At 47.5% G+C, this 57,671-nt stretch carries 41 protein-coding genes and 7 pseudogenes (1 of these 48 running past the window's edge); 29 read left to right on the plus strand and 19 right to left on the minus strand.

From position 1 onward, the window contains the following. Positions 1–196 precede the first annotated feature (196 nt). Positions 197–1,477 (plus strand): O-acetylhomoserine aminocarboxypropyltransferase/cysteine synthase family protein, encoded by a 1,281-nt coding sequence (locus DXA15_RS05875; RefSeq protein WP_128133427.1) that lies wholly within the window; start codon positions 197–199, stop codon positions 1,475–1,477. A 288-nt stretch (positions 1,478–1,765) separates the two neighbouring features. Here the strand turns inward: DXA15_RS05875 and DXA15_RS05880 are convergent, their stop codons facing one another. The 5 genes and pseudogenes from DXA15_RS05880 to DXA15_RS05900 all read right to left on the minus strand — a co-directional run bounded on the left by DXA15_RS05880 (position 1,766) and on the right by DXA15_RS05900 (position 6,614). Then, the gene (locus DXA15_RS05880; protein ID WP_128133428.1) at positions 1,766–2,911 is read right to left on the minus strand and encodes a DUF6383 domain-containing protein; all 1,146 of its coding nucleotides are present in this window, start codon (positions 2,909–2,911) and stop codon (positions 1,766–1,768) included. Between the two features lie 14 nt (positions 2,912–2,925). Further along, positions 2,926–3,456: a hypothetical protein gene (locus tag DXA15_RS05885; RefSeq protein ID WP_128133429.1), complete on the minus strand. Its 531-nt coding sequence runs from the start codon at positions 3,454–3,456 to the stop codon at positions 2,926–2,928. Between the two features lie 41 nt (positions 3,457–3,497). Further along, positions 3,498–4,991: an RICIN domain-containing protein gene (locus DXA15_RS05890; RefSeq protein WP_128133430.1), complete on the minus strand. Its 1,494-nt coding sequence runs from the start codon at positions 4,989–4,991 to the stop codon at positions 3,498–3,500. A 410-nt stretch (positions 4,992–5,401) separates the two neighbouring features. Then, a pseudogene (locus DXA15_RS05895) lies at positions 5,402–6,258 on the minus strand (glycosyltransferase family protein). Further along, positions 6,255–6,614 (minus strand): hypothetical protein, encoded by a 360-nt coding sequence (locus DXA15_RS05900; protein WP_128133431.1) that lies wholly within the window; start codon positions 6,612–6,614, stop codon positions 6,255–6,257. Before DXA15_RS05900 ends, DXA15_RS05895 begins: the two are co-directional and overlap by 4 nt. A 132-nt stretch (positions 6,615–6,746) precedes the next feature. Between DXA15_RS05900 and DXA15_RS05905 the strand changes: the two genes are divergently transcribed. Further along, entirely contained in the window at positions 6,747–7,229 is a 483-nt protein-coding gene (locus DXA15_RS05905) for a YkgJ family cysteine cluster protein (RefSeq protein WP_007654842.1), read from the plus strand. A gap of 88 nt (positions 7,230–7,317) precedes the next feature. On the opposite strand, the pseudogene DXA15_RS05910 reads toward DXA15_RS05905, so the two are convergent. Next, positions 7,318–9,473: pseudogene (locus DXA15_RS05910) on the minus strand (elongation factor G). Positions 9,474–9,654: 181 nt separating this feature from the next. Here DXA15_RS05910 and hemW point away from each other — a divergent pair. The 3 genes from hemW to DXA15_RS25455 all read left to right on the plus strand — a co-directional run bounded on the left by hemW (position 9,655) and on the right by DXA15_RS25455 (position 11,660). Further along, positions 9,655–10,782, plus strand: a complete 1,128-nt coding sequence (gene hemW, locus DXA15_RS05915; protein ID WP_128133432.1) for a radical SAM family heme chaperone HemW — start codon at positions 9,655–9,657, stop codon at positions 10,780–10,782. A 139-nt stretch (positions 10,783–10,921) separates the two neighbouring features. Then, positions 10,922–11,497 (plus strand): zeta toxin family protein, encoded by a 576-nt coding sequence (locus DXA15_RS05920; RefSeq protein ID WP_199676228.1) that lies wholly within the window; start codon positions 10,922–10,924, stop codon positions 11,495–11,497. Next, positions 11,490–11,660: a hypothetical protein gene (locus DXA15_RS25455; RefSeq protein WP_007654848.1), complete on the plus strand. Its 171-nt coding sequence runs from the start codon at positions 11,490–11,492 to the stop codon at positions 11,658–11,660. Before DXA15_RS05920 ends, DXA15_RS25455 begins: the two co-directional genes overlap by 8 nt. A 123-nt stretch (positions 11,661–11,783) precedes the next feature. Here DXA15_RS25455 and DXA15_RS05925 read toward each other — a convergent pair whose 3' ends face one another. From DXA15_RS05925 to DXA15_RS05935, 3 genes are all read right to left on the minus strand, one after another. Next, entirely contained in the window at positions 11,784–13,943 is a 2,160-nt protein-coding gene (locus DXA15_RS05925; RefSeq protein ID WP_046145343.1) for a S46 family peptidase, read from the minus strand. Between the two features lie 24 nt (positions 13,944–13,967). Continuing rightward, positions 13,968–14,444: a CYTH domain-containing protein gene (locus DXA15_RS05930; protein WP_010802001.1), complete on the minus strand. Its 477-nt coding sequence runs from the start codon at positions 14,442–14,444 to the stop codon at positions 13,968–13,970. Between the two features lie 203 nt (positions 14,445–14,647). After that, entirely contained in the window at positions 14,648–15,721 is a 1,074-nt protein-coding gene (locus tag DXA15_RS05935) for a DUF2027 domain-containing protein (protein ID WP_010802000.1), read from the minus strand. 117 nt (positions 15,722–15,838) lie between these two features. On the opposite strand from DXA15_RS05935, the gene DXA15_RS05940 reads away from it, so the two are divergent. Together DXA15_RS05940 and DXA15_RS05945 are read left to right on the plus strand one after the other, a co-directional pair. After that, entirely contained in the window at positions 15,839–17,056 is a 1,218-nt protein-coding gene (locus DXA15_RS05940) for an S-adenosylmethionine:tRNA ribosyltransferase-isomerase (protein ID WP_128133434.1), read from the plus strand. 70 nt (positions 17,057–17,126) lie between these two features. Next, complete coding sequence (locus DXA15_RS05945) at positions 17,127–19,118, plus strand: OmpA family protein (RefSeq protein ID WP_128133435.1); 1,992 nt, start codon at positions 17,127–17,129, stop codon at positions 19,116–19,118. Positions 19,119–19,124: 6 nt separating this feature from the next. Here the strand turns inward: DXA15_RS05945 and DXA15_RS05950 are convergent, their stop codons facing one another. From DXA15_RS05950 to DXA15_RS05960, 3 genes and pseudogenes are all read right to left on the minus strand, one after another. Then, positions 19,125–19,484 carry a hypothetical protein gene (locus DXA15_RS05950; protein WP_128133436.1) on the minus strand — a complete coding sequence of 120 codons (360 nt, stop codon included), beginning with the start codon at positions 19,482–19,484 and terminating at the stop codon, positions 19,125–19,127. Between the two features lie 499 nt (positions 19,485–19,983). Then, positions 19,984–21,107 (minus strand): annotated as a pseudogene (locus tag DXA15_RS05955) (aldose epimerase family protein). Positions 21,108–21,199: 92 nt separating this feature from the next. Then, complete coding sequence (locus tag DXA15_RS05960; RefSeq protein ID WP_128133437.1) at positions 21,200–22,171, minus strand: T9SS type A sorting domain-containing protein; 972 nt, start codon at positions 22,169–22,171, stop codon at positions 21,200–21,202. Positions 22,172–22,528: 357 nt separating this feature from the next. Here DXA15_RS05960 and DXA15_RS05965 point away from each other — a divergent pair, with 357 nt between their 5' ends. Together DXA15_RS05965 and DXA15_RS05970 are read left to right on the plus strand one after the other, a co-directional pair. Beyond that, entirely contained in the window at positions 22,529–23,764 is a 1,236-nt protein-coding gene (locus DXA15_RS05965) for a site-specific integrase (RefSeq protein WP_008645569.1), read from the plus strand. Between the two features lie 11 nt (positions 23,765–23,775). Then, positions 23,776–24,138: a hypothetical protein gene (locus DXA15_RS05970; protein ID WP_008645570.1), complete on the plus strand. Its 363-nt coding sequence runs from the start codon at positions 23,776–23,778 to the stop codon at positions 24,136–24,138. 79 nt (positions 24,139–24,217) lie between these two features. On the opposite strand, the gene DXA15_RS05975 is transcribed toward DXA15_RS05970, so the two are convergent. Further along, entirely contained in the window at positions 24,218–24,523 is a 306-nt protein-coding gene (locus DXA15_RS05975; RefSeq protein WP_008645571.1) for a helix-turn-helix domain-containing protein, read from the minus strand. A gap of 39 nt (positions 24,524–24,562) precedes the next feature. Continuing rightward, positions 24,563–24,855: pseudogene (locus DXA15_RS05980) on the minus strand (helix-turn-helix domain-containing protein). A 250-nt stretch (positions 24,856–25,105) separates the two neighbouring features. On the opposite strand from DXA15_RS05980, the gene DXA15_RS05985 reads away from it, so the two are divergent. The 6 genes and pseudogenes from DXA15_RS05985 (at position 25,106) to DXA15_RS06010 (ending at position 36,044) form a co-directional block, all read left to right on the plus strand. Next, positions 25,106–25,498, plus strand: coding sequence for a helix-turn-helix domain-containing protein (locus tag DXA15_RS05985; RefSeq protein WP_008655856.1), 393 nt, complete (start codon positions 25,106–25,108; stop codon positions 25,496–25,498). A 3-nt stretch (positions 25,499–25,501) separates the two neighbouring features. Then, positions 25,502–25,852: a helix-turn-helix domain-containing protein gene (locus tag DXA15_RS05990; RefSeq protein ID WP_008655857.1), complete on the plus strand. Its 351-nt coding sequence runs from the start codon at positions 25,502–25,504 to the stop codon at positions 25,850–25,852. A 19-nt stretch (positions 25,853–25,871) separates the two neighbouring features. Beyond that, positions 25,872–27,449 carry a DUF4099 domain-containing protein gene (locus DXA15_RS05995; RefSeq protein ID WP_008645573.1) on the plus strand — a complete coding sequence of 526 codons (1,578 nt, stop codon included), beginning with the start codon at positions 25,872–25,874 and terminating at the stop codon, positions 27,447–27,449. 59 nt (positions 27,450–27,508) lie between these two features. Further along, positions 27,509–29,598 (plus strand): annotated as a pseudogene (locus DXA15_RS06000) (DNA topoisomerase). A gap of 163 nt (positions 29,599–29,761) precedes the next feature. Further along, positions 29,762–30,214 (plus strand): DUF1896 domain-containing protein, encoded by a 453-nt coding sequence (locus DXA15_RS06005; protein ID WP_008645575.1) that lies wholly within the window; start codon positions 29,762–29,764, stop codon positions 30,212–30,214. Beyond that, on the plus strand, positions 30,204–36,044 hold the full coding sequence (locus DXA15_RS06010) for an N-6 DNA methylase (protein WP_008655861.1): 5,841 nt from the start codon (positions 30,204–30,206) through the stop codon (positions 36,042–36,044). The genes DXA15_RS06005 and DXA15_RS06010 overlap by 11 nt, the downstream gene beginning before the upstream one ends. Positions 36,045–36,230: 186 nt before the next feature. Here the strand turns inward: DXA15_RS06010 and DXA15_RS06015 are convergent. Beyond that, positions 36,231–36,488, minus strand: a pseudogene (locus DXA15_RS06015) (DUF418 domain-containing protein); the annotation flags it as partial. 139 nt (positions 36,489–36,627) lie between these two features. Here DXA15_RS06015 and DXA15_RS06020 point away from each other — a divergent pair. Then, positions 36,628–37,005: a nuclear transport factor 2 family protein gene (locus DXA15_RS06020; RefSeq protein ID WP_007366528.1), complete on the plus strand. Its 378-nt coding sequence runs from the start codon at positions 36,628–36,630 to the stop codon at positions 37,003–37,005. Positions 37,006–37,016: 11 nt separating this feature from the next. Next, complete coding sequence (locus DXA15_RS06025; RefSeq protein WP_007366527.1) at positions 37,017–37,874, plus strand: GNAT family N-acetyltransferase; 858 nt, start codon at positions 37,017–37,019, stop codon at positions 37,872–37,874. 474 nt (positions 37,875–38,348) lie between these two features. Here the strand turns inward: DXA15_RS06025 and DXA15_RS06030 are convergent, their stop codons facing one another. Then, positions 38,349–39,329, minus strand: coding sequence for an IS982-like element IS1187 family transposase (locus tag DXA15_RS06030; protein WP_032536584.1), 981 nt, complete (start codon positions 39,327–39,329; stop codon positions 38,349–38,351). A 39-nt stretch (positions 39,330–39,368) separates the two neighbouring features. Here DXA15_RS06030 and erm(F) point away from each other — a divergent pair, with 39 nt between their 5' ends. The 8 genes and pseudogenes from erm(F) to DXA15_RS06070 all read left to right on the plus strand — a co-directional run bounded on the left by erm(F) (position 39,369) and on the right by DXA15_RS06070 (position 51,138). Then, positions 39,369–40,169: a 23S rRNA (adenine(2058)-N(6))-methyltransferase Erm(F) gene (gene erm(F), locus DXA15_RS06035; protein ID WP_004295323.1), complete on the plus strand. Its 801-nt coding sequence runs from the start codon at positions 39,369–39,371 to the stop codon at positions 40,167–40,169. 286 nt (positions 40,170–40,455) lie between these two features. Next, positions 40,456–42,381: a tetracycline resistance ribosomal protection protein gene (gene tet / locus DXA15_RS06040; protein WP_008645586.1), complete on the plus strand. Its 1,926-nt coding sequence runs from the start codon at positions 40,456–40,458 to the stop codon at positions 42,379–42,381. After that, positions 42,381–44,698 (plus strand): annotated as a pseudogene (locus DXA15_RS06045) (ATP-binding protein). The gene tet and the pseudogene DXA15_RS06045 overlap by 1 nt, the downstream one beginning before the upstream one ends. Then, complete coding sequence (locus DXA15_RS06050; RefSeq protein ID WP_008645588.1) at positions 44,691–46,013, plus strand: sigma-54 dependent transcriptional regulator; 1,323 nt, start codon at positions 44,691–44,693, stop codon at positions 46,011–46,013. The pseudogene DXA15_RS06045 and the gene DXA15_RS06050 overlap by 8 nt, the downstream one beginning before the upstream one ends. 279 nt (positions 46,014–46,292) lie before the next feature. Beyond that, entirely contained in the window at positions 46,293–46,706 is a 414-nt protein-coding gene (locus DXA15_RS06055) for a dihydrofolate reductase family protein (RefSeq protein WP_008655868.1), read from the plus strand. Positions 46,707–46,916: 210 nt separating this feature from the next. Next, the gene (locus DXA15_RS06060) at positions 46,917–47,534 is read left to right on the plus strand and encodes an RteC domain-containing protein (protein WP_008645591.1); all 618 of its coding nucleotides are present in this window, start codon (positions 46,917–46,919) and stop codon (positions 47,532–47,534) included. Between the two features lie 149 nt (positions 47,535–47,683). After that, the gene (locus DXA15_RS06065) at positions 47,684–49,141 is read left to right on the plus strand and encodes an ATP-binding protein (protein ID WP_008645592.1); all 1,458 of its coding nucleotides are present in this window, start codon (positions 47,684–47,686) and stop codon (positions 49,139–49,141) included. A 2-nt stretch (positions 49,142–49,143) separates the two neighbouring features. Further along, the gene (locus DXA15_RS06070) at positions 49,144–51,138 is read left to right on the plus strand and encodes an ATP-binding protein (RefSeq protein WP_008645594.1); all 1,995 of its coding nucleotides are present in this window, start codon (positions 49,144–49,146) and stop codon (positions 51,136–51,138) included. A gap of 113 nt (positions 51,139–51,251) precedes the next feature. Here the strand turns inward: DXA15_RS06070 and mobC are convergent, their stop codons facing one another. Genes mobC through mobA form a run of 3 tightly spaced genes read right to left on the minus strand, consistent with a single transcriptional unit; the run spans position 51,252 to position 54,948 of the window. Further along, a complete protein-coding gene (mobC, locus tag DXA15_RS06075; RefSeq protein ID WP_008645597.1) occupies positions 51,252–53,261 on the minus strand; it encodes a conjugal transfer protein MobC in 2,010 nt (669 codons plus the stop codon). 32 nt (positions 53,262–53,293) lie between these two features. Continuing rightward, complete coding sequence (gene mobB, locus DXA15_RS06080; protein WP_008645598.1) at positions 53,294–54,544, minus strand: conjugal transfer protein MobB; 1,251 nt, start codon at positions 54,542–54,544, stop codon at positions 53,294–53,296. Beyond that, positions 54,523–54,948 (minus strand): conjugal transfer protein MobA, encoded by a 426-nt coding sequence (gene mobA, locus DXA15_RS06085; protein WP_005944180.1) that lies wholly within the window; start codon positions 54,946–54,948, stop codon positions 54,523–54,525. The genes mobB and mobA overlap by 22 nt, the downstream gene beginning before the upstream one ends. 422 nt (positions 54,949–55,370) lie before the next feature. Between mobA and DXA15_RS06095 the strand changes: the two genes are divergently transcribed. The 4 genes in view from DXA15_RS06095 to DXA15_RS06110 are tightly spaced (at most 21 nt apart) and all read left to right on the plus strand, a layout consistent with a single transcriptional unit that may run on beyond the window. Beyond that, positions 55,371–56,420, plus strand: a complete 1,050-nt coding sequence (locus tag DXA15_RS06095) for a ParA family protein (RefSeq protein ID WP_008645599.1) — start codon at positions 55,371–55,373, stop codon at positions 56,418–56,420. Positions 56,421–56,422: 2 nt separating this feature from the next. Beyond that, positions 56,423–56,863, plus strand: coding sequence for a DUF3408 domain-containing protein (locus DXA15_RS06100; protein ID WP_005944168.1), 441 nt, complete (start codon positions 56,423–56,425; stop codon positions 56,861–56,863). Between the two features lie 2 nt (positions 56,864–56,865). Next, a complete protein-coding gene (locus DXA15_RS06105; RefSeq protein ID WP_008645600.1) occupies positions 56,866–57,213 on the plus strand; it encodes a DUF3408 domain-containing protein in 348 nt (115 codons plus the stop codon). A gap of 21 nt (positions 57,214–57,234) precedes the next feature. Further along, a protein-coding gene (locus DXA15_RS06110; RefSeq protein ID WP_008645601.1) for a hypothetical protein crosses the window boundary here: on the plus strand, positions 57,235–57,671 show its 5' portion. The gene runs 292 nt beyond the window's last position; only the first 437 of its 729 coding nucleotides appear in the window; the start codon lies at positions 57,235–57,237; its stop codon lies beyond the right edge, outside the window.

The raw sequence follows: 57,671 nt of genomic DNA on the forward strand, positions 1-57,671 counted from the left end.
ATGTAGACAGCGACCTGTTACACGAGGATCTGTCACTTCTGAAAAATAATTAGAGGTATTCATTTTGCAATGATAAACTTTTTAGAGGAATTTTGGTGCGGTCGCCCTGATAAATGATCGTAGATTTGTATTAATGGAACGAACTATTCTTTACTTTTGTCAGCAGAATATAATTACATAGCAAACATTTAATAATATGAGCAATTCATTCAAGCCGGCAACTTTGTGTGTGCAGGGTGGCTGGCAACCTAAAAAAGGAGAACCTCGCGTTCTGCCTATCTATCAGAGTACTACCTTTAAGTATGAGACCAGCGAACAGATGGCGAAACTGTTCGATCTGGAAGAGAGTGGTTATTTCTATACCCGTCTGCAAAACCCGACCAATGATGCCGTTGCATCCAAGATCGCCGCTTTGGAAGGTGGTGTGGCAGCGATGCTGACTTCATCGGGACAGGCCGCCAACTTCTTTGCCTGTTTTAATATCTGCGAAGCCGGCGACCATATCGTAAGCGCAACCGGCATTTATGGCGGTACATACAATCTGCTGTCCGTTACCCTGAAAAAGCTGGGCATCGAATGTACATTCATCGACCAGGATGCCAGTGAAGAGGAGATCAGCAAGGCGTTCCGCCCGAATACGAAGTTATTGTTCGGTGAAACGATCTCCAACCCGGGAGTGATGGTACTGGATATTGAAAAGTTTGCCCGTATCGCTCACAAACATGGCGTTCCATTGATCGTCGACAATACATTTGCCACACCGATCAACTGTCGCCCATTCGAATGGGGTGCCGATATCGTTACGCATTCTACGACCAAATATATGGACGGACATGCGACTGCCGTCGGAGGTTGTATCGTCGACAGCGGTAACTTCGATTGGGAAGCGCATGCCGACAAATACCCGGGTCTCTGCCAGCCGGATGATTCTTATCACGGCCTGACTTACACAAAGACATTCGGGAAACTGGCATATATCACTAAGGCTACCAGCCAGTTGATGCGTGACCTGGGTTCTATCCAGTCTCCGCAAAATGCTTTCCTGCTGAACCTGGGACTGGAAACATTGCATCTACGCATGCCGCAACATTGTAAAAACGCACTAGCCGTAGCTAAATGGCTTCAGAATTGCGACAAAGTAGCCTGGGTAAACTATCCGGATCTGGAAGGAAATAAATATTACGAACTGACAAAGAAATATCTTCCGAACGGTTCATGTGGCGTCCTGTCATTCGGCTTGAAAGGCGGACGCGAGGTATCTATCAAATTTATGGACAGCCTGAAACTGGCTGCTATCGTTACTCATGTGGCCGATGCCCGTACTTGTGTGCTTCATCCGGCAAGCCATACGCATCGCCAGTTGACCGACGAACAATTGAAGGAAGCCGGTATCGCTCCGGACCTGATCCGTTTCTCTGTCGGCATCGAAAGTGCGGAGGATATCATTGCGGATATTGAGCAGGCTTTAAATCAGTAATCAATAGTTATTCAACAGGAAATCGTATTGTATAGAATACGGTTTCCTATTAAACATAATGAACTCCGTTTCCGGAAGCTAATTAAAAACAAAACCCCGATGGTATTGAATACCGCCGGGGTTGTTTTTTGTCCATTTCCTCCCTTCGCAGGGATACTCATGGATGAACTTTATTTTATTTTTATTACTAAAATTACGCTTCCAATCTGTTCGCCTTCACAGGCTACTTGCCCTTCCCCATAGGGGAAAGGCAGAGAAGCTATTTTCTATTTAATTATTCTTTAATTCTTATTTTACGATTGCTTTAACAGCAGCTTCGCCTTCAACAGCTACAACTACGATACCTGCAGGAGCAGAGATAGTTGCTTCGTCAGAAGAAAGAACTGTGCTAGCAATTGTCTGACCAAGAACGTTGCTGATAGTAACAGTCTTATTAGCAGCACCCTTGATTGTGATGTCACCGTTACCAGCGATTACAGTTACAGCAGAAGTAGAAATTGCTTCGTTTTCTGTAGCTATATCTTCTTTATTACCCTGTTCAACATTGAAGATCAAAGCATCATCAGCACCAGTAATCTGATCAAATGAAGATTCTGAACCATCCAAAGAACCTGACAATACGATACAACCGTTCTGCATCTTCAACCATTGTCCCTTAGTCGGAGCAATATCTTTATCGCCTTCAGCTTTCTGAGATTCCATCAAGAATGCACGATCTTCTTCATTTTCCTTAGCAGCCTTTTCAGGATCTACAAAACGCATTGACCATGTTACTGCTTTGTGGTTGTCTTTCTGTAAGTTTACGATATACTTTTCTGCATATTTCTTATCTTTTACAGCTTGTTTGATAACAGCAGTATCGAATGTAGCTAATGTTACATCTGCAAAACGGCCTGTCAAAATGAATAAGCTATCACCCATATGAGCAGCTTTCACGAAACCAGCACGAGTGTAACCTTTCCAAGCATAATCAGCTTTGTTAGCTGCATTATTTACAGAGTCTGCGAAGTTAACCAGATATTCACCCATGTGGAACGGAGCCTTACCAGCTTTATCGTGAGGACAGTTTACAGGACGAGTACCACCATTTGCTACAATTTCTTTACATACAGGACACATTTCACCCGGTTCGAATGCCTGATCCATACGGTTAATAGAGATCAAATATTGCGGTTTGATAGCACCATTCCAACGATTTACGAATGCTGTATCAACGATAAATGATTTACCATCTTTTGTAAAGTCAGGAGTATAGATACCTAAGAACTTGATACCATCAACCTTGAAGTTTTCGTTTGCTTCTACCTGTAAATACTCTTTACGATATTTTTCTACAAAACGTAATGTATCGGGAGCATCAGGAGTTTCTTCATTGCCTTCCAAAACCTTAGAGTTGAAACGACGATACAAAGGAGCACCATAAGGAGCAACCAAGAAAGAAGAAGTTCTTACCTCGCTGATAACCTGTTGTTCAATGTTGCATCTAATGTTTCGTCTGCAACACCAGCTTTACCATTGATATCATCTGCAGTTGAAGCATTTACATCAAATGTAACCAAAGCATAGAAACTGTTCTTTGCGTCATCGCTTGCACGCTTAGCATAGTTATTTTCTTTGAAGTAGAAAGGAGTAGCTGTAATATCGTTTTCTTTAGAAATTACATATTTATGTTCTACATTCTGACCGAACTTCAAGTTACCCTTTGCAGAAGGAGAAACCATTGTATAAGACTGTCTCTTCAATTGTTTCAAATCTGCAACACGATTTCCAGTAGCAGGAACTGCATAACCATAAGCTTCTTCAACGCCAGCTGTTAATTCAAACGGAATAATACCATCCATTACAACTAACAGAGAGTCTGTTGCCTTACCAATATATTTATCGCTTACATACGGATTAAAGTAATTGAATGTATAACGATTAACCTTCAACTCATTTGCTGTAAGTTTTTTATAACCAAGATTTTCATTACCTAACACAGCTTTATCTGTAATCTGTTCGAATACTAAAGAGTCAGTAGCTACCAGATCATCAAAAGTAGCAGCTGTATAATAGTAGGTAGCACCTCGTTCTTATACAATTGAATAGCATTTGCATTCAATCCTGCAAATTCACGGTTGATAATTTCTACAGATGATTTGTCTGCAAAATAAGAAAGAGTATTATTTTTCAATACAACCCACTGATAAGCAGGCATATTAGCAACGCTCTGTTCGTTAGCATCAACAGTTACCCATTTTGCATCATCACCGTTATTATAGATCGGAGATGCTAAGTACTGACCTTTTGAGTTCTTAATATAATACAAACCGTCAGCAACAGATGTTTTATAGTCGCTAGCTGTTGCAGGATCAGAAACTGCGAAAAGCAAGTTTTCCTCTACCAATGTAGCAGAAGTAGGAGTTGCTGGTTTAAAGAATGTCATTACTTCAGTTGTCGGAGTCAACAAGATGCTTGACAAAGTACAATAATCAGCTGCTGCATGAGGAGCTCCGGTCAAAACCATAGCTGTAGCCCACTGTGAACCAGTTGCATTACCTGCTTCATCATACGTAAATCTTGAACCATCTTGTTTGATTGAAACAAAAACGCTGTCTTTAAACAAATCTTTTACAATCTTAAAATGGTTAGGAACAGAAGCTGCAGTAGTTTCACCTGCTTTCAGTTCTTTACGAGCCAATTGATAAAGATTATCTTTATTCAAACCGGTAGCAACATGAACAGCAGTATCTACACGCAGATACTTTTTAGTACCAAGTTCTTTCAAAGCAACATAACCTCCTGTGATATCTTCAGCCTGGAATTTAACGCCACTGATCATATCAACTTTCAGATCCTTTTTCTTTGGAGTTAAAGTGAAATACAGACCATTAGTACCACCGTCCAAAACATTCAGATCATCTTTTGTCATTGCTACTGTTGTCGGTTTAGTTGCTTGAATAGTCAAGGCTATAACACCTGTTGCCGGTTTTGCATTAGCATACTTATAAGCAAAAACAGTACCGTCTGTAGCAGTAGCCAAAGCCATTGTTGAGTCAACAGACAATGCATAAGTTAATGCTTTAGGAGCTTCCAACTCATTTGAGTAAGAGTTTGCAACCCATCCCCAAGCCATACTCTGACCTGTTAATAACTGACCTGTTGCAGGTGCCGTTACTGCACCATTTTTATCAGCAACAACAGCAGTCTTCGGATCGAATGTAATAGCCAAACCTGTAGCTTTATTCACCAAGGTAAAGTGATTTGAATTTGTTGCACTGGCAGTGATTGTCCACAAAGCATTGTTATAATCTGAAGTCAGATCATTCGCAACTTTTAATTTACCATCTACAACCTGAAGATTTTTACCTACAACAGTAGAACCATCTGTCGTTGTAACCGCTGTTCCGGAAGCATTCAAGGCATAAAATCCCTTTTCAAGCTTTGATACCTGATCCGCATTAACCTGCGCATTAGCAGAAACGGATCCAACCAGCAAAACGCTGGCTAAAAGCGTAGAAAACTTTTTGTTCATAATCAAAAATTTAATATTAATACTAAGTAATTTAAAGTTCTATCTAATAATACCGGTCTTATCTACCGGCTTTTCATACGATCGTCAAATACTTCAGCAAAAGTAAACAATAGTTTTTTATCCACAATTATTTTCATTGATTTTTTTATCAGGTCATATCCTTTCTTATCAATTGAATACGATAGTTTGTACAAAATCGGGGATAAAAATGACAAACCTTATTTTCCTTTCCCATTTCCGGATTATAACTAGGAACATGAAAAGGGAACCCAGATAAGGAAAGCTATAAGCAAGCATTATAAAATGTACACGTACATTAATATTATATATAAACTAACCGGAATAAATAATGGCGAAGAGCCATTACCGCTTTAACGCAATAAAAACTTATCACAAAAATGCGATACCGGTTAAATCGAAAATGTCTTCGTCACCCTATACACCCAATGCATAGACAAGCGATGCCAAACGGATGATGGCATCTCCTCCATCAACAAATCTTCACGGAATTCACGCAGGATTAACCAATCCGCCTGCTGTACCCAATGGCGGAATACAGGATTCGGCTGGTGGGTTTCTGATAAATGCAGCAAAGCATCCAAATCGAAGTGCTCGGCCACCGTACCCGCTCCCGACAAAGATGCATCATAAGCATTACAGGCCTGTTCAATATGGGTTGGAATCATCAGGACAGGCTTATCCAGATACATCGCTTCGCAAACAGATTCGAAACCGGCTGTCGTTGCATACGCTTTGGCATTTGCCATATAATAGCCGTTACACGGGTGAAAAACTTCAACAAAGATAAAGAGACTGCATTCAGCTTGGGAAAAGAGAAATCAGGATGCAGAAAAAGATACTGGTGAGCAATGCAAACCATCATCGCTTTCGGACGGCAAAACAAGTAAGTCAGTCCCGTCAACAACTCATAAAAATTGATTACCACATCTGCACCTGTATCCTTTATCATCCGGTTAATATAGTGTATACTAGCCGTATATTTATGCAGTCGCAATACATTATATCCTATACTTTTCAGCAAATTAACCTGCTTATTCTTTGCCGTAGGCAGAAAGTTCGGACTTTCAAAAGAATAGACCGGTGCATTGATTTTCTCCATAAAGAAATCAGGGATACGACGGGCCGGACTTTTCCCGACAAGCACACCGACAACCTGATGGCCTTCGTCTGCCAGCTTCTGCCGGAGAGACAAGGCTTGTGTCAGATGACCTCTACCCTCCCCTTGTATGATAAACAGCATTTTCATATCACTTCAGCATATAATACAGGTTTTGAAACAGATTCTTCCTCCATATCGTACTCTGCCTTATTGTAAGTCAGAATATTCCATTCTCCTTGTTCATTTTCAACCAGGGCAGTCATGCTTTCCACCCAATCGCCGGAATTCAGGTAATGAACATTGCCGTACCGAACATTTGCCGCCTGATGAATATGAACGCAGATAATTCCGTCAAGGCGTTTGACCTGTGCCAGTTTTACCAGAATCAGACGGTCGCAATCAATATGTTTAAGGAAATTGGTTACTTCTTTCGTCCTGGAGTGTTCAGAACCCAGGTGAATGTCAGAAAGCACAACGGTCGGATAATATTTTCTTAGTTTCATACGTAAGATATTTACACTACACAAAGAAACGCAACCGCTGTTACAGCATTGCAACAACTGTATGAAGATGCTTTTTCTTTTTCCACCGTAAATGCTTACATTTGCCTTTTCAAATTGAAACATAATCATTTTATGGATATTAACTCCCTCCCTGAGAGAGCTAAAAAAGTAGAGAAGGAAACAAAGACTTTTTTCAAATCTATCAAGAAGAACCGTCACCGGGAACTGGACGACACGATACATGCCATTCACCAGGAGGTATTCGATTCTATCAATTGCCTGGACTGCGGGAATTGCTGCCGAACATTGGGACCGCGCATCACAGACCGTGATATCGAACGGATTGCACAAGCCTTGCGTATCAAACCACACGAAGTCGTTCAACGACATTTACATATCGACGAAGATAAGGAGTATGTATTCCGTTCAATGCCTTGCCCCTTCCTGGGAAGCGACAATTATTGCAGTATTTATGAGGACCGTCCGAAAGCCTGCCGGGAATATCCGCATACGGACCGGAAAAAGTTCTACCAGATACATGCACTGACAATTAAGAATGCAGAGACCTGCCCGGCAGTATTCCATACGTTAGAGCAGTTGAAACAGGAGTTTTAAGGAAAAAACGACTTGCGATACCAGCTAAAAGAAACAAAAAAGGCATCCCCCAAAGAGGATGCCTTATAGTTAGATACTAATTTATTAATCAATCTTCTGACTGAGTAGCTTCGTAAGCCTTCAACAGCTTATCCTGTACATCTGACGGTACAAGTTCGTAAGCAGAGAACTTCATTGTGAATGAAGCACGGCCACCGGTAATAGAACTCAAAGAAGTTGAATAGTTGGACATTTCTTTTAAAGGAACTTTTGCCAACAACTTTTCAAAGCCTTTTTCACTGTTCATACCCATAATGATGGCACGGCGTCCTTGCAAGTCGCTCATTACATCACCCAGATAATCACCCGGAACGGAAACTTCTACATCATAAACAGGTTCGAGAATCTTTGGACCAGCTTCTTTAAAGGCAGTACTGAAGGCATTACGACCGGCCAACATGAAAGAAATTTCATTACTGTCTACCGGATGCATCTTGCCATCATAGACAATGATGCGCACATCACGGGCGTACGAACCGGTCAACGGTCCCTGTTCCATACGTGCCATAATACCTTTCAGAATAGCCGGCAAGAAACGGGCATCGATGGCTCCACCAACGATACTGTTAATAAATACCAGCTTACCACCCCAGTCCAAATCAATAGTTTGCGTATCACGTACGCTAATTTTATATTCTTGTCCGCCGAAACGATACATATCCGGAGCCGGCATACCTTCATAATAAGGTTCTACAATCAAGTGAACTTCACCGAACTGGCCTGCACCACCGGACTGTTTCTTATGACGATAGTCAGCACGGGCAGCCTTTGTAATGGTTTCACGATACGGAATCTTCGGTTCAAGATACTCAATCGGCAGCTTATCATTATTTTCAATTCTCCATTTCAACGTACGCAAGTGGAATTCTCCCTGTCCGGAAACGATAGTCTGTTTCAATTCCTTAGACTGTTCGATAACCCATGTCGGGTCTTCTTCACGCATACGGTTCAGGATTTCCATCATCTTTTCCGCATCCGATTCGTTAACCGGCTTAACGGCACGGCGGTATTTCGGGTCCGGATATTTGATAAAGTCGAATTTATAATCACATCCCTTACCATTCAGGGTATTACCGCGACGTACATCTTTCAGCTTCACTGTTGCACCGATATCACCTGCCACCATTTCAGACACTTCGTTACGAGTCTGTCCGGCTACGGAGAATAACTGTGCGATACGTTCTTTCGAACCACGGTCGGCATTCAGTAAATCGTCTCCTGCTTTTACTTTTCCTGATATCACTTTAAAATAGGAAACCTGGCCGATATGCGGCTCTATAGTAGTCTTAAAGAAGAACAGACTTGTCGGGCCATCGGCTACAGGAGTAACCTCCACGCCGTCAGTTGTTACCGGACGAGGCATCTTGTCGGTACAAGGAACCACATTTCCAAGGAATTCCAACGTACGGCGAACGCACATATCACGTCCTGCACAAACGCAGAATACCGGGAACATACCGCGGATAACCAAACCGGCACGGATACCGGCACGCATATCGTCTTCACTCAATGTGCCTTCTTCGAAGAACTTTTCCATCAGCATATCGTCATTTTCGGCAGCTGCCTCAACGAGCGCTTTGTGAAGTCCCATGCTTTGTCCATTTCTTCTGCCGGAATTTCCAGAACGTCAGGCACACCGCCTTCGGGTTTCCAACGATACATCTTCATTTTCAATACATCGACAACGGCATTGAAAGATGCTCCTGTACTAACCGGATACTGGATAGGAACAATCTTGCTACCGAACTGGTCTCTCAGCTGGGCAATTGTTCCGTCATAGTCCGCTTTATCGTTATCCAACTGATTGACAACGAAGATAACGGGTTTATGAAATTGTTCTGTATACCGGAACTGGTTCATTGTTCCCACTTCCACACCATACTGGGCATTCAACACCATCAGTGCCGTATCGGTAACGTTCAGGGCTGAAACAGCTCCACCGATAAAGTCGTCCGAACCCGGACAATCGATAAAGTTCAGCTTCCTGTCTTGCCACTCAACACTGAAAACGGTTGAGAACACTGAGTATCCATACTCTTTCTCAACCGGGAAATAGTCGCTCACTGTATTTCCTCCGTCTACAGAGCCACGACGTTTTATAACTCCACCCTCGTAAAGCATTGCTTCAGCGAGAGTGGTTTTCCCAGAGCCCGAACTTCCCAAGATAGAGATGTTCTTAATTTCGTTTGTTTGGTATACTTTCATGATATCAGGTATTTTGAGTTTAACAATAAATATCATTACGTGAATTACTCACGAGGCCGCAAATTAGAGAATGTACAGGAAAAAAACAATTATCTGCCCCGTGTTTGAGAACTATGTTATGTAACAGGCCTATGAAATCAGAGATAGATTCACTACTTTTGCCATTAAATATATGTATAATATGGCAGGTCTTTATATCCATATTCCCTTTTGTGCAAAACGTTGTTTGTACTGCGATTTTTTCTCCAACACGGAGATGAAGTACAAAGAACCGTACCTTGCCGCCGTGATCCGTGAGTTGGAATTACGCAAGGAGTATACGGATGGCGAACCTGTCGAAACCATTTATTTAGGTGGCGGGACCCCCTCCCAACTGGAGGCGAAAGATTTCGACCGTATATTCAATGCCATCCACCGGCTTTTCGATGTAAGCCATTGTCAGGAAATCACCCTGGAAGCCAATCCGGACGATATGACACCCGAATATGTAGCCTCCCTGCGCTCACTACCCTTTAACCGTGTCAGTATGGGAGTACAAAGTTTCAAGGAAGAGGACCTCCGCTTGCTGAACCGTCGCCATAACCGGGAACAGGCCGTGCGAGCAGTCGAGTTATGCAAGGAGAACGGTTTATCGAATATCAGCATCGACCTGATATACGGCCTGCCCGGACAGACAGTAAAAGAATGGGAAGCCAATCTCGACACCACTATCCGGCTCGACATTCCACATATCTCCGCTTACCATTTAATATATGAAGAAGGTACGGCTTTATATAAACTAAAGGAAGCCGGAAAGATTTCTCCCGTAGAAGAAGAGGTCAGCGTAACCCTTTTCACCTCACTGATAGAACGGCTGACGGCAAACGGATATCAGCAGTATGAAATATCCAACTTTGCACGTCCCGGAATGCTCTCCCGCCATAACAGCTCGTACTGGACCGGCAGGAAATACCTGGGGATAGGTCCGTCCGCCCATTCCTATAACGGAATAAGCCGACAATGGAATATATCCTCACTCCCGGCCTATCTCCGGGGAATCGATAGCGGTTCACCCGACATAGAAGTAGAGGAACTGGATTTAAACACCCGCTACAACGACTTCATTATCACCGGACTTCGTACCATGTGGGGAGTCAGTTTAGTTGAAATTCAAAGACAGTTCGGAAAAGAGAAACTTGCCTACTGTCAAAAGCAGGCAGCCCCTTACCTTAAACAGGGCCTGCTTATTCAAAAGGGCGAAACTTTACTCCTTTCCAGGGAAGGGATTTTTATCTCCGATGGTATCATGAGCGACCTTTTATGGGTCTAATTTTAACAAAACAGCCCTCCGAAACAACGAAATGCGGGGTTATTCGTACAAATTCTGCACATTTTCACGATTTTTGAGAAATAAATTGTACAACATATAAAACTATTATCTATATTTGCCCTGTCAAAAGCTGCAAATAGTGCCATATTTATATATAATATCAGGTTGCAACGGAGCAGGGAAAACAACGGCTTCCTTTACAATACTTCCAGAAATGTTGAAGTGTAAGGAGTTCGTGAATTCCGACGAGATAGCCAAGGGGCTTTCCCCTTTTAATGCAGATAGTATCGCCGTAGCTGTAGAAGCAAGTCGTATTATGTATAAGCGCATCAAAGAACTCATCGCAGCCGGTGAGACTTTTGCAATGGAAACTACGCTCGCCACCCGATCAGTCGCAAACCTGATCAGGGAAGCACAAAGGGAAGGATATTATGTGACATTGTTATATTTCTGGTTGAATACGCCGGATTTGGCAGTGGAACGGGTAAAAATGAGAGTGGCTGCCGGTGGTCATAACATACCGGAAAGTACTATCCGTCGCAGATACGAGGCGGGTATTCACAATCTTTTTGAACTATATATCCCCATTAGTGATTATTGGATGATAACAGACAATTCTATGTCTCCGATGGAAGTAATCGCCAAAGGATTCAAGAATGAAAAAAAAGAGATATATAATTCGGATATTTACACTAAACTTGAACATCATGAGTGAACAAGAAGTAAGAGAATTTGAAGAGAATATAGTTAAAGGAGCCAATATAGCTTTTCAACGCTTAGTTAACCAGAAAAAGAAAGAAGACGGAGAATTAGTATTCTCACGTAACGGATATATTTTCCGCGTAAAAGCAGCTGAACTTGAAAAAGGCATGTTTTAATTATATCAGAATATAAAAAAAGCGAGTGATTGTATCAATCATTCGCTTTTTTTATGGCTTTAATCCCATCCCGGATAGCCAGACGTTCACATCCAGCTATCTGGAATTCAGATTTCTTTCCTATTATTCTACCAAATCCATCTCCTCCAGCAGATAGCCGGCTCCGGCATATTTGTCGATCAGGAATAAGACATAACGGATATCGACGATGATACTGCGCTGATAGTCCGGTAAGTACTGGATATCGCCGCCTACACCTTCCCAGTTACGGTCGAAGTTGATACCGATCAGTTCGCCGTTCGCATTCAGGACAGGACTGCCGGAATTACCTCCGGTAGTATGGGTCGTTGCACTGAAGGCTACCGGCATTCGTCCGTCGGGCATCTGATAGCGGCCGAAGTCTTTGGCTTCATAAAGCGCTTTCAGGCGGGACGGTACAACAAACTCCCAATTCGTTGAATCTTCCTTTTCCATCACACCGTCCAGAGTGGTCTGGCAGTTATAATAAACGGCATCCTTCGGACGATAGCCTTTCACCTGTCCATAGGTCAGGCGCAGAGAGAAATTGGCATCGGGGAAATTGGCTTTATCCTGATACATTGCCAGCAATCCTTTTACATATTCTTTATGAGCCAACGCATATCCGGAATCGAAATCGGCCAGGGCGGCATTCAGATTCGCTTTCTCCTCCTGCACGGATTTGGCAAACAAGATCATCGGGTCCTGCTCCAAGGCTTTCACGGAAGGACGCGTTTTGAACTTATCGAAGTTCTCTTCGCTTCCGTAGATAGATTTATCAAACAGGTAATCGACAAAACGGTCTACATCACCTTTGAATTTCTTGTCAATCAAAGAGAAATAAGCAGGCTGGGACTTTGCGGGAACCAGGCGGCGGTATTCTTTCAGCATGACCTTTGCAATCTTCTTGTCTACTTCCGGGGCATAATCCTTATCGGCAAAACGATGGTAAGCCATATCCAGCAGACGGATTTGTTTCTGTTGCTCGTTGCGGTCTTTTCCTCTCAGGGCATCACTGACGGACTGCACCTCTGTCGGTACTTTTGCAAATTCAATCCCACGCAGGATAGCCTCATCCAGCATCCAGCTACGGAAACGGAGGTCTTTCCGGTCGGAAACTATCTGTTCGAGGGTCGATAAGGCTTCCGGGTAGCTTGATTCGTTATTCTTTTGCGCCCAGGCAATCAGACGGTCTTGTTCTTCTTTTTTTACCTGCTCGAAGTTACGTTTCTTTATTGCCCAGTTGCTTCCGATAGCATTCTTATAGGCATTAGTCGAACCGGCATATTTGCTGGCGTACTGAATACGGACAGATGGGTCTTTCAGCATCTCGTCCAACATGACTTCCTGGCGAAGGTTACGGATATTGATACGAACTGTATTGTCTATGTCGCGACGTTCGGCCACCTCCCAGGAGGTATAGTACTTGTTTGTGCGGCCGGGAAATCCCATCATCATGGCATAATCGTCTTCTTCAACACCTTTGACGGATATTTTAAACCAACGCTTCGGACGCAGCGGGACATTCGATTCGGAATATTCCGCCGGATTACCGTTCGCATCGGCATAGACACGGAAGACGGAGAAGTCGCCGGTATGACGCGGCCACATCCAGTTGTCGGTATCCGCACCGAACTTACCGACAGATGAAGGAGGAGCACCGACCAGGCGGATGTCGGAATAGATTTTCTTCGTGAACATATAATATACGTTACCTCCGTAGAAGGCTTTAATCTCTACTTCCGTACCGGGATTATCCTGCAGGAACTTTTCTCCGACTTTGGCTTTCGCCAACCCGTTCAGGTATTTCGGGGAAAGGAAGTTCATGCTTTGCGGGTCTGTATCTTTCTCCAGTTCTTTCTTTACATAGTCGGTTACATCTTCTATCTTGTCGATGAAGGTGACGGTCAGTCCGGGGTTCGGTAATTCCTGCTCACGGGTTGTCGCCCAAAAGCCATCGGTCAGATAATCATGCTCCAGCGTACTGTGTTGTTGTATCTGGCCGTATCCGCAATGATGGTTTGTCAGCAACAGGCCGTCCGGCGAAACGATTTCACCTGTACAGCCTCCGCCGAAGATAACGACCGCATCTTTCAGGGATGCGGAATCAGGACTGTAGATATCGTAATCCTGCAATTTAAGTCCCAGCGCCTGCATTTCCGGAAACTTCTGCTGCTGGAGTAACGGAAGCAACCACATGCCTTCGTCCGCAACAGCGGGCAATGACAGGGCGGCGGCCAGAACGGATAATAAGATTTTCTTCATGGTGTTTTATTGTTTAAATTATTATTATTTCTTTGTCCATTGGGAATAGGGTTCCTTAGTCAGCATCGAGTTGTAATATCTACGGTCGCCACTGACCTCTTCCCCTATCCAGTCGGGTTTCTCAAACGGTTCATCTTCGGAGGCCAGTTCTATTTCGGCCATAACCAGGCCTTCGTTGGCTCCGTGGAAGACATCGACCTCCCAGGTATGTTTGCCGACGCGAACCAGATGGCGCACTTTGTCGATAGCTCCCGGTTCACAGAGGGTCAGAAGCTGTTCGGCATCCGGCAAAGGAATCTCCTGCTCAAACTCGTAACGGCTCAGGCCTTTATCATCGGAAGGGCCTTTAATGGTAAGAAAACCTTTCTCACCTCTTATACGGATACGCACCGTACGACCGGGCTGCGAACAAATGTAGCCTTGCACGATACGCTGGGAATCGCAGACTTCTTTAGAGAAGTCTCCCTTTACAATGAATTTCCTTTCTATTTCGGTTGCCATAGCTTGTTGCTGTTATAAACCGGAGCTAATACCTTTTTCCTCAGCAGGGAAGTTGTTGCCGACGACGTCGGCAATATTGTCGACACTGTCAGCAAAATTGTCGACGCTGTCGGCAAAGCTTTCGACACTGTCGGCAACAGATTTCCTGCAAAGGTAAATAAGATTTACCCAGTTGTTATCGACTATTTATCAGGAGGTAATTCTTATTTGATAGTCACCATAGTGGCACCAAAACCGTATTCACGGAAAGAAGCATCCTGATAATAGTATTGTTTGTATCTTGTTTTCAGTTCCTTTTCTATCGCTTTACGCAGAACGCCATCCCCTTTGCCATGGATAAAGACAATCTTTTGTCCTTTATGATTTGCGTACTTACCCAGTATTTCATGGAATTTATCCAACTGGTAGGTCAGCATATCCGCGTTGCTCAATCCGTTTGTATTGTCCAGCAGTTCCGTGATATGCAAGTCGACTTCCAATACGGCGCTGTCCGATTTCTTCTTCACGATAGTCTGGGGAGCACGGCGGTCTTCCTGTACTTTCTGATACATCGCCTCTTTCAGGTCAGCCGCAGAAACAAGCAATTCCCTTTCCGGCACGTCGTTGCGAACGATGGGATATACCATTGCGTCTTCCTCAAAGAAATCGTTTTCCATAAAACAATGCTGCTTATAGAACTTGACCGTATCGAGATGTAACTCAACGGAGATGGAGTTCTTCAGGGAATAAGGCTTATCCTTCTTGAAAGCAATCAGCTGCACGCATATCCGTTCGAGGTCGTTCAGGTCTTCCTTGCCGAATTCTTCCAGGAAGATTTTTGTATTCGGTTCTATCAGGCCATTGTAACGGCTGACCCAGCTGTTGTTATGGCGGTTCATATAGTTGAAGAACAGATAATAGTTACTGTCGTTGATGAAATAGGCTTCATAACCGCTTTGCTGCATGACCTTTGTCGGTTCGAGCGGAAGATAAGCCAGGTAGATATTCATCCGTTCCCCCTCGGCTGTTTCTTCAATTTTCACTTCCTCCTGTTTCGGCTGCGGTTTAGGGGCCGACTGTTGCACCTGCGGTTGCGGCTGTACTTTCGGACGGTTCGAACTATGCACCTGCATCTCATTCTCTCCGCCAACCACAACGCATTCACGAATCAGCGCCGGAATGTCGAATCCGTCTTCATCTTCCACCAGCACCTGGTCTTTTCCTTTAAAACCACGCACGATACCGCCTCCCGTTGTATTCAGGAAGCGGACTTTATCACCTACCTTTATATTACTCATAGCTTTTGTCGTTTATATTTCGTATCGACAAAGATACTTCATTATACCATAATATCATACAAATTTGTACTTTTGCACCCGGTTCAACAAGAATGTGCCTGATAAACAGAGATAGCAATGGTTACAAAAACTCAACAGATAAGTATTGAAGATTATAATTATTCGTTGCCTGATGAACGAATCGCCAAGTTTCCCTTACCCAAGCGGGACGAGTCCAAATTATTACTTTACCGTGACGGAAAGGTCAGCGAAAGCGTCTTCAAGCATATTACGGATTATCTGCCGAAAGGCTCACTGATGGTATTCAACAATACCCGCGTAATCCAGGCACGGTTGTTATTCCAACGTGCAACAGGGGCACAAATCGAAGTGTTCTGCCTCGACCCTGCCGCCCCGCACGATTATGAACTTATCTTTCAGCAGACAGAAGCATGTAACTGGATTTGCCTGATAGGAAACGCTAAAAAATGGAAGGAGCCGGTTCTTTCCCGGGAAATTACCGTTGCGGGTCAGACGGTCAGACTATCTGCCGAAAAAGTGCAGAGTTACGGAGAGACGCATCAGATACGTTTCAGTTGGGATGGTGGTTTCAGCTTTGCCGAAGTACTGGATGCTGCGGGAGAACTTCCGATACCTCCGTATCTTCACCGGAAAACGGAAGAAAGTGATTTAAAGACTTATCAGACTGTTTACTCCAAAATAAAAGGTTCGGTTGCCGCACCGACAGCCGGACTTCATTTCACACCGGAAGTACTGGCCGACCTGGATGCCAAAGGTTTCGGTCGTGAAGAACTGACGTTGCATGTCGGGGCCGGGACATTCAAACCTGTCAAGAGCGAAACGATAGAAGGGCACGAAATGCATACCGAATATATCTCCGTACGCCGCAGCACTATTGAACGGGTAATGCAGAATTTCGGCAAAATCATTGCTGTCGGTACGACTTCCGTCCGCACGCTCGAAAGCCTGTATTATATCGGCGTCACGCTTGCCGTCCATCCGGATGCGACTTCCGAAGAGCTGATTGTCAGACAATGGATGCCGTATGAGGACGCCAATAACCGCCTGACACCGGCCGAGGCTTTGCAAAACATACTCGATTATCTGGACAAACACCAGCTGAATACGTTGATTACAGCCACGCAGATTATCATTGCCCCAGGATATGAATTCAAGATTGTAAAAGGAATCGTCACCAACTTCCACCAGCCGAAAAGCACTTTGCTGCTGTTAATCTCAGCCTTCGTAAAAGGCGATTGGAAGAACATCTATGATTATGCCCTGGGACATGATTTCCGTTTTTTGAGTTATGGGGATAGTTCGCTGCTATTATAATAATGAATCCCGGTCCGGGCAATATCCTATCAATCCGTTCGTTATTACATAATATAAAGATTATCCGGTGATGAATAAGAAGATTACTCCCTATATACTACTGTTTTTAACCGCATTACTGCTGTTTTCCTGCAAATCGGCGAAGCTGAGCGATGCAGAAGAGAAGCAACGGATTGGTGAATACTTTGAGGCGGCGGCTATTTATCGGAAGGTGTATACGAAAACGTCTCCGCAGAAACGGGATTTACGCGGGTATATCGCCTACCGGATGGCTGAATGTAACCGGCTTATCAATAACACTCCGAGGGCGACCAGTGCCTATATGAATGCGCTGCGCTATGACTATCCCGACAGTATCGTGAGCCTGCGCCTGGGACAGATGTACCAGAAAAGCGGGAAATATATGGACGCCATACGCCATTACAACGACTTCCTGTTATTAAACCCGGAAAGCCAACTGGCCCTCAACGGTATCAAAGGAAGCGAACTGGCCCCGCAATGGAAACAAAACCCGAACCGTTATATCGTCAAGCGGATGGAGAAATTCAACTCGCGCCGCGGCGAATTCTGCCCGATGCTTTACGGTGAGAAATACGACCAACTCTACTTCACCTCTTCCCGTACACCGAAAGGTGCCAACAAGGACAAAGACGAAACGATCAGTGCCATCACCGGCCAGCGAAACAACGATTTCTTCCTGGTCAAACAGGATGAACAGGGCAACTGGCTCGCCCCCGTCGAACTGGAAGATGAAGTAAACACCGAATTTGATGAAGGAACCCCTTCTTTCTCCAAAGACGGCAACACCATGTATTACACCTATTGTGCACAGGACCCGGAAGGACCGCGCACGTCAGAAATATATGTATCCACCCGCAGCAGCGCCAAATGGGGAAAAGGGACGCGTGCCAGCATCGTGAAAGACTCGGTTACTGCCCTGGGACACCCGGCAGTCTCGCCCGACGGGAAATACCTGTATTATGTATCGGACGCTGTCGGCGGTTTCGGGGGAAAAGACATTTTCCGTTCCCGGCTCGTAGGTAATGACTTCGGCCCTATGGAAAACCTAGGACCGGACATCAATACGCCCGGCGACGAAATGTTTCCGTACGTACGCGACTCCGTCACACTCTATTTCGCCTCCAACGGCCATCCCGGCATGGGCGGACTGGACCTGTTCAAAGCAACCCAGGACAGCACCGGCAAATGGCATGTCGAGAATCTGAAAGCACCCATCAACTCGATGGGAGACGATTTCGGTATCACCTTCGAAGGAGATAAGGAAAAAGGCTTTTTCAGCTCCAACCGCAATGACGCCCGCGGCTACGACCACCTGTACTCATTCGAACTTCCTATCATAACCATCTTTATCGAAGGTATCGTGTTTGATGTGGACGAGAATCCGATTGAAGACGCAACAGTCCGCATCGTCGGTAAAGACGGTCTGAACGAAAAAGTACTGGCAAAAAAAGACGGAACCTACCGCGTAGAACTGGAACGTGACATCCGTTACGTAATGATGGCAAGCGCCCGCGGTTACCTCAACCAGAATTTCGAACTGAAAACCGGACCGGAAGAAAAGAACGAGACGTATATCGTAGACTTCTACCTCTCCCCGATAAGCAAACCGGTAGTTATCGAAAATATCTTCTATGACTTCGACAAAGCAACCCTGCGCCCCGAATCACAGAAGGCGCTGGATGAAATGATCAAGATGCTGAACGATAACCCGAACGTAACAATCGAGTTGGGAGCTCATACCGACCGTAAAGGAAGCGACCAGTATAACGAACGTCTGGCACAACGCCGCGCCCAATCAGTGGTGGATTACCTGATTGCAGGAGGTATCGAAAAAGAACGCCTGGAGGCCAAAGGCTATGGCGAAAGCGTGCCGAAAGTTATCAATAAGAAAATGGCTAAGAACTACGATTTCCTGAATGAAGGAGATGTATTGACGGAAGAGTTTATCCTGACGCTGACTCCCGAACAACAGGAAATAGCAGACCAGATAAACCGCCGCACAGAATTTAAAGTACTCAGAACAAACTATAACCTGTTCTAAAAGTCGTTATTCCGTTTTACTCTTCGCCAGCACTTCGGAAAAAGAGATGGGCCAGTCAATCGCACTCATCAATGTTTCGAAAACCAGGCGGTAGTTAAGCGGAATAACCATATACTCTGAATACAGGTCACATACGGTCAGTGCCAGCATCATCTTGGTGTTGTAATGCGCCCCTTTCAGGATCACCAGACTTTCCAGGACCGAGGTATCCCGTGCCTTCTCGAAATCCTGCTCCGTCAAAAGGATTTTATTCTGCAACTGTTGATAATGAGGACAATCAGATACGGAGGCATAGCCCTCCGTTCCTTCGGCGATATCCAGTAAAACACGGCAAACAGCAATCCGTTCTCTTTCTTTTGGATTCATACGTCAATCAAGCCGCCCCGTTTCCCTCGTTTGGCATTTTATATCATAAAGAAGCGTGGAAACTGTTAATCCATTATTCGGAACTGAGGTATCGCCAAACACCCATCGAACAAATAATAAGACAACAGCCCACGCTCTATTCTACATACAGGAGTATATATAACAAGCGTGAGCGTTCAGTTGTCTATCATCTTCGTCCGACTAGAAACTTGGCGATTTTCAGTTCCAAAGATAATATCTTAAACGCTTACATATCGTTCCCCTGGAGAGTAACCGAAACTCAAAGGACGGCTTCCCCATTGAACGAAACAAAGATAGTTAAAAGCAATAATATATATTCTTTGCAAAGAATTATTAACAAGAAAAAAGATATACCAAAAGGATATAACCGGACGTAGACGACGCAGACGGAGCGCAGAATAACGCAGACTTATTAATTAAAATATTATCTGCGTTATTCTGCGCTCCGTCTGCGTTCCTTTCTACAAACTGGAACTACTTACTCCACCGTAAACTTATAAATACATTCACTGAGGTACTGTTCTCCCGGATTAAGCACTACACTCGGGAAATCCGGGTGATTGGGACTGTCCGGATAATGCTGTGTTTCAAGACACAAAGCACCACGATGCGGATATAAAACACCATGCTTTCCGGTATCTTTTCCATCCATGAAGTTTCCGGTATAGAATTGGATACCCGGTTCATTGGTATATACTTCCAGAGCGATACCGCTGGTCGGAGAATACGCCTTGCTGCCAGAACATTCTTATCGCCGTTTGTATTCAGTACCCAGTTCAGGTCATACCCACGCCCGAACAGTAATTGCTGGAACGGGTCGTTAATCTGTTTGCCGATAGCTACCGGAGTACGCAAATCCAGCGGAGTACCATCAACAGGACTGATACCTACAGGAATCAGGGTGCTGTCAACCGGAGTATAGTTGTCTGCATTAATCATAACCAACTGGTCCAACACATCGGAACCGGGAACACCGGAGAGATTGAAGTAACTATGGTTTGTCAGGTTCACAACCGTTTTCTTGTCGGTTGTTGCTTCATATTTGATACCGACTGCATTGTCATCCGTCAGTGTATAAGTAACCTTGATATCCAAATTTCCGGGAAAACCGGCTTCACCGTCTTTTGAAAGATAAGTCAACTCCAGCGCCTGGTCGTTCAGCTGCTTAGCATCCCACATGCGGGCATGATACCCCTGCGGACCGCCATGCAGGCAATGCGCACCGTTATTTTGAGGAAGAGTATATTCAACATCATCCAAAGTAAACTTACCCTGATTGATACGGTTTCCGTAACGTCCGATCAAAGCACCGTAGTTTCCGTCTGACTGCACATACTGCCCGATATTGTCATAACCCAGCACGACATCGGTCATTTTGCCATTCTTATCCGGAACCATTACAGAAACCAGGCGTCCACCGTAGTTTGTAATACAAGCCTCTGCCCCATTTTTATTCTTCAACACATACAAGGCAGTCGGCTTACCTTCCACTTCCGATACAAAATCAGACTTCATTAACCCGGAGAGTGTAGCCTCTTCTCTTTTTTCGCCGCATGACAGCAATAAACACATTGCCATAACAGCCATACATAGTCTTTTCATTTCAAATTGATAAATTAAAGTGTTTGTTGGATATAGGCAAATATACGCCATTCTAGTCAGAATCTCCTTCATCCTCCGAATAATAATATCTTTTAACGAACCCGGAACTTCATCGTCTGCACACCTTGTTCTCCTTCGACTCTCAAGGAATAAATTCCAACAGGAAGTGAGGACAGGGAAACGGTTTCTCCCGGACGGGCAGAATAGTAGACCTGTTTTCCACTCATTGCATAAACCGTCAGGTTTTTGTAATTACCATTCAGATACAGGATATTGTCAACGACGGAAATCAAATCGGATGGCAATTGTACTTTTTCTGTTGAAACCGGGTCTTTATAGATCAGTTCCACACTTTGCACCGACAAGGTGTTATTCTCCTTTATCAGGCTGCGATTACGGTAATCGGCACCAGATATGGTTATATTCATCTTCTCCGGGGCTTCTTCCGACAGATAGTCGACAGGTACCGAGATACGCGTCCAGTCGGATAACTCGCCTTCTATTTTAAATTCAGCTTTACCGATCAGGGTAACAGAGCCATTCTCCGCCAGCACGTCTTTCTCATTATCGATCAACTCTTTGCCATCCGGACTTTGGGAAACGACTGTTCCTTTCCAAAGATAAAGGACCATCCAGCCAATCTCTTCCGCAACAACTTTACGTTTGAATACGCCGACAATAGAATCCGGACGGTGGATAAATTCCAATCCTCCGGTTGTTCCTCCGTCACTCTTGGATATATCCGAAATATTGGCATATACCCAGGGAGTTCCCAAAGAGATATAAGCAGGCGCAGGCGCTCCGAGTCCGAACAAACCGACAAACTGGTTGGTCAACTGCACGGAGCCATCCGAATTGCGGGTTACCAACTCTTTCTTCACACCCATCTGACTGACATTCGATGCTTTCCAGAAAGCAGGTTGCTTGCCGACTCCATTATAGCCGGTCTCCCATTCAGCAGAGAAATCGCCATTGGGAACAGACTGGGCACTCACATAACTAAAAAAAGCCGCTCCGTTAATAATCAGGACACAGCACAAAATCCTTAGTAGACATTTACTCATAATACATTATTTTATAGTAGTTTCGCGTACAAAGTTACTACAAAAAAGAGAAATGCGGAAAGATATAGTGATAGAATTGAGTTACAAGGGTTTCAGTCGTGCTTCCGATTATTCGTGAAGCCATCGCAATCACCGCTGAAGCCAAATCAGGACGCCGCTACGTTACTTGTCCGTAACCATGCACGGAATGGCGACAAACGGACACGGATAACGAAACAAGGCGTTAAGGATTAGTGAGTTACTGACAACTCACGCAACAAATCCGGTTACGGAAAAAGATTGCGCCGTTCCTCCCCGTTTTGCGTACCGGCGACGGACTCTTCACCAACTAATTTTGAACCTAAAAAAATAAGGACGATGAAGAGTACATTTTCAGTAATCTACTACCTCAAACGTCAGGTAGTGAAAAAGGACGGGACAGTACCCGTCATGGGACGCATTACGGTGGACGGCAGCCAAACGCAGTTCAGCTGCAAACTGACCGTCGATCCCAAGCTGTGGGACACCAAAGGGGGACGTGTCACGGGCAGAAGCTCGGCGGCACTCGAAACGAACCGCATGCTCGACAAGATGCGTGTGCGCATCAACAAACACTATCAGGAAATCATGGAGCGTGACAACTTCGTCACGGCGGAGAAGGTCAAGAACGCCTTTCTCGGACTGGAACATCGCTATCACACGCTGATGCAGGTGTTCCGGCAGCACAACGAAGACTACGAGAAACAGGTGGATGCTGGCATGAAAGCCAAAGGCACGCTCCTGAAGTACAGGACCGTTTACAAGCACCTGCAAGAGTTCCTCACCATCCGCTACCGCGTGAAGGACATCGCGCTGAAAGAGCTTACGCCCGCCTTCATCTCCGACTTCGAGATGTTCCTGCGCACGGACAAGCACTGCTGCACCAACACCGTGTGGCTGTATGTCTGCCCCTTGCGGACGATGGTGTTCATCGCCATCAACAACGAGTGGCTCACACGCGACCCATTCCGGGAGTATGAAATCAAGAAGGAGGAAACGACACGCAGTTTCCTGACGAAAGAGGAAATCCGGCTGCTGATGGAGGGCAGGCTGAAAAACGCCAAGCAGGAGCTTTACCGCGACCTCTACCTGTTCTGCGCCTTCACGGGCCTGTCGTTCGCCGACATGCGCAACCTGACGGAAGAGAACATCCATACCTACTTCGACGAACACGAGTGGATAAACATCAACCGCCAGAAGACGGGCGTGGTGTCCAATATCCGCCTGCTCGACATCGCAAAGCGCATCATCGACAAATACCGGGGTCTGTGCGGGAACGGCAGGATTTTCCCCGTTCCCCACTACAACACGTGCCTTGCCGGAATCCGTTCCGTCGCCAAGCGTTGCGGCATCACCAAGCACATCACGTGGCATCAGAGCCGACACACGGCAGCCACGACGGTGTTCCTCTCCAACGGCGTACCCATCGAAACGGTCAGTTCCATGCTGGGACACAAGAGCATAAAAACGACGCAGATATACGCGAAAATCACCAAAGAAAAGCTCAACCAAGACATGGAGAACCTTGCCGCAAGGTTGAACGGCATCGAGGAATTTGCAGGTTGCACCATCTAAAAAGAAAAGCCATGAAACGTGACATAATCATCATAGAGGACAAGGCGGTCAGCGTAACCGGTAACGAGATATGGATGACCTCCACAGAAATCGCCGGACTGTTCCACACGGGCGTCCCGGCAGTGAACGCCGCCATCAGAGCCGTCCGCAAGCCGGACGTGCTGAACGACTACGAGGTGTGTCGCTACATGCGGCTTGAAAACGGGCTTTCAGCCGACGTGTATTCGCTGGAAATCATCATCCCCATCGCCTTCCGGCTGAACACCTACCATGCACACGTGTTCCGCACGTGGCTGGTGGGCAAGGCACTCTCGAAGGAAAAGCGGCAGGCATACGTGATGTTCATACAGAACGGAAAAGCCGGGTATTGCTAAACACGCATAAAAAGAAAAAAGAAAAAGGAAACGGACAGCCCGTATGGAGTTGCCCGTTTCCTTTTTTCATGCAGCCGCCTTATTCCATCGGCTTGCGGTAGTTCGCCTCCAATAGTTCACGCAACCCCGATTCGGGGTAAAGCACCTTCCCTCCCAAAAGTATAAAGGGCAGCACCCTGTTGTTGCGGTACTCCTGCAAGGTGCGGCGGCTGACACGGAGCAGTTCCGCCACCTCCCTGTCCGTCAGGTAACGCTCCCCGTCCAACGGCGGGCGGTAACTTTCCAGAAAGGCGGAGAGCCATTTCGAGCCTTTGCGCATGTTCTGCACGACGGTGGCAAGCGGCTCGTCCTCCATCGTAAACACTTCATTGTTCTCGTTCATCATAACTTCGGATTCAGTGGGTTGTGAATAATAAAAATCAAATCATTTTCCGCCGGGATAGAGCGTGCCGACAAGCGGAATGAGCCTTTTGACCTCCTCCGGCTTGTAATAGAACCTGCGGTTTATCTGCGAGTAGCCGATAAGCCGCCTGTCACGCAAAGTCTGCAACGTGCGCGGGCTGATCCTCAACTGCCCGCAGACCTCCTCGCCCGTGAGCCACCTTTCCATCCGCCCGCCGTCGCTCCTGCGCCTCAGGGCGGCTACCTTCTCCGCGAGGGCGTTGAAGGACGCCACCATCATCTCGAGGTCTTTTTCTCGATAGATACTATTTCCATAAGCAAAACATTTCAGAGTTTGCCGCAAAGGTAACGAAGCCGCCTTGAACACGTACCGTTTCCCGCTAAAAGGCAGCTTGTTGCGCCGTCTGTCCGGGTTACGGAGCCATTATCCGTAAAAATCTTACGTGAGCCACGTAGTGAGCTGTTAAAGCCCATTTGGTTTATTGCCGAATTTTGTCGCAGAAACATAGCGCAAGCCGAGCGCAGAACGTCAAGCCCGCTTGAACGGTATGCCGAGGCGCAGCCTATGTTCATGCAAATAAACCAAAAGAAAGAACTGAATATGAAAGTGATAACGATGGAAAGTTCCGCCTTCACCGCATTGACGGAACAGATAGCCGAGATAGCGGCACACGTGCGTGCCGTTTCCGGCGGTAGGAAGGAAGAAGCTCCCGACAGGTTGCTCACCACCCGCGAGGCGGCGCACCTGCTGAACGTGAGTTGCCGCACCCTCCAGCGCATGCGCAGCGAACAGCGCATCGCCTATGTCGTGCTGCGCGGCAAGTGCCGCTACCGGCAGTCGGAAATCGACCGCCTGCTCGAAGACAGCACCGTTACGGGCGAAGCCGCGACACCGGAACAGTTGAAACGCAACCACACGCTGCGCACGGGCGGCAGACCCAAAGGAAGGAGGACGTAAGACATGGAACTGCTTACCCGCAACAATTTCGAGAACTGGATGCAGAAGGTGATGGAACGGCTCGACCGTCAGGACGAGATGCTGCTCTCCATGCAGCCGTCCGGCAAAGCCCCGAACCCGATGGACGGGATCAGGCTTTTCGACAACCAAGACCTGTGCATACTGCTCCAGATCAGCAAGCGCACCCTGCAACGCTACCGCAGCATCGGCGCGCTGCCCTACAAGACGCTCGGCAAAAAGACCTATTACAGCGAGGCGGACGTGCTGACGTTCCTCTCCGAACATGTAAAGGATTTCCGCAAGGAAGACATAGCCTTCTACAAGGCTCGTATCCATAATTTCTTTCAAAAATAACCATTAAAACATTTTTCAGATGGCAAAGAAAAAAGACGAAAAGGACGTGCTGGTTGTCCGTGACGAGAAGACGGGCGAAATCAGCGTGGTAGCCGGGCTGAACGCCGACGGCTCCCCCAAGCGTATCCCCGCGAAAGCGGAGAACGCGCAGAGTTTCCTGCAATTCGACCGGCACGGCGACGTGCTGGACAACTTCTTCAGGAACTTCTTCCGGCAGTGCAGGGAACCCAGCCGCTTCGGTTTCTACCGTGTCGCGGCGGACCAAGCCGACAAACTGCTGGAGGTTATCAAGGACTTGCTGAAAGATCCCGACGGCAACAAGGAGATGCTTGCGCCCCACAAGGTGGACACCTCCGGCTACGAAAAGAAAGTACAGGAGGAGCAGTCCGCCGAAAAACAGGAACAACCGGAACAGAAACAAGATGACGAACCTAAAAAACAGGAAGAAATGGAACAGAAAAACGAACAGAATCAGGAAAGTCCTCAGCAGACGCAGGGCAACCGGGGCTACCAGCCCATCGACGAGAGCAAGATCAACTGGCAGAAGTTGGAGGAGAAATGGGGCGTGAAGCGCGACGACCTTGAAAAGTCGGGCGACCTTAACAGGATGCTCAACTACGGCAAGTCCGACTTGGTGAGGGTGTCGCCCAATTTCGGCGGAGAGGCTTTCGAACTGGACGCCCGCCTCTCCTTCAAGAAGGACGGCGAGGGCAACGTCAGCCTTGTGCCGCACTTCATCCGCAAGGAGCAGAAGCTCGACGACTACAAGGAACACAAGTTCTCCGACGATGACCGGAAGAACCTGCGCGAAACGGGCAACCTCGGCAGGGTCGTGGACCTCGTGGACAGGGAAACGGGCGAGATCATCCCCTCGTTCGTCAGCATCGACCGCAAGACGAACGAAATCACGGATGTCTCGGCCAGCAAGGTGCGCATACCGGAACGCATCGGCAAGACGGAAATCACCAAGCAGGAGCAGGACATGCTGCGTGCCGGTCTGCCCGTGCGTGACAAACTCATCGAACGCAAGGACGGCAGGAAGTTCGTCACCACCCTGCAAGTGAACGTGGAGCAGCGCGGCGTGGAGTTCGTGCCGGGAACCGGCAGGTCGCCCCGTGCCGTCCAGACACAGGAAAATAAGGAGAAACAGGCGCAAGGTACGGAAAACACAGCCAACACGAACAAGGAGCAACGCCGCAACACGTGGACGAACGCCGACGGCAGCATCCGCCCCATCAGCAAATGGAGCGGCGTGGACTTCACCGAGCAGCAGAAAGCCGACTACGTGGCGGGCAAAGCCGTGAAACTGGAGAACGTGACCGACAAGCAGGGCTTCCACGCCACGATGTACATCAAGTTCAACCCGGAGAAGGGACGCCCGTACCGCTACGACACCAACCCCGACAACGCGCAGAAGGTCGCGCCTTCCAACGAGAGCCGCACGCAGGTGGCGGTGAACAGCGAGGGCAAGACCAACGAGGCTACCAAGAACCTGAAGGAGCCGTTGCGGAAGGGACAGACCGCCCCGAAGGACACCGCGCAGCAACAGCAGCAGGAGAAGCCGCAAAAAAGAAACAATAAGGGCATGAAGATGTAATCCGGTGTCCGCCACTAAATCCGAAGTAACATTTGTAAAATTCAAAACGACAGAAGAATATGAAGACAATCATTGCAGAAAAGCCGTCTGTGGCACGTGAGATCGCCCGTATCGTGGGCGCGACAAAGAGAGAGGAAGGATATTTCGAGGGAGGCGGCTACGCCGTGACTTGGGCGTTCGGACATCTCGTACAGCTTGCCATGCCCGACGGCTACGGCATACGCGGCTTCGTCCGTGACAACCTGCCCGTCATCCCCGACACCTTCACGCTCGTCCCCCGTCAGGTAAAGACGGAGAAGGGCTACAAGCCCGACAGCGGCGTGGTGACGCAGATCAAGACCGTCACCCGGCTATTCAAGGAAAGTGAACAGATCATCGTGGCGACCGATGCCGGACGCGAGGGTGAGCTTATTTTCCGCTACCTCTACCATTACACCGGATGCGCCACCCCGTTCGTCCGCCTCTGGATAAGCTCGCTTACCGACAAGGCTATCCGCGAGGGACTGCGCAACCTTGAAGCGGGCGGCAAATACGACGACCTCTATCTTGCCGCCAAAGCGCGGAGCGAATCGGACTGGCTCGTGGGCATCAACGGCACGCAGGCACTCTCCATCGCCGCCGGACACGGCACTTACTCCGTCGGGCGGGTGCAGACACCTACATTGGCGATGGTGTGCGCACGCTACTGGGAGAACCGCCGCTTCACGCCCGAAGCCTTCTGGCAGCTCCATATCGCAACGGACGGCTGCGACGAAGGAACTGTGAAGTTTTCCTCTTCCGAAAAATGGAAAGAGAAAGAGCCCGCGACGGAACTGTATAATAAGGTGAAGTCGGCAGGCACAGCCACCGTCACGAAAGCCGAACGCAAGGAGAAGACGGAGGAAACACCGCTCCTGTACGACCTGACCACGCTCCAGAAGGAAGCCAACACCAAGCACGGCTTCACGGCGGAACAGACGCTTGAAATCGCGCAGAAGCTCTACGAGAAGAAGCTCATCACCTATCCGAGAACCGGAAGCCGCTACATCCCCGAGACGTGTTCGCCGAAATCCCCAAGCTGCTCGCCTTCATCGGGGCTTTGCCCGAATGGAAAGGCAAGGTGCAGCCGAAAGCCGTCCCGACACGCAGAAGCGTGGACGGTAGCAAGGTGACGGACCACCACGCCCTGCTCGTCACGGGAGAGAAACCGCTGTTCCTCTCCAAAGAAGACAACACCGTCTATCAGATGGTTGCCGGGCGCATGATCGAGGCGTTCTCCGAGAAATGCGTCAAGGACACCGCTACCGTCACGGCGGAGTGTGCCGGAGTGGAGTTCACGGTGAAAGGCAGCGTCATCAGGCAAGCCGGATGGCGTGCCGTATATGGTGAGGAGGACAAGGAAGAAACCGCCATCCCCGGCTGGCGGGAAGGCGACACGCTGACGTTGAAAGGCTGTTCCATCACGGAGGGAAAGACCAAACCCAAGCCGTTGCATACCGAAGCAACCTTGCTCTCGGCTATGGAAACGGCGGGCAAGGACATAGAGGACGACGCACTCCGTCAGGCTTTGAAGGACTGCGGCATCGGCACGCCCGCCACCCGTGCCGCCATCATCGAAACGCTCTTCAAGCGCGGCTACATGGAACGCTGCAAGAAATCGCTTGTGCCGACAGAAAAAGGGCTTGCCCTTTACTCTGTCGTGAAGACGATGCGCATCGCCGACGTCGCCATGACGGGCGAATGGGAGAAGAATCTGGCACGCATCGAGCGCGGGGAGCTGCCCGCCGACACCTTCTGCAAGGAGATAGAGGCGTACACAAAGGAGATTACCTCCGAACTGCTCTCGTGCGACAAGCTGTTCGCCCGCAGGGATTCCGGCTGCAAGTGTCCCAAGTGCGGAACGGGCAGTATGCAGTTCTACGGCAAGGTCGTCCGCTGCGACAACGCGGACTGCGGGCTACCCGTGTTCCGCCTGAAGGCGAACCGCACCCTTTCCGATGACGAGATCAAAGAGCTGCTCACCGATGGGCATACGAAGCCGCTCAAAGGCTTCAAGAGCAAGCAGGGCAAGAGCTTCGACGCCATAGTCGCCTTTGACGGGGACTATAACACGACTTTCGTGTTCCCCGAAAGGAAAACGAGCAGGAAATTTTCAGGACGGAAGAAATAGTATTAACTTTGCCACTTGTTCAGAGTAATGAATTGTTCTTCGATACCGGATTACACTCATACTTTGGATTTAGTGGTGGCACTCGGAGGGATACCGAGTGCCTTTTCATTCTCCTTTTCAGACGATTATCCCCATCATTATCAACCCACTAAATTCCAAAGTAATGAACAACAAGAAGAAAAACGAAGGTCAGACCGACTTTTCCTATTACGGTCTGTACCTGCTGGACTATCTCCGCACGAACAGGTTTGAACAGGCTTCCGACGATGCCTTCATCCGGGAACGTGCCGACCGTGCCGCCGAAACGTATGAGCGTGCGCGGCTCGAAGGCTATCCGTCCGAGGGGGCGCAGGAGTTGGCGATGGACACGCTCCTGCGTGGTCTTCGCTATTCCAAGTACGCCATCCTCCGCGAAGTCGTGGAAAACGAGTTTGCCGACGAAGTGCCGGAAAAGAAACGCGAAGCCTTCATCCGAAAGCTGCTGCCGCCTGTCGGCAACGTATTCTCCGCCTATGATCTTTCGGACGACAACTTCGCCCTGTCGCCCGAATACGACCTGCTCTACACGGAGCTGACGGGAGCCGTCGTCCTTTATATCGGGGAATATGGCGTTTAACCGCAAACAACGGCTGCGGGACAACATCGAGGCGATACGGACGGCATTCATCCTTGACAGGGAACGGAGGACGGCAACCGCCGAGGAACAAGCCATACTTCGGAAGTATTGCGGTTTCGGCGGGTTGAAGTGCATACTGAACCCGGCAAAGGAACTGACGGATGCCGTGCATTGGGCGAAATCGGACCTCGAACTGTTTGCCCCTACGGTGGAACTGCACAGGCTGGTGCGTGAAAACAGCAAGGACGATACGGAGTACAAGCGGTACGCGGATGCCATGAAGCAGTCCGTGCTGACCGCATTCTACACACCGCCGGAGATAACCGGCACGATTGCGGAGGCTCTGCATGAACACGGCATACGTCCCGACCGTGTGTTGGAGCCGTCGGCGGGCGTGGGCGCATTCGTGGATGCCGTGCTGGAAAACAAGCCGGACGCGGACATCATGGCTTTCGAGAAAGACCTGATGACGGGCAAGATATTGGGACACCTGCATCCCGACCAAAAGGTAAGGGTGCAGGGATTCGAGAAGATAGAGAAGCCCTTCACGGATTATTTCGACCTTGCCATCTCGAACATCCCGTTCGGCGACGTGGCTGTGTTCGACCCGGAGTTTACAGGAAGCCAAGACCCGGCAAGGCGTTCCGCACCGAAGGCAATACACAACTACTTCTTCCTGAAAAGCCTTGACGCTGTGCGTGAGGGCGGCATCGTGGCGTTCATCACCTCGCAGGGGGTGCTGGACGCACCGTCCAACGCACCCATACGCGAGTATATGATGCGTAATGCCAATCTGGTGGGTGTCGCACGCCTGCCGAACAATCTCTTCACGGACAACGCGGGTACGGAGGTGGGCAGCGACCTGATTATCCTGCAAAAGAACAGCGGAAAGAACGGGGAACTGTACTACAACGAGAAACTTTTCATGCAGACCGAACAGACGCCCATCGGCACTTCGGTGAACGGGTATGTATGGAGCATCAGCTCTCTTTCCAATACGGATTTAATCAGAGGCACAGACCCTTACGGGAAACCTGCCTATCAACTCCTGCACCGGGGCGGCATCGGGCAAATGGCGGAGGACTTGCGGGAACATCTGAAAATCGAGTTGCATCAGTTTGACAAAGAACTGTATGAAATGTACAGCCTGCATCCGGCACAGGGGAAAAGCACGGTTACGGAAACCATTTCCATACCAGTTGTCACTCCTGAGATACAGCCACGTAATGAAATGGCAGCCAAGCCCGAAGCGGTAACACCGCAGCCGGAGGAAGAAAAGCCGGAGATAGAGCCGCACCGTCCCGATTATTCGGAGGGCGTGCAGCTCTCCCTGCTCGACCTCTGGGGCATGACCGAGGAGGTACGCAAGCAGGAAGCACCCTCCAAGAAGAAAAAGACGGCGAAAAAGGAAAGCCCGGCAAGACGTATGCCTCCCAAACCGCAGGCGCAGGTTACGCCGAAGGTTACGACCGCACCGCCACAGCCGTCTGCCGCACCACCGACGGAGAACAGGGACAGCCAAGAAACAAAGCCGGTGAGTGTCGCAGCCAAAGCCGATCCGGATGATATTTACGCCACTTTGGATTGGGATACCAACCCGCCCATCAACGGCTTCTATGAAATGATGATGGACCTCACGCCGGAGCGACGCAAGGAGCTTCGCAGGCTGGCGGCACAGCATCAGGAGAAACGGCAGCATGTCCCGGACGTGAAAGCCGCACCGGAGCAGGAAACACGGCAACCCGAAACGCAGCCGGAAGTTGCCGCCACTCCTGCCGCTCACGCAACGGAAACGGCTGCAACCTCCCTTTTCCCCGAAATGGAAGCGGAAAAACCGGAGGAGGAACCTCTCGACCTTTCTCCCCGTCCGTTCAACGGCATGCTGGAGCCGCACTATCGTGACGGCTCTATGGTACTGGATGCTTCACGCAATCTCGGTTATTTGAAAGACCTCACGCCTTACGGCGCGACATTCCAACCGCTTGACCTGACTGGCTACCAGAAGGAGAAAGCGATGTTGTATGTGTCACTCCGTGATTCATACGAGCGGCTTTACCGCTACGAGGCGGAGTATCACGATGAAGGGTCTGCACAACGCATAGCGTTGAACACCTGCTACGATGAGTTTGTCATGCGCTACGGCAACCTCAATGCCAAGCAGAACGTGAAACTGTTGATGATGGATGCCGCCGGGCGCGACATCCTTTCGTTGGAACGTGCGGAAGACGGCAGGTTCGTCAAGGCGGACATCTTCGAGCGTCCCGTTTCCTTCTCGGTGGAGAGCCATGCCAACGTAAGCTCTCCCGAAGAGGCACTCTCCGCATCGCTCAACAAGTTCGGCACGGTCAATCTCGACTATATGCGGGAGATAACCGACAGCACGGAAGAGGGATTGCTTGACGCCCTCAAAGGACGCATCTTCTACAACCCGCTCGTAACCGGTTACGAGATAAAGGACAGGTTCATCGCCGGGAACGTGATAGAGAAGGCGGAGCGCATCAAGGCATGGATGGGTGACAACCCAGAAAACGGGCGTATGCCGGAAGTGAAGCAGGCGTTGTTGGCTCTGAAAGAAGCCGAGCCGCCGCGCATCGCCTTCGAGGACCTCGACTTCAATTTCGGGGAACGCTGGATTCCGACGGGCGTGTACGCCGCCTACATGAGCCATCTTTTCGACACGGACGTGAAAATCGCCTACTCCGCAAGCATGGACGAGTATTCGGTGGCGTGCGGCTACCGCACCATGAAAATCACGGACGAGTTTTTAGTGAAGGGCTATTACCGGAACTATGACGGTATGCACCTGTTGAAACACGCCCTGCACAACACCTGCCCCGACATGATGAAGTCCATCGGCAAGGATGAGCATGGCAATGACATCAAGGTGCGCGACAGCGAGGGCATACAGCTCGCCAACGCCAAGATTGACGAAATCCGTAACGGGTTCTCGGAATGGCTGGAAGAGCAGTCGCCGCAGTTCAAGGAACGGCTGACGACAATGTACAACCGCAAGTTCAACTGTTTCGTGCGACCGAAGTATGACGGTTCGCACCAGACGTTTCCCGACCTCAATCTGAAAGGATTGGCAAGCCGGGGTATTCAAAGCGTTTATCCGTCGCAGAAGGATTGCGTCTGGATGATAAAACAGAACGGAGGCGGGATCTGTGACCACGAAGTTGGAACAGGTAAAACACTGATAATGTGTATTGCAGCGCATGAAATGAAGCGTCTGAACTTGGCGCACAAGCCGATGATTATCGGCTTGAAGGCGAACGTGGCGGAGATAGTAGCCACTTATCAGGCGGCATATCCTAATGCGAGGATTCTCTACGCTTCGGAAAAGGATTTCTCGACTGCCAACCGCGTGCGTTTTTTCAACAACATCAAGAACAACGACTACGATTGCGTCATCATGTCGCACGACCAGTTCGGCAAGATACCACAGTCGCCGGAGTTGCAACAGCGCATCCTGCAAGCGGAGCTTGACACGGTGGAGGAAAACCTTGAAGTGCTGCGGCAGCAGGGCAAGAACGTGTCGCGGGCGATGCTGAAAGGATTGGAGAAACGCAAGCACAACCTTGTGGCGAAGTTGGAGAAAGTGGAACACGCCATCAAATCCCGCACGGATGACGTAGTGGACTTCAAGCAGATGGGCATCGACCACATCTTCATTGACGAGAGCCACCAATTCAAGAACTTGACTTTCAACACCCGGCATGACCGTGTGGCGGGGTTGGGAAACTCGGAAGGAAGCCAGAAAGCCCTGAATATGCTTTTTGCCATACGAACTATACAGGAGCGCACGGACAAGGACTTGGGGGCTACGTTCCTGTCCGGCACAACCATTTCCAACAGTCTGACGGAATTGTACCTGCTCTTCAAGTATCTGCGTCCGAAGGAATTGGAAAGGCAGGATATCCGATGCTTCGACGCATGGGCGGCAATTTTCGCCAAAAAGACAACCGACTTCGAGTTCAACGTGACGAACAATGTGGTTCAGAAGGAGCGTTTCCGATATTTCATCAAAGTGCCGGAGCTTGCCGCCTTCTACAACGAGATTACCGATTACCGCACGGCGGAGGACGTGGGTGTGGATCGTCCGCGTAAGAACGAGATACTGCATCACATACCTCCCACGCCCGACCAAGAGTATTTCATCAAACAGCTGATGCAGTTCGCCAAGACGGGTGACGCCACGCTGCTGGGCAGACCGCCCCTGTCGGAAACGGAGGAGAAGGCGAAGATGCTTATCGCCACCGATTACGCGCGGAAGATGGCTCTCGACATGCGCATGATAGACCCGCATTATGAGGACCACCCCGACAACAAGGCTTCCCACTGCGCCAAGACGATTGCGGAGTATTACCACAAATACGACGCGCAGAAAGGCACGCAGTTCGTGTTCTCGGATCTGGGAACATACCAGCCGGGCGACGGATGGAACGTGTACAGCGAGATAAAGCGGAAGCTGACGGAGGACTACGGCATCCCGGCAAGCGAGGTGCGCTTCATTCAGGAGTGCAAGACCGACAAGGCACGCAAGGGGGTGATAGACGCCATGAACGCCGGAACGGTGCGCGTGCTGTTCGGTTCCACTTCCATGCTCGGAACGGGTGTGAACGCGCAGAAACGGTGTGTCGCAATCCATCATTTGGATACGCCGTGGCGTCCATCCGACCTGCAACAGCGTGACGGACGCGGAGTTAGGGCGGGCAACGAGATTGCCAAGCGTTTTGCCGGGAACAATGTGGATGTCATCATCTACGCGGTGGAAAAGTCGTTGGACAGCTACAAGTTCAACCTGCTGCACTGCAAGCAGACGTTCATCTCGCAGCTCAAAAGCGGGGCGATGGGCGCACGTACCATCGATGAGGGGGCTATGGACGAGAAATCGGGCATGAACTTCTCGGAGTACATGGCGTTGCTCTCCGGCAATACCGACCTTTTGGACAAGGCGAAACTGGAGAAGCGTATCGCATCGCTTGAAGGGGAACGCAAGTCGTTCAACAAGGGCAAGCGCGATTCGGAGTTCAAGCTGGAAGCCAAGACGGGGGAACTGCGCAACAACACGGCTGTCATCGAAGCCATGACGGAGGACTGGAACCGTTTTCTTTCCGTTGTGCAGACTGATAAGGAAGGTAGTCGCCTTAATATTGTCAAGGTGGACGGCGTGGATTCAACCGACGAAAAAGTTATTGGAAAGCGTTTGCAGGAGATAGCCAAGAACGCCACGACGGGCGGTTTGTACAAGCCTGTCGGGGAGATTTACGGTTTCCCGATAATGGTGGTCAGCGAGAGGATACTCAAAGAGGGGCTGGAATTTACCGACAATCGCTTCGTGGTGGAAGGGAATTACAAATACACCTATAACAACGGGCATCTGGCGATGGCTGACCCGGTAGCCGCCGCACGTAATTTCCTGAATGCATTGGAGAGGATTCCGTCCATCATCGACCAGTATAAGGCGAAGAACGAGGTGCTGGAAAAGGAGGTTCCGCAGTTGCAGGAGATAGCGGGCAAGGTGTGGAAGAAAGAGGACGAACTGAAACAGTTGAAGTCCGAACTTGCCGCGCTTGACCGCAAGATACAGTTGGAGCTTGCGCCGCCCGCGCAGGAAGTCACCGAAAAAGAAAAGAACGGGCAGGAGATCAAGCCAGATGCGGAAGGTGTACGGAGCATATCGCCACAACAAACCGATGATGTCCCGCAGATTCGCAGCCCGATGGATAAACGAAGTCCGTCTGGCAATTTCATTGCCAATCATATCATTATCGGGCGTCCGGGTTTTCAGTTTAAGGATGAAAACCGATCGAAAGGGATAAAAATTTAAAATTATGAATTTTATATAAAATATTAATAGGGGCTATCCAAAAGGTCTAAAAGTAAATCTTATCCCCTCTGCAAGTATCTGTAGAAGAGTGATTGCAAGAATTTCTTTCTTTTTGGGCAGCCTCTATTAAATTTATTTATTCTTTCTTGATTTATGTTTATAAACATTATACCAAAAACATTCCAACTAACCTTGTTTATGTTTTGTCAGCCACCATTTGCACAACCATATTTGACTCCCAAAGAGAGTGAATTCGATAAGATAACTTGCTGCATACCCACAATAAGGGGCTAAATAGAATACGAATGGGAAATAGATAACAGTACCGACAACAGATTGCGTTATGTAGTTGGTTAAACTCATTTTACCATAAAGCTGTAATGTGGAAACCGCTTTTTTGACACGTTCCTTATGACACAATAATATGAACGAGAATATTTCTACAGAATCATCAGTAAAACAGAAAAAAATACTAATTTTGTTTTTGATGATCATTTCAAAAGGAATTAGAAAAAATGTCTAATTCTAACTTATAGAGGAAAAAGCAACAATTAAATATTAAAGAATAAAAGATACGAAAAATATGACGCCAAAAGAGATACTACAAGAATGGATTGACTGCTTCAACGCCGCCGATGCAGTCGCTTTGGCAAACTTATACGCTCAGGATGCCATAAACCATCAAGTCGCAAACACCCCGGTTATAGGAAAAACAGCTATCCATAAAATGTTTGTAAATGAATTTGCAACCTCAAAAATGGTTTGTATTGTTGAGCATATATTCGAGGATGGAGAATGGGCTATCATGGAATGGAAAGATCCGCTCGGGTTGCGAGGATGCGGATTCTTCCATGTGCAAAACGATAAAATCGTTTTCCAAAGAGGTTATTGGGATAAGCTCAGCTTTCTCAAACAGCACGGTTTAACCGTAGAGAATAGTGATAAAAATCCAAACACATAACACCGTCCGATATGGGAATCATCATTCATTCTTTAGAGTCCGTTTCTTTCAAAGATTTGTATGCGGCATTCTCATCCGCATTCAAAGATTATGATTTCTCTTTGAATGCGGATGAATTGCGACGCATGCTCGACCGACGAGGATACAATCCACAACTATCTTTCGGAGCATTTTTCGAAGGACGGCTGATTTCTTTTGTGTTTAACGGAACAGGCATGTACAACAACATCTTGACGGCCTATGACACAGGGACGGGAACCGTACCTTCATTCCGGGGATTACACCTAACCCAAAAAATATTCACTTTCAGCCTCGAATTGATATATCAACAAGGAGTTCGGCAATATGTACTGGAAGTTTTGCAACACAATCACAAAGCAATAAAAATATATCGCAAATTAGGCTTTGAAACACAGAGAAATTTCAACTACTACTCTGCCAAACTGAGCGATATTGTTCCTGTATTGCAAGTAAACCATACCGCATGTCGCATACTCCCATCGGATTTAAAAAACTGCCTTAACCAAACGGCCTGGTTCGATTTTCATCCTTCATGGCAAAATGACAGGGCTTCACTGGAACGCGGAATCGACAATTTGGACATATTGGGAGCTTATGAAAGAGAAGAACTTGTCGGATTTGTTATCTTTGAACCGGCATCAGGCGATATTTCATCCCTCGCAGTTGCAAAAGATTACCGGCGTAAAGGAATAGGTAAGTCCTTGCTTAAAAGTGCTGTCAGTCATTTTCAAAGCGATGTACTCAAATTTACTAATGTTGATTGCGATTGTGAATCAGTCACTGGTTTCTTGTCATCATTAGGACTTACCCCAAAAGGACAACAGTTTGAAATGGTCAGAAAAATTTAACCTACATTTATATGAATAGCCCTCATCATCAAATAACGGTTCTCAGCTATACGCAGGCAGGGATTTTAACCACTGAACTTCCTACGAAGAACTGAACTTTAAATTTACCACTTAACTGTCCTACGAAGCACGAAAGCCCTGCTTGCGTATAGGTGATGTTATGCGGTCGGTTTTCATTTTCTCTTCTTTCTCGTTAATTTGTCAAGCAAAGTTACTAAATTTGCAGTCAAGCAATTTCAATTTTTGAATTATGTATTTCAGCAGACCTTGGACTTCTATCTAAGTGATAGGCAGTCCTGAAAATTCCAATCTCTTTTAGGTCAAGACAATTAGTCTATGGGTTTCGTGTACCGACTTTTTTGTAAAGGCGTTACGTTGTCATAGTTGCTCTGTCGGGTAATACTGTCTATTCACTTCTCCACGATTTGAATTCAAGTATTCACCTGTAAGAAGTTACTAAACCTGTTGGCGGAATTAATTTAGTGCATACTTAATTCTGCCAATGGGCTTGTCGTTAATGAAGTTTACGTATTGCAGAATGGTAAGTGCACTAATTTTGCCAATGATTCTGGCAAACAAACCATTCGTTATTTTCGCGTAGTTCCTGATGACCAAGAACTGGTCTGTAAGTTGTGAGAATATTGTCTCAATCCTCTTTCTTGCCTTTGCAAACGGAATGAATGTCGGTTTCCAATCCTTTTGGTTGAGCCGATACGGACACTCCAGTCTTATGTGTGCGGTTTCGAACAAGTCAAGCTGTACGTCAGCTCCAATATACCCTTTGTCACCATAGATGCTACAGTCGTGATAAGTATGTTTTACATCCTTCATATAATGGAGGTCAGCCACACTTGCCTTTGACAGATCATAGGAATGGATAACTCCACTTAACCCACAGAGAGCGTGTAACTTATAACCAAAATAATACGTGTTCTGCGAAGCACAGAAGCCGAAGTCGGGAGCTTGCGAGAAATTGCCGGCACGCCCCATCTTGCAACGTTTTCCTCTTGCAACCCTACAGACCTCTATCGGCTTGGAGTCAACAAAGAATTGTTCCTCTCCGCCATCCATTTCCATGGCAATCCGCTTGCGCAGTTCCTCACACAGGCCTGACGTTTTCTTCCTGCGGTCATTGAACTGTCTCCTTGATATGAGATTGGGAATGCTGTCCTTGTATTCTTGCAATTTATAGTCGAACAACCACTTCTCACTATCAATGCTCTCGGTCTCTGCCGTCAGGGATAGCGCCACCACTTCCAAATCCGAAAACTTGGGAACAGGACCACGACGTGGAACATTACCCGAATCATTGACGAGATTTTCAGAGAATTGCTTGCATATCTCAAGTATTTTGACGAATTTTGCATAAAGGTTGTACATACGATGGTTTGAACTTAATGTTTTAATCACCACTAAGTTACTAAAAATCAGCGACATGTACAACTTTTTACTCATATTTATCAACTTAAATTAATTCCGCCAACGGGTTTACTAATGACAAAAAAGAAATTGCCCGTTCGTTTTACGGGTCAGCACTTTACTATTGATAAAGTGCTAATAAAAGATGCAATAAGACAAGCAAATATAAGTAATCAGGATACGGTTTTAGATATTGGGGCAGGCAAGGGGTTTCTTACTGTTCATTTATTAAAAATCGCCAACAATGTTGTTGCTATTGAAAACGACACAGCTTTGGTTGAACATTTACGAAAATTATTTTCTGATGCCCGAAATGTTCAAGTTGTCGGTTGTGATTTTAGGAATTTTGCAGTTCCGAAATTTCCTTTCAAAGTGGTGTCAAATATTCCTTATGGCATTACTTCCGATATTTTCAAAATCCTGATGTTTGAGAGTCTTGGAAATTTTCTGGGAGGTTCCATTGTCCTTCAGTTAGAACCTACACAAAAGTTATTTTCGAGGAAGCTTTACAATCCATATACCGTTTTCTATCATACTTTTTTTGATTTGAAACTTGTCTATGAGGTAGGTCCTGAAAGTTTCTTTCCACCGCCAACTGTCAAATCAGCCCTGTTAAACATTAAAAGAAAACAGTTATTTTTTGATTTTAAGTTTAAAGCCAAATACTTAGCATTTATTTCCTGTCTGTTAGAGAAACCTGATTTATCTGTAAAAACAGCTTTAAAGTCGATTTTCAGGAAAAGTCAGGTCAGGTCAATTTCGGAAAAATTCGGTTTAAACCTTAATGCTCAAATTGTTTGTTTGTCTCCAAGTCAATGGGTAAACTGTTTTTTGGAAATGCTGGAAGTTGTCCCTGAAAAATTTCATCCTTCGTAGTTCAAAGTCGGGTGGTTGTCAAGATGATTTTTCTGGTTTGGTGTCGTCTTTTAAGCTGCCGCATAACAAATTAATAATACCAAATAAAAATACGTATAGATTAAAAAAGTTCTTTGTGCTTTTGTCAGGGAACTTTTTTTTCGTAAATTTGCGTTCAATTATGCGGCAGTAATAATATACATATTAATACGAGTTAAGAATCCTGTAGTTTTCCACATGCTACGAGGAGGTATTAAAAGGTGCGTTTCGGCAATGCATCTATTGTAGTATATTATTGCTTAATCAAATGAACATTATAAATTTAGGAATTCTTGCTCACATTGATGCAGGAAAAACTTCCGTAACCGAAAATCTGCTATTTGCCTGCGGAGCAACGGAAAAGCGCGGCAGTGTTGATAAAGGTGACACCATAACAGACTCTATGGATATAGAAAAACGTAGAGGAATTACTATTCGGGCTTCTACGACATCTATTGTTTGGAATGGTGTGAAATGCAATATCATTGACACTCCGGGACACATGGATTTTATTGCAGAGGTGGAGCGGACATTCAAAATGCTTGATGGAGCAGTCCTCATATTATCGGCAAAGGAAGGCATACAAGCACAAACAAAGTTGCTGTTCAAGACTTTGCAAAAACTGCAAATCCCGACAATTATATTTATCAATAAGATTGATCGTGCCGGCGTAAATCTTGAGCGTTTATATCTGGACATAAAAACAAATCTGTCGCAAGACGTCTTGTTTATGCAAACGGTTGTCGATGGAGTAGTTTACCCGATTTGCACCTCAACAGATATAAGGGCAGAACACAAAGAATTTGTATGCAACCATGACGACGATATATTAGAACTATATTTGGCGGATAAAGAAATCTTACCGGCAGATTATTGGAATGCGATAATCGCTCTTGTGGCAAAAGCCAAAGCCTATCCGGTCTTGCATGGATCAGCAATGTGCAATATTGGCATCAATGAGTTGTTAGACGCCATCATTTCTTTTATATTTCCTCCGGCATCAGTCCCAAATAGACTTTCAGCTTATCTTTATAAAATAGAACATGCCCCCAAAGGGCATAAAAGAAGTTTTCTAAAAATTATTGACGGAAGTCTGAGACTTCGAACCGTTATAAAAGTCAATGATTCGGAAAAATTCATCAAGATTAAAAATCTAAAAACCATTTATCAGGGCAAAGAGATAAATGTTGATGAAGTGGTTGCTAATGATATCGCAATTATAGAAGATATAGAAGAATTAAGAATCGGAGATTATTTAGGTGTTAAACCTTGTCTGATTCAAGGATTATCTCATCAGCATCCCGCCCTCAAATCTTCTGTCCGACCAGACAAGCCCGAAGAGAGAAGCAAGTTGATATCCGCTCTAAATGTATTGTTTATTGAAGACCCGTCTCTGTCCTTTTCCATAAATTCATATAGTGATGAATTGGAAATCTCGTTATATGGTTTAACCCAAAAAGAAATCATACAAACATTGCTGGAAGAACGATTCTCCGTAAAGACCCATTTTGATGAAATCAAGACTATCTACAAAGAACGACCTAAAAAGAAGGTGAATAAGATTATCCATATCGAAGTCCCTCCCAACCCTTACTGGGCCTCAATAGGACTGACTCTGGAACCTTTACCGATAGGGTCAGGGGTGCAAATCGAAAGTGAAATCTCCTTTGGTTATCTGAACCATTCTTTTCAAAATGCCGTTTTTGAAGGAATCCGTATGTCTTGCCAATCGGGATTGCATGGATGGGAAGTGACGGATTTGAAAGTAACCTTTACTTATGCCCTTTATTATAGTCCGATAAGTACCCCTGCCGATTTTAGACAATTGTCTCCTTATGTCTTCAGGTTGGCTTTGCAACAATCAGGAGTGGATATTCTCGAACCGATGCTCTATTTTGAGTTACAGATACCACAAGTAGCAAGTTCCAAAGCTATTACAGATCTGCAAAAAATGATGTCTGAGATTAAAGGTATCAGTTGTAATAAAGAGTGGTGTCTTATTGAAGGGAAAGTTCCATTAAATACAAGTAAAGACTATGCTTCAGAAGTAAGTTCATACACTAAAGGCTTAGGCACTTTTATGGTTAAGCCGTGTGGGTATCAAATAACAAAAGGCGGTTATTCTGATAATACCCGTATGGAAGAAAAGGATAAACTTTTATTCATGTTTGAAAAATCAGTATCATCAAAATAATGGAACGATCCAGGAATTTCTATAAGACAATACGGTTGGGGTATATACTTATCTCCGTTCTTATCGGATGTATAGCATATAATAGCTTCTATGAATGGCAGGAGATAGAAGCATTAGAACTTGACAATAAAAAAATAGACGAGTTCCGAAAAGAGATAAACAATATCAATATTCAAATGATAAAATTTTCTCTATTTGGTGAAACAATACTGGAATGGAACGATAAAGATATCGAACATTACCATGCACAGCGTATGGCAATGGATAGTATGCTCTGCCGTTTCAAAGCTACCTATCCGGCAGAGCGTATAGACAGCGTACGCCATCTTCTCGAAGATAAGGAACGGCAGATGTGCCAAATCGTTCAAATACTTGAACAACAACAAGCCATCAACGATAAGATAACCAGTCAAGTACCTGTAATCGTGCAGAAGAGTGTACAGGAACAGCCCAAGAAGTCCAAGCGCAAAGGTTTCTTGGGCATCTTCGGCAAAAAGGAAGAAGCGAAACCAACTGTGACTACCACGATGCACCGTCCTTTAACCGGAATATGAGAACCGAACAACAGGCACAAAGCCGCCGCTTATCGGTTCATGCCGATAGCCTTGCCGCACGAAATGCGGAACTTAACAGGCAACTGCAAGGACTGGTTGTTCAAATAGACGGGAAAGTACAAACTGACCTACAAAAGCGGGAAGCCGAGATAACAGCCATGCGGGAACGGTCGTTCATTCAGATTGGGGGCTTGACAGGGTTCGTTATACTGCTACTGGTCATATCATATATCATCATACACCGAAATGCCAACCGCATCAAGCGATATAAACAGGAAACCGCAGATTTAATCGAGCGACTGCAACAAATGGCAAAGCGAAACGAGGCACTGATAACCTCCCGCAAGAAAGCCGTACATACCATTACCCATGAATTACGCACACCGCTGACTGCAATAACGGGCTATGCCGGACTGATACAAAAAAACTTCAATGCGGATAAAACCGGGATGTATATCCGAAATATTCAGCAATCCTCCGACCGTATGCGTGAAATGCTTAATACTCTTCTGAGTTTCTTCCGGCTGGACGACGGCAAGGAACAGCCTAATTTCTCCACGTGTAGGATTTCATCAATAGCGCATACGCTCGAATCAGAGTTTATGCCAATTGCCATAAACAAGGGACTTGCTCTTACTGTGACGAATCACACGGATGCTGTTGTACTGACCGATAAGGAACGCATTCTACAAATTGGAAATAACCTGCTGTCAAACGCCATCAAGTTCACTGAGAACGGTGCCGTTTCTCTGACAATGGGGTATGATAACGGTATGCTGAAACTTATCGTCAAAGATACGGGTTCGGGTATGACCGAAGAGGAACAGCAACGTGTGTTCGGTGCGTTTGAACGTTTGTCAAACGCTGCCGCAAAGGACGGCTTCGGATTAGGTCTTTCCATTGTTCAGCGCATTGTGACAATGCTCGGCGGCACAATCCAGCTGAAGAGCGAGAAAGGCAAGGGCAGCCGTTTCACGGTGGAGATACCCATGCAGTCAGCCGAGGAATTGCCGGAACGGATAAATAAAACACAGATTCATCATAACCGAACACTCCATGATATTGTTGCCATCGACAATGACAAGGTACTTCTCCTAATGCTGAAAGAAATGTATGCACAAGAAGGGATACATTGCGACACTTGCACCGATGTTGCGGAACTGATGGAAATGATACGCCGGAAAGAATACAGTCTGCTTCTGACCGATTTGAATATGCCGGATATAAACGGCTTCGAGCTGTTGGAACTGCTACGCACCTCCAATGTGGGCAATTCAAGGATCATTCCGATTATTGTAACAACCGCTTCGGGCAGTTGCAACAGAGAGGAACTTTTAGAACGTGGATTTTCCGATTGCCTTCTCAAGCCGTTTTCCATATCGGAGCTGATGGAAGTTTCCGACAAGTGCGCCATGAAAGGTAAACAAAATGAAAAGCCTGATTTCTCCTCCCTACTGTCTTACGGCAATGAATCCGTCATGTTGGATAAACTGATAGCGGAAACCGAAAAGGAAATGCAGTCGGTCAGGGATGCGGAACAACGGAAAGACTTTCAAGAACTGGACGCCCTGACACACCACCTACATAGTTCGTGGGAGATACTGCGTGCCGACCAACCATTAAGGGAACTTTATAAACAGCTTCATGGGAGTGCCGTTCCCGATTATGAAGCATTGAACAACGCCGTGACTGCCGTATTGGATAAGGGTTCGGAGATAATCCGGCTGGCAAAAGAAGAAAGGAGAAAATACGAAAATGGATAAAACAAAAATCATCGTGGTGGAGGACAACATCGTATATTGCGAGTTTGTCTGCAACCTGCTGGCACGGGAGAAATTCCGTACCGTGCAGGCTTTCCACCTCTCGACAGCGAAGAAACTTCTGCAACAAGCCACTGACAATGATATAGTAGTTTCTGATTTGCGTTTGCCTGACGGTGACGGCATCGACCTATTGCGCTGGATGCGCAAAGAAGGCATGACGCAGCCGTTCATCATCATGACCGACTATGCCGAAGTACATACGGCGGTTGAAAGCATGAAACTCGGTTCGCTGGACTACATACCCAAGCAACTCGTGGAGGACAAACTCGTGCCTTTGCTCCGCACCATACTGAAAGAGCGGAATATCGGGCGAAGCCGCATGCCCGTATTTGCCCGTGACGGTTCAGCCTTTCAGAAAATCATGCACCGGATAAGGCTGGTAGCTCCTACCGACATGAGCGTACTGATATTCGGGGAGAACGGTACTGGCAAAGAGCATATTGCCCATCTACTGCACGATAAAAGCAAGCGTTCAGGCAAGCCTTTCGTGGCGGTGGACTGCGGCTCACTCACCAAAGAGCTTGCACCATCGGCGTTCTTCGGACACGTCAAAGGAGCGTTCACTGGTGCTGAAAACACAAAGAAAGGCTATTTCCACGAGGCGGAAGGCGGCACATTGTTTTTAGACGAAGTGGGTAATCTCGCACCAGAAACTCAACAGATGTTACTCCGTGCCATACAGGAACGGCGGTTCCGTCCCGTTGGCGACAAGTCCGACCGCAGTTTCAACGTCCGCATCATCGCCGCCACCAACGAGAATCTGGAAAAGGCGGTCAATGAAAAGCGTTTCCGGCAGGATTTGTTATACCGCCTACATGACTTTGAAATAACCGTTCTGCCCTTACGTGACTGTCAGGAGGACATCATGCCGCTGGCGGAGTTCTTCCGTGAGATTGCCAATAAGGAATTGGAGTGCAAGGTTAGCGGTTTCAGTTCCGAAGCACGGAAAGCGTTGCTGACCCATTCATGGCCGGGCAACGTGCGCGAACTTCGACAGAAAATCATGGGTGCGGTGTTGCAGGCTCAGACGGGACTTGTCACAAAAGAGCATCTGGAACTTGGGATAACCGAAACAACCTCTGTTACCGGCTTCTCCCTACGCAACGACGAGGAAGATAAAGAGCGGATTCTGCGTGCTTTGAAGCAGGCTGACGGGAACCGGAAGGTCGCTGCCGAATTGCTTGGAATAGGCAGGACAACACTCTATAATAAACTGGAAGAATATGGATTGAAGTATAAATTTGAGCAACCATAGCCCGCAATTCGCTGAAAATGGCTATCTTTGCATGACATATCAGAAGGTAACGGCGATTGGCAGAGCCTTTTGCCGCCTATATATAACATAAGACCGCAAGGCGTCCTAATGGGAATCTGGAAAATTAACATTAACAGGAACTATTGCGTGATTGCTTATGCTATGCCTACGCATAGCGTGCATTCACCTATTCCTGTTAAGGGCATTCCAGAGCCTCCATTAGTGATAGCGTGGATTGCACGCTACTTTTTTGCCCTTGCCCAACGAAAGGAAACGCTAATGGGTAAAGTACAGATTCTTGCCGTCCTCACGATGGACGGTTGTCAAAGCTCCGAGTTATATTGCAAAGCGTATAAGGAACTGCGCCTTGAAGATTGCGGTATCAACGAGATAAGGGAAAACGCCCTTTATCATATCACACCCGACTATTCCATCTCTATGCTCGACGAATGGCGGAAATCCGCAACAGACATCTGCTATCTGGCGGAAGTCACTCCTGAAAAGGCGGACTACATCAATGGGCTGTTACGTATGCGTGTGGTGGATGAAATCATACTTTATACGCTTCCTTTCATTGCCGGAACGGGAAAGCGTTTCTTCCAGTCCGCCTTGCCACAGGAACAATGGACGCTGACCTCGCAGAAGGTGTACCGCAACGGAGTGGTCCGCCATATCTATAAAGCGTGCGTTTGATGTCCGGAAAATGGACGAATGTTCAGGAAATGAACACTTTAAGTCGAAAATAATTCCTGACAGACAAATAAATTGCAAAATTATCACACTGAAATCCAGCACCTTGCAGAGAGTGTGCCGGATTTTTTATTTTATGAACACGCTTTTTGCCAATCATATTCATGTGCGCATACCGAAAAACAGAGTGTAAAATTTCAAAATTGACAGGATATGAATTATTTCTTATTGGCGGAAACCGAGTTCTTCCGCCGTATAAACGAAGCCGGGGACTGCAATATGGAAACGGCATATACGGCTTTCGCCACGCAAGTAATCGAGCTATGCAGCGGCAATGTGGACACCAACCGCACCATCATCGCACTGGCTTACATCGAAATCGAGTTGCAGCACCATCCCATGCGCAATCTTCCCGAAGAAAAGAGGGAGGTTGCAGCCTATATCAGCAAGGCACTCTCTTTAGTGAGGAAGATGCAGAAGTTCCTTGCCGCTCCCCAAGTGCCACCACTAATCCCCATCCGTACATCCTCCGACAACACAACCGAAAATCCCGCCTCACCCCTGCAATGGACGGGCAACGCCATCGACCTCGTGGAACTTATCTACGGCATCAACGAGATGGGCTGCATCAACAACGGCAACATGCCGCTCAAACAGCTCGCCCCGCTCCTCTACAAGATTTTCGGTATCGAATCAAAGGACTGCTACCGTTTCTATATCGACATCAAACGCCGGAAAAACGAAAGCCGCACTTACTTCCTTGACAGGATGCAGGAGAAACTGAACGAGAGGATGCTCCGCGACGAGGAAATGGAACGTTTGAGAAAATAATCCTGTACCAATGATGAATCAGGGGGTGACGTTATGTCATTCTCTGATTTTTTGTAGGTTTTGTCCTGCTGTGTAGATACATTTCGTTATCTATTCGCCCGAAAACCAGCGAAAAGCACTATCTTTGTACCCACGTTACAGAATTGTATATGAGCATAGACAACCTCGACATAATAAAACGGTTGATAGCCGAAAAAGAATGCGGACGGGTGGAGTTCAAGGAAACCACCGGACAGTTGGAGCGCGGCATGGAAACGCTTTGCGCCTTCCTTAACGGCGAAGGCGGCACGGTATTGTTCGGTGTCACCGACAAGGGAAAAATCATCGGACAAGACGTGAGCGACAAAACCAAGCGGGATATAGCGGACGCGATCCGGCGTATCGAGCCGTTTGCCACAGTTGAAGTTTCTTATACTGAAATACCAGACACTGGCAAAAGTGTCATCGCACTGTCTGCGGAAGAACAAAGATATATGCGTCCGTTCTCTTACAAAGGACGGGCTTACCTGCGGGTGGAAAGCGCGACATCCATCATGCCGCAGGAGATATATAACCAATATCTGATACAGCGGGGCGGGAAATACGCTTGGGAGGCAATAGCAAATCCTGACCTTAAAATATCCGACCTTGACGAACATGCCGTCATTAGTGCTGTTCGCGGGGGAATCAGAAGCGGTCGTTTACCTGAAGCAACCATAAGGGAAGACTTGCCGACCATTCTCGAAAAATTCAGTCTGTTGCATGACGGGAAACTTAACAATGCTTCAGCAGTGCTGTTCGGTCATGATTTTTATTATTATCCCCAATGCCTGCTCCGTCTGGCGCGTTTCAAAGGCACGACGAAAGACGAGTTTATAGACAATCAACGTGTCACTGGGAATATCTACGCGCTGCTGGATGCTGCAATGGCGTTCTTTTTCAAACATCTGTCACTTTCCGGTAAGATAGAAGGGCTGTACCGTGAGGAAGAACTGGAAATCCCGTACAAGGCATTGAGAGAGTGCTGCACAAATGCGTTGTGCCACCGCCTGTACCACCGTCCCGGCAGTTCGGTGGGAATCGCCATCTATGACGACCGTGTGGAAATAGAGAACAGCGGGACATTTCCGCCGGATATAACAATGGAAAAACTGTTAAGCGGGCATAATTCAGAACCGCAAAATCTAATCATAGCAAACGTGCTGTATAAAAGCGAGGTCTTGGAAAGTTGGGGACGGGGCATCGGGCTTATGATAAGCGAGTGCCGGCGTGTCGGCATTCCGGACCCCGAATTTCACACGGACGGAAACAGCGTATGGGTCGTTTTCCGCTATACCCGGAAAGCAGTCGGGTCATACCCGACAGTCACCCCACAGTCGCCCGATAGTTACCCGACAGTTACCCCGCAAGTGGGAAAAGTTCTGTCTGCAATCGGGAATCAGACACTATCGACAAAAGATGTTATGGAAATGATAGGATTGAAGGACAAAAGCAATTTTCTGGAGCTTTATCTGTATCCTGCAATAAGGTTGGATTTAGTAGAACCGATTTATCCGGAAAAGCCGAAACACCCGCGACAGAAATACCGTCTTACGGAGAAAGGTCTGGATTTAATTAAAAATAAATAGTCATGAACTCGCAAACTGTAGAAATAACATCTGCTGGCATTAGGAAAATATTGAATAAATATACTCCAGAGCGAGCTATTGCCGAATATGTATGGAATGGATTTGATGCAAAAGCAACCGTTGTAAATATTGATTTTGAAATTGACAATGCAGAATTGGACACAATCAAAAATATTAGAATAACAGACAATGGTACAGGCATCTGCTATGAAGAATTACCTATAAAATTCAAAAAATTCTATGAGTCTCAAAAGAGAATAGCCAACGAGAATAATACTGAATTTACAAGAGGAAAAAACGGTTATGGTCGTTTTACTTTCTATAAATTTGCGAGATTTGCTAATTGGGAAACACGCTATAGTAAAGATGCACAAATAATGTCTTATGACATTAGAATTGATAGCGATACTTTAAAAGACTACACTACAACAGAGCCACTTGTATCTGATGACACAACAACAGGTACTTGTGTCGTTTTTAATGAGATTTCTTCTGATATTTCCAGTTTGTTTATAACGAAGACTCTTATCCCTTATCTAAAGGCTGAATTTGCGTGGTTTTTAGAATTGAAATCCGAATATCAAATATACATCAATGGGCAAGAATTAGATTATTCTTCTATAATAGCAGAACAAGAATCAATATCACCGATATTATCACATAACCAGAAAAATAACATCAACTTTCAATGCAAGTATATCCGATGGAATGTAAAGATGAATGATGAATATTCTCGATTTTACTTCTTGAATAATGACTTGGAGTTAAAATTTACCAAAACGACATTATTAAATAAAAAAGGAGATAATTTTTGGCATTCTGTAATTGTGATTGATGATTTCTTCAATGAAATCAATTGTGATAACGAATTAGACGATAATGCTATTCAACCTAAATTGTTTGATAATTCTGCTGATAGAAAATTATTTAAGGAACTAATTACGCAACTCAATGAGTTTCTCAAAAAGAAAAGACGCCCATTCCTAAAGGAGCAAGCAGAAGTTATGGTAACCAAATATAAGAATGAAGATGTTTTCCCTAAATTTGGTACTGAAGATTGGGATATAGTGCGTAGAGAAGGTTTGGAAAACTTCGTAAAGGAACTATACGAAGTAGAACCTGCTGTTTTCATGAAGTTGAACAAAGAACAAAAAAGAGTTTTCTTAGAACTTCTAAATTTGGTGATGGATAGCGGTGAGCGCGATAGTCTGTTTAAGATTTTAGATGCAGTTGTTGAATTAGACTCGAACGATAGGAAAGAATTTGCAAAAATATTAGAAATAACGAGGTTAAAACAAGTCGTTTCCACGATTAAGCTTATTTCAGACAGATTGCTGACACTGGAGAATCTAAAAAAGATTGTTTTTAATCATACTTTACAAGCCAATGAAGTTCGTGATTTGCAGTCGTTCATAGAAAAACACTATTGGATTTTTGGCGAAGAATATAGAATGGTATGTGCGGAAGAGGTCAAATTTGAAGAGGCTTTAAGAAAATACATTTATATTCTGCGTGGAGTTAGCGAGAAAAAATATATTGCTCACCCTAATAAATACAAAGAAATGGATTTATTTCTTACTGGTACTGATTTTAGGGATGGGAGACCTCATAATATAGTTGTGGAAATCAAAAATCCGACAACTATAAAACAATTAAAATCAGAACAGTTAAATCAATTAGAACAATATATGGATGTTATTCTAAAACAAGATTGTTTTAATGATGCTAATGAGTTCTGGACTTTCATTTTGATAGGACAAGACTATGATGATATTGTAGGTCGAAGGGTCATAAATAAGCTTACTGGTTTAGTCCAAAATGACAGTAATTATAGCCTCTATGTAAAAAAATGGAGTGAAATAACAAATGAGGTGGAACGTAGGCTGAAATATTTGCTTGATAAGCTCAAAATAGAAAGAGCCACTTTATCTAAATCCCAATCATTAAATGAGGTAATGAATGAAGTTTCAAATAACACGGCCGCAATGGTTAGTTGAACTTAATATAGTCATAATGCTCAATATAAAGAATTACAAATTACTCCTGTCACAGATAGCTGTAGCAGGAGTAATTCTCAAAACGGGAGTCTGATACATCTTGTTGTTATATATTATTTCTGTTGCAACAGATGTTTCAGATTCTCGTCACCAGCGATGCGCTCCAACTCGTCGGCGACAATCTGTTTCACCTCCTCCTTGATGCGCCTGTAATTCGCCTTCACCATTTCCTTCATGCAGTCGTTGCCGTTCGCGTCCGCGAAGTCGGTAATGACGGGTATCGGCTTGTAGGCTTTCTCCTCGCGCTTCATTTTCTCGGCATCCACGACAATCTCACAGTGGAAAATCTTCTGCTTGATACGCTCGTTGAAGTTGTCGGACACCGAACCGACGAACATCCCCTGCGTCAAGCCGGAAATTTTGCTCGGCGGGATAAGCGCGTCCATCTGCGTGTTGATGGAGGTGGAAACATCCTGCCGGTTGATGGAGATGGACTGCCGCTTTTGAAGCACCTTTCCGAACCGCTCCGAGAGCGTCTTGGCTGTTTCGCCCACCACCTGCCCGGAGAAGATATTGCCGACCGTGTTCATCACCACTTTCGCCTCGCGGTCCCCATAGTCACGCACCAACTGGCTGAAATCCTGAAAACCCAGACACACGGCAACCTTGTTGCTTCGCGCGGTGGCGATAAGGTTGTCCAGCCCCTTGAAGTATATCGTCGGCAGCTCGTCTATGATGACCGACGACTTCAGCATCCCTTTCTTGTTGATAAGTTTAACGATACGGGAATTATACAGACCGAGAGCCGCCCCGTATATGTTCTGTCGGTCGGGATTGTTGCCCACGCAGAGAATTTTCGGTTCTTCGGGATTGTTGATGTCCAGCGTGAACTCGCTGTCCGACATTACCCAATAGAGCTGCGGGGAAATCATGCGTGACAGCGGAATTTTCGCCGAAGCAATCTGCCCCATTAACTGCTCCGCAGCCCCTCCGAGCCACGCGTCCATGAATGGCGAGAGATAGTTCTCCAGTTCGGGATAAGAGGTCAGAATCGGGAAAATATCCTCGTAACGGCGGTTCAGGAACTCGATGGCATGGGGGAACGTGCAATACTTGCCGTTCTGAAAAATTTTAAGATACCAGATGATAGCCGCGAAAAGGATGATGGGCGATTCCACAAAGAAGTCGCCCTGCTTCTGCACCCAACTCTTGTTTAAATTGAGCATGATGGTGTACGCGCTCTCGTAAGCGTCCGTAATGTCCTCCATGAAATCTGGGTGAATGGGATTGCAACGGTGGCTGCGTCGCGGGTCGTCGAAGTTTATCACGTAGAACTTCGGCTTCACCTTGTATCCCTCCGGGTGGTTGAGCAGATGATTATAGGCTATCGTGGACAAGTCACTGAATTTGAAATCATAGACATACATCGAGAAGCCCTTCTCAATCTGCTGCTTGATGAAACTGTTTACCACCGCGTATGACTTTCCGCTGCCCGGCGTACCCAGCACGATGGAGGCGCGGAATGGGTTCACCACGTTGATCCAGCCGTTGTTCCAACGTTTCCTATAATAAAAGCGGGTGGGCAGATTGACCGAATACTCGCTTTCGATGAGCCGTGTTTCCTGCATGAAGCTCTCGTTCTCGTTGTTGAACACGTCATCCATAAGGTTGTGTTTCAACAGGCGGCTCATCCACAGACCGCCCATCAGCAGGCAGACATAGCCCGTGCCTACGGTCAGCGCGTAAAGTCCCGTCACCGCTTCAACCGGCAGCGGCAATGCCAGTATCCACCAGTTGAGGAAGAACAACACGAACCCTGCGGCAAGTGCCGTCCAGATCCTTCCCCAAGTGATTTTCTCTCCCTTGACGCCCTTCGTCCCCAGACAGGACAGGGCAAGCAGGAGGACGGCGAACAGTTTCGTGTAGAGGATGGAATGGAACAGCCCCGCCGTGCGGTTGAAGTTCATCAGGATTCTGTCCACTACGCCGATGTCCACGCCCCAGAGCCGTATGGCTTCATAGCAGAACCAGTACACGTTCATGACCACTAAAATAATACTCACGGCACGCAGAAAATCCATGATTTTCGCCAATGCCCTCAAATCGTCTTCTTGTTGTGACATAGATTGAAAAATTTTGATGTTGATACTTACGGTTACATTCCCAAGCCCTTGCGCCTCTTCTTTTTCCTCTTGCGCTGCATCGCCCGGATAAAGGCTTCCTCCTCGGCATCCACAGCCGGACCTTCGGGAGTGAGCAGACCGACACCGCCCGCCGTGTTCTCGTGGTCGGATGCGGTCTGTCCGCGCATATCCTCTTCTGTTTCCACCGGAACGGACAGCGGAATCGGCGGCTGTCCGGCATAAGGCAGCGTAAAGTGTTCCTGCAAGGCGTTGGCGGAAAGTTCCTTGCCCATGCGCGAGCCGTTCAGCACGCAGCCCGTTCGGTGGTCTATGAACGTGGCTCCGTAGATGCGCCCTTCCTCCGTGTAGCGCAGTACGGTGTCGATGCCCTTTTCCTTGAGCCGCGAAACGAACTTCTCCTTGTCATACGTGCCTTCAAGCACGGAAAGCACGGTGCGTTTCGTCATGTCGGCGAGTTTCCGGTCCTTAATCTCCTGTTTGGAACGGGCAAACTTCTTCTGCACGGCTTCATAGCCTGCGGACTTCCCGAAAAGCGAGGACTTGAACGGGTTGCCAGTCTTGTTCCCGGCATCATCGGTGACGGAATAGACCAGCCCGTGATACTCACGCCCGCGCACGTTTCCCCGCGCTTCCTCCACCGTCATATTATATAAGGATAGGAGGGCGCGATATTCGCCCATCGTCCGGAAACGGTACTGTCCACTCAGAGCCTTGACGGTATTTCCGACCTGCCTCTTCACGTCGCCCGCCGAAGCGTCCACCTTGCGCAGCGGATTTTCCAGCCGTAGGTTCTTACGCTCCGCCGGGTGCAGCCCGTACTTCCGTTCCAGTTCCCTGCGGATGCGGTCGCTGCGGCGGAAGAGGAAATCCTGATTGAGCCGCCTGCCTTTCTCGTCCACATTGATTGTCACGATGTGCAGGTGGTGACGGTCTATGTCCTCGTGCTTGACAACAAGGTACGGCTGGTTCCCGTAGCCGAGTTTCTCCAGATACTCGCGTGCGATGTCCTGCAATTCCGTATCTGTCAGCACGTCGTCGGGATGCGGGTTGAGCGAGATATGGAGTACCGGTTTCTCCACCCTCGTATGCTCCGGCATACAGGCGAGAAAACCTTCCATCGCCTTGCGTATGTCCACCGTCCCCGTGCCGTCATTGTAGATGCGGTTGGTGGTGAGCAGCCGCCCTTTCGCCCCGTTGATCTTTTCCCCGTTGTAGGCAAGCGCGCCGTACAACGACTTTCCTACACTGATTTTTGCGACCATTTCGCCTCCATTTCCCTTGAAAGTTCCACAATCTGACGGCTCAGTTTCACGAGTTCGACGGTCTGTTGCTCCAGCTTGTAGAGCAACGCCATCGCCTTTTTCTCGGAAAAATGCAGCCTGAGTTCCTTCACGACTTGGTTGTAGTTCGTGCCTACCGCGCGGAACTGCGCATGGAAATCGGACAGTCTGGTGTAGTAATCCACCAGCGTCCTGTCCACTTTCAGCACCCTGAACGGTTGCCCGAAGAAGTGCGCCTTGATGAAAACCGACTTGGCGTAAACGCCCGACTTCTCGAACATGGCGAGGAAACGGTTGTGTTCCTCCTCGTTGAAACGGACGGTGTAACGGAACACCGCCGGGTCAAGTTTGGGATTTCTCCCGGTCTTGTTTCTTTTCTCTTTCATATAAACTTTGGATTTAGCGGATGGACGGCATAAGCCGCCGCTTCTTGGCACAGACACCGCAGGTTTGAAAGGCTTCCCGACTTCGGAGAGGAAGCCCGCCCCCTGCAAGGGCAAGTGCTTTTCGTGGCTGCTCAAAACGTTTTGAGCGGCTGAAAAGACATCTTGCTATGTTCAGGCGAACATAAAAATCCGTCGGGGACGGATTGGGGGAATGCCTTTCAAACTCCGGGCTGCACCACCTGCGGCGAACCCTGCCGTTCGGGTGCAAAGTTACGCCCTTAAAGCGGTATCGGACAGAGGCTTGACCCGGACAATCAGTGCCAACCGGCGCAACATGCCGCCACTTGCCGGGGAAGTGGTACAGGTTCCAAAATATCCTTGTTTATTTGCAGCATGATTCAAGAAACGAACAATTTGAAGATATGAAAAATGAGGCTTTCAAATACCCGGCAAACCGCTTCGGCGGCTATTTGCCTGACCGGATACCCGAACCTTCGGATACCCGGCTTTCCAATGACGCGGTGATTCACGGATTCAATGACTTCATGACGCAATGTCGTCATTCACCAGTTATCCGAATCCCTGCCTCACCGTTGAAGCGGATACGTGACGAACCGGACGGGCGGAGATTCGCGGATGCGGATATACATGTCACCGATTCCGTATCGGAGCAGGAAAACAATTCATCAACCATTAAAACCAACAGAACCATGAGTAATGAAACATTCGTTGCATTCGCAACACAGAAAGGGGGTATCGGCAAATCCACCGTCACGGCACTTGCCGCCAACTACCTCCACAACGTGAAAGGACACAATGTCGCCGTCATAGACTGCGACGCCCCACAGCACAGCATACACGGGTTGCGTGAACGTGAAACGGGACTTATCGGCGGGAGCCTCTATTTCAAGGCACTCGCGTGTGACCACTTCCGCAAGATAAGGAAGAACGCCTATCCGGTCATCGCAAGCGACGCCCTTGACGCCCTCGATGACGCCGAAAGGATGCTTGCCGCAGAAGAGGTGAAACCCGACGTCGTGTTCTTCGACATGCCGGGAACCCTGAAAAGCAACGGCGTGGTCAAGACCCTCTCGCAGATGGACTACATCTTCGCGCCCATGAGTGCCGACCGTTTTGTCGTGGAAAGCACCCTGCAATTCGCCGTGATGTTCCGTGACAACCTCATGACGACGGGACAGGCGAAAACAAAAGGGCTGTACCTGTTCTGGACGATGGTGGACGGCAGGGAGAAGAACGGGCTTTACGACCTGTATGAGGATGTGATCGCCGAGATGGGGCTGCCGGTGCTGTCCACCCGCCTGCCCGACAGCAAGAAGTTCCGGCGCGACCTCTCGGAAGAGCGCAAGAGCGTGTTCCGCTCGACTATCTTCCCGATGGATGCGTCCCTGCTGAAAGGAAGCGGCATCCGTGAGTTCTCGGAAGAGATAAGCCGTATCATCAGACCTCAATAATCATGGGCAGCAGGAAAGTGAACACCGAAGGCATTGACGAGGAACTGTTGATAGCCTCCATCGGCAGACGCAGGCAGGACGGGACCCTGTACCACGCGCAGGAGCCGCCCGCGCCTGCTCCCGAAGAAGAAAGCGTCCCTGAGACGGAACCGCCGCCCGTGCAATACACGGCAAAGGAAAAACCGCAGAGGGACACCGTCCGCCGCAAACGGCAGGAGGACGACTATTCCGGGCTGTTCCTCCGCCGCAACGAGATAAAGACGCGCCAGTGCGTCTATATCAGCCGTGACGTCCACAGCAAGATTCTCAAAATCGTGAACGACATCGCCGGGCGTGAAATCTCGGTAGGCGGCTACGTGGACACCGTGCTGCGCCAACATCTGGAACAGCACAAGGAGAAAATAAACGAACTGTACAAGAAACAACGTGAAGACTTGATTTGAATATGGAAAAGAACCGGAAAAACAGAAGTCCGCAGCATGACGGCGGCGGTATGCTTGCCCAAGTGCAGGCGAGTGTGGAAATCCTGTCCCCCGTGCCGTTAGGCGGCAAATGCGGTGAGAAGGACTATGAACGGCTGTTCATCCGTGAAGCCGAAGTGAAGGCACGCGAGGGAAAGATGGCGTATGTGCGCCCGGAGTACCACGACCGCATCATGCGCATCACCCGTGTGATCGGGCACGACCGGCTGTCGCTGTCCGCCTACATCGACCATGTGCTTACGCACCACTTCAACCAGTGCGAGGAGGCGATAAAGAGCCTTTACGCCCGGAATTACGACGCAGTATTTTAACCCTCAAAAAAGAGAACGTGCATGAGTGAAACAATAAGCATGACTGATATTCTGCTGACCGTATCGGTCGGCTGCAACCTGTGGTTTCTGTTCCTGCTCCTTTATGACAGGATCATGGAAACCAGACTTGTCCGCTTCCTCAGAAGCATAGCCGGACTGTGGCGGTCGTTGGGCGGCACTGCGGCAAAGCCCGAAACAGTAAGGGAAACACCGCCCGCAGACACCCCGGACATCATCGGCAAGAGCCGTTTCAGGATGGCACCGACCCGGACAACCGCTGCCATACCGACGCAAGAAGCCGCCACTTCGGAAAAAGGCATTGAGCTGACGGAGGAAGAGGCTACTTTTGACGACGGAAACACGGAAACCGTGTCCCGTCCCGCACAAGTCCCGGAGGATAAACTCGACGAAACCTTCACGAGCCTCACGCCTTCGGAACTGGAGTTCGGGGAGGACGA

It is taken from the genome of Parabacteroides sp. AM58-2XD, from assembly GCF_003463685.1.
Lineage (GTDB): Bacteria > Bacteroidota > Bacteroidia > Bacteroidales > Tannerellaceae > Parabacteroides > Parabacteroides segnis.

What these genes read in the sequence shown, in the direction of transcription:
- DXA15_RS05875 (WP_128133427.1), top strand. Translation starts at nt 197, where the DNA reads ATGAGCAATTCATTCAAGCCGGCAACTTTGTGTGTGCAGGGTGGCTGG.
- DXA15_RS05890 (WP_128133430.1), bottom strand. Translation starts at nt 4,991, where the DNA reads ATGAACAAAAAGTTTTCTACGCTTTTAGCCAGCGTTTTGCTGGTTGGA.
- DXA15_RS05900 (WP_128133431.1), bottom strand. Translation starts at nt 6,614, where the DNA reads ATGAAACTAAGAAAATATTATCCGACCGTTGTGCTTTCTGACATTCAC.
- DXA15_RS05905 (WP_007654842.1), top strand. Translation starts at nt 6,747, where the DNA reads ATGGATATTAACTCCCTCCCTGAGAGAGCTAAAAAAGTAGAGAAGGAA.
- hemW (WP_128133432.1), top strand. Translation starts at nt 9,655, where the DNA reads ATGGCAGGTCTTTATATCCATATTCCCTTTTGTGCAAAACGTTGTTTG.
- DXA15_RS25455 (WP_007654848.1), top strand. Translation starts at nt 11,490, where the DNA reads ATGAGTGAACAAGAAGTAAGAGAATTTGAAGAGAATATAGTTAAAGGA.
- DXA15_RS05925 (WP_046145343.1), bottom strand. Translation starts at nt 13,943, where the DNA reads ATGAAGAAAATCTTATTATCCGTTCTGGCCGCCGCCCTGTCATTGCCC.
- DXA15_RS05930 (WP_010802001.1), bottom strand. Translation starts at nt 14,444, where the DNA reads ATGGCAACCGAAATAGAAAGGAAATTCATTGTAAAGGGAGACTTCTCT.
- DXA15_RS05935 (WP_010802000.1), bottom strand. Translation starts at nt 15,721, where the DNA reads ATGAGTAATATAAAGGTAGGTGATAAAGTCCGCTTCCTGAATACAACG.
- DXA15_RS05940 (WP_128133434.1), top strand. Translation starts at nt 15,839, where the DNA reads ATGGTTACAAAAACTCAACAGATAAGTATTGAAGATTATAATTATTCG.
- DXA15_RS05945 (WP_128133435.1), top strand. Translation starts at nt 17,127, where the DNA reads ATGAATAAGAAGATTACTCCCTATATACTACTGTTTTTAACCGCATTA.
- DXA15_RS05950 (WP_128133436.1), bottom strand. Translation starts at nt 19,484, where the DNA reads ATGAATCCAAAAGAAAGAGAACGGATTGCTGTTTGCCGTGTTTTACTG.
- DXA15_RS05960 (WP_128133437.1), bottom strand. Translation starts at nt 22,171, where the DNA reads ATGAGTAAATGTCTACTAAGGATTTTGTGCTGTGTCCTGATTATTAAC.
- DXA15_RS05965 (WP_008645569.1), top strand. Translation starts at nt 22,529, where the DNA reads ATGAAGAGTACATTTTCAGTAATCTACTACCTCAAACGTCAGGTAGTG.
- DXA15_RS05970 (WP_008645570.1), top strand. Translation starts at nt 23,776, where the DNA reads ATGAAACGTGACATAATCATCATAGAGGACAAGGCGGTCAGCGTAACC.
- DXA15_RS05975 (WP_008645571.1), bottom strand. Translation starts at nt 24,523, where the DNA reads ATGATGAACGAGAACAATGAAGTGTTTACGATGGAGGACGAGCCGCTT.
- DXA15_RS05985 (WP_008655856.1), top strand. Translation starts at nt 25,106, where the DNA reads ATGTTCATGCAAATAAACCAAAAGAAAGAACTGAATATGAAAGTGATA.
- DXA15_RS05990 (WP_008655857.1), top strand. Translation starts at nt 25,502, where the DNA reads ATGGAACTGCTTACCCGCAACAATTTCGAGAACTGGATGCAGAAGGTG.
- DXA15_RS05995 (WP_008645573.1), top strand. Translation starts at nt 25,872, where the DNA reads ATGGCAAAGAAAAAAGACGAAAAGGACGTGCTGGTTGTCCGTGACGAG.
- DXA15_RS06005 (WP_008645575.1), top strand. Translation starts at nt 29,762, where the DNA reads ATGAACAACAAGAAGAAAAACGAAGGTCAGACCGACTTTTCCTATTAC.
- DXA15_RS06010 (WP_008655861.1), top strand. Translation starts at nt 30,204, where the DNA reads ATGGCGTTTAACCGCAAACAACGGCTGCGGGACAACATCGAGGCGATA.
- DXA15_RS06020 (WP_007366528.1), top strand. Translation starts at nt 36,628, where the DNA reads ATGACGCCAAAAGAGATACTACAAGAATGGATTGACTGCTTCAACGCC.
- DXA15_RS06025 (WP_007366527.1), top strand. Translation starts at nt 37,017, where the DNA reads ATGGGAATCATCATTCATTCTTTAGAGTCCGTTTCTTTCAAAGATTTG.
- DXA15_RS06030 (WP_032536584.1), bottom strand. Translation starts at nt 39,329, where the DNA reads ATGAGTAAAAAGTTGTACATGTCGCTGATTTTTAGTAACTTAGTGGTG.
- tet (WP_008645586.1), top strand. Translation starts at nt 40,456, where the DNA reads ATGAACATTATAAATTTAGGAATTCTTGCTCACATTGATGCAGGAAAA.
- DXA15_RS06050 (WP_008645588.1), top strand. Translation starts at nt 44,691, where the DNA reads ATGGATAAAACAAAAATCATCGTGGTGGAGGACAACATCGTATATTGC.
- DXA15_RS06055 (WP_008655868.1), top strand. Translation starts at nt 46,293, where the DNA reads ATGGGTAAAGTACAGATTCTTGCCGTCCTCACGATGGACGGTTGTCAA.
- DXA15_RS06060 (WP_008645591.1), top strand. Translation starts at nt 46,917, where the DNA reads ATGAATTATTTCTTATTGGCGGAAACCGAGTTCTTCCGCCGTATAAAC.
- DXA15_RS06065 (WP_008645592.1), top strand. Translation starts at nt 47,684, where the DNA reads ATGAGCATAGACAACCTCGACATAATAAAACGGTTGATAGCCGAAAAA.
- DXA15_RS06070 (WP_008645594.1), top strand. Translation starts at nt 49,144, where the DNA reads ATGAACTCGCAAACTGTAGAAATAACATCTGCTGGCATTAGGAAAATA.
- mobC (WP_008645597.1), bottom strand. Translation starts at nt 53,261, where the DNA reads ATGTCACAACAAGAAGACGATTTGAGGGCATTGGCGAAAATCATGGAT.
- mobB (WP_008645598.1), bottom strand. Translation starts at nt 54,544, where the DNA reads ATGGTCGCAAAAATCAGTGTAGGAAAGTCGTTGTACGGCGCGCTTGCC.
- mobA (WP_005944180.1), bottom strand. Translation starts at nt 54,948, where the DNA reads ATGAAAGAGAAAAGAAACAAGACCGGGAGAAATCCCAAACTTGACCCG.
- DXA15_RS06095 (WP_008645599.1), top strand. Translation starts at nt 55,371, where the DNA reads ATGAAAAATGAGGCTTTCAAATACCCGGCAAACCGCTTCGGCGGCTAT.
- DXA15_RS06100 (WP_005944168.1), top strand. Translation starts at nt 56,423, where the DNA reads ATGGGCAGCAGGAAAGTGAACACCGAAGGCATTGACGAGGAACTGTTG.
- DXA15_RS06105 (WP_008645600.1), top strand. Translation starts at nt 56,866, where the DNA reads ATGGAAAAGAACCGGAAAAACAGAAGTCCGCAGCATGACGGCGGCGGT.